We start from the raw sequence: 57,671 nt of genomic DNA, 5'->3' as shown, positions 1-57,671 counted from the left end.
ATCCGCTTTCCATGGCATCTGGCGATCCACTCATATCAAAAGCCACATCAATATCATTCGGAAGCAGTGTTTCATCAGTTAACAAATGTTGAACATTGGCACCGAAGGAAGTAGCCAGATTTAAACGTGCTTCGTTTACATCCGCAACGTGTATTTCCTGTGCACCATCGGCACTACACATGGCCGCACACACCACACCTAATAATCCCACACCCGAGATCAATACCTTTTTGCCCTGAAGGCTCCCCGAAAGGCGTATTGCGCCAGCAACGGTAGCCACCGCACAATTGATGGTAGCCGCAACTTTTAAGGGAATTCCTTTACTGATTTTCAATACCGTGGTACCGTTTTTTAATATGCAATGCGTAGAAAGACCGCCATGAAGCGCATCGGTTTCCGTCACCGTGGCGTGGCCATATTTAAAGAGCCCGTCAGATTTTTGGGGCATGCCTGCCCTTGCCTTATCCGAGTTGGCATTGGAAGCAAATATGCTCCAGGTTACCCGGTCACCAATTTCGAGCAGATTCCCTAAATAATCCTTTTTGTTATGCCCGGAATGGAAACTAACAATTTCGCCTACAATTTCGTGACCCAATACCGTAGGTACAGCTTCATTGCGTAATCCGCAAAAAGTATGCAGGTCGCTCCCACAAATTGTAGTGTAAAGATTCTCGATGAGGATTTCGCCAGGCTGTAATTCAGGAATGGGCGTTTCCATTTCCTCAAGGGCTTTCCCCGCTCCATTGAAAACAATGAGGGTTGCATTTTTCATATATAATTTTTCTGTTGATCCAATTTGGTTATTCTGCTTTAGATTTTGGTGCGATCCTAATCGTAAAGCAAAAGTGAGCTTTTAATGTTTAGCAAATGTAAACAAATGTTAACTTAAATGTTAACTATCGCTAAACATTTGTTTAGCAATACTACATGTAGTATCTTTGTGAAAAGAGTTTAAAATTAATTATCTTACTTTAAAAAAAACAGAATGTACCCTGAAATTAAAATGGTCGTATTCGACATGGCTGGTACCACGGTAAACGAGAACAACCTCGTATACAAAACGTTAATGAATGCTATAAACGCTGCTGGTTTTTCTTATAACCTTGATCAGGTGCTTGCTGTCGCAGCCGGAAAAGAAAAAAGAGAAGCCATCAGGTCTGTTCTAAAAACATATGAAGGTACTTTCGACGAAACTACTGTTGGCGAAATTTATGATGAGTTTATCGGAAAATTAAAACTGGCCTACGAAACGGAAGAAATTTTACCGCAGCCTGGTGCAATTGAACTTTTTGGAAAACTCCGTGAAAATGGAATCATTTCTGTACTGAATACAGGTTACGACCGTTTTACAGCACAATCTATACTTGATAGGTTAGGCTGGAAAGCAGGGGTTGATTTTGATACACTGATTACCGCTTCGGATGTTAACCAAAACAGACCTGAACCAGATATGATTTTGTTAGCGATGAAACAGCATGGAATTACTGATGGTAAATCGGTAATGAAGATCGGCGATTCGAGCATCGATATTGAAGAAGGGCAAAATGCGGGTTGTGGACTTAGTATTGGTATTACCACAGGTGCCCATACAAAACAACAGTTATTGGAAGCAAAGCCAGATGCCGTAATCGATGGATTAACAGAAGTTTTTAATATTATTACCGGAACACCCGCAAACGCATAGTGTTCCTTACCCTAACACAAGTCGGACCATGCTGCTTCAGGCCTATGCACCATGGCCCGACTTGTGCTTTCTCCAGATCAATACCAGTAATTACTCATTTCTTTCAAAACCCGATTCCGTGGTTTTATTACTGCCTTAAATAGGAAATAATATAGTTTGGAAGCACACCACTTATAGATCAAGCAGAACTGTTTCAGCTATTAAATTGCACTTTGGATGCTCGTTCAAAACTACACCTCCTGCGTGCCCATTATTTTTTGGCATCCAAACTACAGTAAAAATTTTTCCTTATCTTCACAATACCTGTATCATGATGTTTTATGAGGAAAGATGAAATGGTTCTATATGAAAAAGGGCGCGACTATGGCGGCTGTTCTTGTATGGCGAGTTTGTTCTTGTTCACATTTTTCATCATGATAATCATTTCTTATTTTTCAGAAGACCAGGAATTCTTACGTATCGGTCTTTGGGGTACGGCAATACTCCTATTTATATTACTGGCTATAAATTTATTGGCTTATAAGGCCGAACATGGTGTAAAAACAATGTTATTAACGGTATCAGCAGAAGGGATTCACTATTATGAGCATACAACATTTATCCAATGGAGCGCGGTAACAGATATACAGATTATTAACCATGAGCTCTCCGTTTCTGTTGGTAAATCTCCTTCACTAGATTTTAAACTGAATTTATTGGACACAGACCTAAGAGAAACTTTCGACGATTTTTGCCAGTTGCTTAACCGGTATTATTATCCTAAAAGCATCTATATCTATGAAACTGCAGTTTCATGCGGCTGTTAAAATAAATTCATGATGAAGCCTATATTCACCACCATATTGCCAGACGCGGAATACCAAAATTATAAAGAAAACCCATTATGGCAACGGCTTGATATTTATTCGCCTGACAACGAAGGTTTTGCGATCCCATTTTCCCGAAAACTAGCTGTTACCGAAGATTGGACAAGGCGGTTTACCTTAAAGGCGATTGAAGAGTACAAACGTTTTGTGTATCTCTGTTGCATATCAGAAAACGGCGCATCACCTTCTATCGTGATCGATAAAGTATGGCATATGCACTTGCTTTACACGATGGAGTATTGGAAAAAATTTTGTCCTTTGGTTTTGGGCAGGGAACTGCACCATTATCCAAATGTAGGCGGTATAGTGGAGTATAACAAACATCAGGATTGGTATCTTGAAACACTCAAACTTTACCTGTTGATTTTTAAAGAAAATCCGCCTCAGGATGTTTGGCGGATACCCCAGAATATTGTTCCGTACCTATTGCCACAGGACGAAAACAATGGTGCTTATAATGCGAAACCAGCTGGGAAGAAACCGATACTAGAGAAAATGATCAGCATCATACGTATCTTCAGATAATTGTGTTAACATATTTCTCCAATATTCAATACTGATAGATAACAACCAAAATGAAATACTTAGGCAACTGAGTTGTTCGTGCTCGAACAACCCAATTTCTTTTTTAAATACGATTGAGCAGCTTCAAATTATTCAATACATTCCTTCACTTTACCAGCCATCTTTAATGCAGAAGTAGCGCTTGCTTTAGGAGAAGGAATATCACCAGGTTGGTAATAATTATCAAGCCTTACCGGAAAATCGCCAGCTTTATTCATTTCGTCTTGCCTGGCCATAAATACAGGCACATTCCCCCTGTTGTTTTGAGGATAAGTCATAGATGAGCTGTGGTTATAGCCCAGAACATGTCCCATCTCATGAAATGGCGTACTATAACTATTGGTCATGTAATTTAAAGTAAGCCAATCCGGAATACCAAAAGTGCTTCCACCCCCAAGTCCGGAAACTTTACGGGTATCGGTAAGGCCGCAATTAATCTTGGTACGTGTTTGGGCTTTGATCCAATCGGCTTCTTTTTCGGCAGTGGTAAGCGGCGTTGCCCCATCATTACCAACAATGAGTTCGTTTACCAACCGGCCTTTCATGGCTGCATCTGTATACATGTAGGCAAAATTGATCATGAAGCCAGTTAACATCCTAAACTGTTTTGCTGTTGGCTCATCCAGCCAGTTATTATCCAAATTTTCAGGATCAAAATCATGCATTTTGGGTTGCCATTTTATGATGCTCAATTTTTTAAGCTTCCCAATAAATGCGGTGGTACCAGTAAATTCAAAACTAACATCGGCAGGTTTAATGCCATTGACTTTGTAGGCTGATAAATCTGCCTTGACATTGTTCACATCAAGGTATTCAGACTGCCCGCTAATAAATGGATATGGCATCTTTTTAATCCGGTGTCCTTTAATCGTACCGATATGAAATAGCTGAATTTTTTGTGGCTGTCCGGCAATGGACAGGAGAATTGTGGCATCGGTGATATCCACAGGAGCAAAGTTGGCAACCTCTATGGTGGTATTGTTTACCGCTGTAACGCGTAATACCTTACTGATATCGAATCTCCTGCTTTCGCTGGTCATCACCGACATCGCCTCGCCATCTTCAAACATCAGTTCATCTGCAGAAGTTCCGGTGAAAGAATAAGTTGGTGTAGTTGGCCCCGTTTCCACAGGCTCCTTCTTCGCACATCCGGCAATTAATAATGCAAAACTGAAAACCATCAGTTTCTTTAGTGGGTAAGCTTTTGTTCTCATAAATGTAATATATAGGTAAATAATAGGTGTAGATTTTTGGCAATAACAATCTAAAAAACAGGAGACCTTTAATTGGCACTAACTCCATTAAACTTTACACAGTTCAAATCCGACACTAATGATTAAAGCACCCCAACGCCAAATAAACATAATTTAGTATTAGTAAACAATCAAAAACTAAAGAATCTTCTTTTAATCAAAAAACACTTCGCACCTGAATGCTCAATAAATATCAGTTTAGGGCTTGTTTAAGCGGATTGGCAGGGTATTGTGTTACAAAACCTCTTGTTTATACCGGATGGGATAACAGAGCAAACGTTTGGCTTCATTTACCACAAATGTACTGTTGAGTGCGCCTACATTCTCTAATTTAGAAAGTTTTTCCATGATGAAACGGTTATATTCGGGCATATCGCCTACTACGATTTTGATCAGAAAATCATATTCTCCTGTAGTGTGGTAACATTCGAGTACCTCGGGATATTTAATCACCTGGTTTTGAAAATTGGATAAAGCCTCTGCGCTATGCACGGTGAGTTTGATGTGCGAAAATGCAATCCAGAGATCGGTAAATTTACTTCGGTTGATTACCGTTACCGTTTCTCCTATAAATTCCTCACGCCTCAGCCGGCTCACTCTTTCGAAAATGGTACTGCCAGAACGCTTAAGTTTGGCCGCGATTTCTTTATTGGTCAGCCGTCCGTCTGCCTGAATGATCCGTAATATGTCCAGATCAAGCTGATCCAGTGTGCTGTTGTGCATGCGTGCTTGCCGTTTTTATGATATTGTGTTAATTTCAGGAAAAGTTAACCGCTAATTTATACCGTTTGAGTTAAGGCAAACTTAATGAGTTTCTTCGAAATGTGCCAAATTACAGGCAATAATATTTGGACGGGCACTTCAATCGCGGTTCTGGAGCAAAATTTAATTTTGCCTTTTTGGTCCTATCAGAATAATTTCCGGATTTCGAACACACCTGAGGAATTGTGAACTCCAGCACCGAATTTCGTGGCTATAAATCGCTCTTTGATTGATGAATAAGAGGATAATTAGACATACACGACATGGATCAGGAAAAAATATTAGTGATTGGTGCCTGCGGGCAGATCGGCAGAGAGCTTACTGCTGCGCTACGTTTAAAATTTGGACAAAAACAGGTGCTGGCTTCTGATATACAAGCAACGGATAATTTGTCAGTAGAGGTTTTCCCTTACCATCAACTGGATGTGACTGATGTAGTTGCGCTGGAAAAACTGATTACCGGAGAGCAGGTTACCCAAATCTATCACCTGGCTGCGATGTTGTCGGCCACTGGTGAAAAGCACCCTAAAAAAGCCTGGGACCTGAATATGGACAGTTTGCTTAGTGTGTTGGATCTTTCCGTAAAATATAATGTTAAAAAAGTATTCTGGCCAAGCAGCATTGCCGTTTTCGGACCAGATTCAGAAAAGAAAAATACCCCCCAACAGGGCATAACCGAGCCTTCAACGGTTTACGGAATCAGTAAGGCAGCCGGGGAATACTGGTGTAAATATTATTTTGAGAAATTCGGACTTGATGTCCGCAGTATCCGTTACCCTGGATTGATCAGTTATACCGGAGCCCCGGGTGGTGGCACCACTGACTATGCGGTAGATATTTTTCATCATGCAGTAGAGGACAAACCTTTCACATGCTTTTTGAAAAAAGATACCGTACTGCCGATGATGTATATGGCAGATGCGATCAGGGCTACGCTCGAACTGATGGATGCACCTGTGGATAACATCAAGGTGCGTACTTCTTATAATCTAAGTGGGCTGAGCTTTAGTCCTGAGGAACTTTCTAAAGAGATCGAAAAGTTGGTTGAGGGATTCAAAGTAGATTATATGCCTGACTTCAGACAACAGATTGCAGACAGCTGGCCTGGAAGCATTGATGACCGCACAGCGCAAAAGGACTGGGGCTGGAAACCGGCTTACGACCTGAAAGCAATGGTTAACGATATGCTGTTAAATTTAAGAGAATTGCAGGAGCATTAAGCTTCTCCTGAATTGTTGCAGGAGAGATTGAAATAGTTTAAAATAGCAACAACAGGTGATCCTTTCGGTTCACCTGTTGTTGCTATCACTTATCTTGCCAAGGTGAGTAAACCCCTTAAGGTTTAAGTACCACCTTTACACAGTCTTCCTGTTTTTCATCAAAAATTTTATAGGCATGGGCGGCATCAGCCAATGGTAACGTGTGGGTAATGATATCATCCAAAACTACCTTTCCTTCATCTACCAGGCTAATCAGTTTATCGATATAATTCAGCACAGGTGCCTGTCCCTGTTTAATCGTAATTCCCTTATCGAAAATCCGAAATAGCGGAAAATTATCGTATGGTGAGCCATATACGCCCATAATGGAAACTGTACCCATCCTTCGTACCGATTCGAAACACATTTCAAGTACTTTCATCGAACCTTTTTCAAGGTGGATCGTAGCTTTCAGTTTATCCATCAGACTTCGTTCGGGTTCAAAACCTACGGCATCTACACACACATCAGCACCCCGGCCACCGGTCATTTCCCTGATGGCTTCTACAACATCCACTTTGTGCGGATTCAGCGTTTCAACATTGTTGGCCGCCCGTGCTTTCTCCAAACGGTAATCTAAAGGATCGATAGCGATAACCCTGGCTGCCCCGTTAATCCATGCGGCCTTTTGTGCCATTAAGCCTACCGGACCCGAACCAAAGATGGCTACAGTCTCACCGCCTTTTAACTGTGCCCAGTCAATCGCCGACCATCCTGTTGGGAAGATATCAGTAAGGAAAAGTGCCTGCTCATCGCTCAGGTGTTCGGGTACAACTCTAGGGCTTACATCTGCATAGGGTACCCGTACATATTGTGCCTGCCCGCCAGAGTAACCACCATACAGATCGGTATAACCAAAAAGTGCACCGCCTTTTTGATCGGCTACATTACCCGCTGGACCATAGTTTTTGTAATTGGATTCTTCGCAGGCCGGTGATGCCTCATGGGTACAGAAAAAACATTTTCCGCAGGATATTGGGAAAGGTACCACTACACGGTCGCCAACTTTAAGGTTGGTAATGGCCGATCCAACCTCTTCTACGATCCCCATAAACTCATGGCCCATCACCATCGGATCCTTTTGTGGCACAGCCCCACTCAGGATATGCAGATCACTTCCGCAGATGGCTGTTGAAGTAACTTTAAGGATAATGTCTCTGGGATCTAATATTTCCGGATCCGGAACGGTGTCGAACCGGATATCACCGGGCTTGTGGAATACTGCTGCTTTCATATGGCTTAATTTTTTGGGCCGTAACCCAGGTTGATTGTTGTTTTATATTTTATGTTGAGCCTAACTATCGGCATCGCTGCCTTCAGGGGTATCGCTCTTTTCCGGATCTGCGGCCTGTGGTTCTGGCTTTCCGAAATTCCCGTTTTCATCATAGGCTTTATCGGCATCGCTGCCTTTAATTTCCTCATTGGGAATACTTCCTGTTTTGCCTTTTTCTTCTTCCTTATTGTTTTCCATATTAATACAATCCTCATTTAGGATACATTGTTTTGTCTATTTTCACAACATTTAGGCATCCTCTTATCGATCAAAACATCTCTTTAGCATAACTGTTGTTATTGCTATAATCGAATCTGTATCATGAACAGCACAAAAATCAGGGAAGCCGAACGTTTTGAAATGGGCAGACAGGCAGAGCGCGCCGGGCAGCTTAAGGAGGCTGTTAAACAATATGTTCTGCTACTCAAAAAAAAGCCCGCACATGTGGCGGCCAACAGCAGGCTAATGATGGTTTATCGGAAACTGCACGAATATTCGAAAGAGGTTGCACTCATTAAAAATGCAATTAATGCCCTTGAGCAGGAAACAGAAACCCAACAGCAACACTATGTGGATGAACATCCGGATAAAGCAAGGGATACCAAAGCGCTGGCCATGAGCCTTGGCCTGCTCGGTACAAAAGGTCTTCCTGTCGCGGAGAATGAGACTGTTTTAAAATGGCAAAAAAGACAGACCATTGCGAAAAAGAAGCTTGAACGGCTAAAGCTTAAATGATGTCGTTTACAAAACCTTTAAGGGTTTTCAGATTAGCATAAGCCTCGCCCATGGTATTGTTGAAATAAACATAAACCACTTTTCCATCCTCCAACCATTCCCTAATATAACTGGCATATTCTGCCAGTACATCATCCGGATAACTTCCCCTATAATTGCCGCCAGGCCCATGAAACCGCAGATAGCGGAAATCCGTATCAAGCGCATCGAGTGGACTTGCAGCTGCCCCTTTGTCGTGTATAACCATACCCAACCCATATTCTTCCAAAAGCTCCATCACTTCATCCACATATAATGATGGATGCCGAAACTCCAGTGCGATCTTCCAGGTCTTTTCGGGGTCGTGCTCACGCAAGCTGGCCATTAACCGGCTAAGCTGCGGAAAATTACCAATCCTGATGCTAGGCGGAAACTGGACCAGAAGACAACCTTTCTGATCACCGGCATGGGCAATTACCTCCATAAACCTGGCAATATCTGCAGGATCAAAGCCCAATTGTGGCGCATGGGTAATGCCTTTAAAAAGTTTAAAGGTGAAAAGGAAATCTGCTGGAACCTCTCCAGTCCACTTTTTTACGGTTGAGGCCAGCGGAATTTTATAAAACGAGCTATTGATTTCGATACTGTTCATAAGCGAGCCATAATAGCAGAGCCTGGAGCGCTCCCTGAAGGCCTCGGGATAATGCAGTTTGTTGGGTACAGGCAAAAGCAGGCCACTGGTACCAGAATAATAACCGTTGATTTCTTGTTCCATTACTTTAGGAACAACGGCAGCTGTTAAATTGTTGTGGAGAAACAAATCTAGATCATCACTGCGGTCAGATTTAATATTTCGCAGCACCAAAATAGGCACCACTAACGATTAAACAGGTAAAAATACGGGCGCTGCGGAATCTACGTATTGGGCAATATGCTGAGGGAAATGGAACATGCAGCTGGTACAGGTTTTGTTTTGAGTGCTTATACGCTAAAACAATAAACTTATGACTCAGAAAGAATTCAGTGAAACCATTTGTTTGCACGCGTCGTCTCTTAAATCGCACGCGCTCAATTTTACCCGCGACCCGGAAGATGCCAACGACCTGTTGCAGGAAACCCTGCTAAAGGCCACACGTTTTGTTTCAAAGTTCGAGGATGGCACCAACATCAAAGGATGGCTCTTCGTGATCATGAAGAACACCTTTATCAATAACTACAAAAAAGGCCTTAAAAACCGCGATCGCACTGTACAGGAGGAAGAGATTACCTCTGCCAATCTTCATTATAGCGCCACTACCAATGCTTCAGTTGGAAGTTTCGCCATGCAGGACATCAATCGTGCTTTATCCATGCTACCCGAAAAATATTCGGTTCCTTTTATCCGCTATTTTGAGGGATACAAATACCATGAGATTGCGGAAGAGATGCAACTGCCATTGGGCACGGTAAAAACCTACATCCATGAGGCCAGGATCCACCTGAAAAAATACCTTAAACAGTACCAGTCATAAAGCCAAAAAGAGGAAGGCAGTTTTAAAATCTGCTTTCCTCTTTTTTATACACTACCCTAAAATGGGTCAAAATTTTCATGGCTACGGTTGCGGAAACTACGCATTCTTCGAGTCGAGTACCTGAAATACCAGCTTTTGATCATCAGTTCAGAATGCCATTTGTGTAAGCAAAACGCATCAGCGCAGCGGTATTCCTAGCACCTGTTTTATCGATCAGACTCTGGCGGTGGCCCTCAACGGTACGGCGTGAGATAAACAGTTTATCCGCCATCTCTGCATTGGTAAGTCCCTGACCAATAAGCTGTAAAATTTCGATCTCTCTGGATGAAAAACCCGAGTCTCTAATTCCGCTGCCCGGAATCAGTACTGAATCCATCACCTGATCTACGATTTTAACCGAAAGCGCCGAACAGATATAACGTTCGCCAATGGCGATTCTGGATAGGGCAAAGAAAAGTTCATCTGAATCAACAGATTTGGAAAGAAATCCTTTTGCTCCCGCCCTTATGGCCTGATAAAGATGTGATTCATCATCAAACATCGACATCATCAACACTGGCACCTGAAAATTCCTGTCTGTGAATGCTTTGGTCATCGTAATCCCATCCATAACAGGCATGCCAATGTCTGATACAATAAGATCGGCCTTTAATCCGCCCTCCAATGCATCTAGCACTTCCTGGCCGTTACCGGCATCGAAAACAATTTTGTATTCATTTGTGGATTGAAGGAGCATTTTGAGTCCGTTCCTGATGACCTTGTGATCTTCTGCTAAAATGATATTTTTCATTAGGGTTAGGCGTGATCAGGGCAAGGCTGTAGAATATTGACGATTAATCAGGCACTAAACTAACACCCCACTTTCCATAAAGTTTTAAATCAGCAATGAAAGGTCTGTTAACTGCAATGAAGGCTGATCTCCTGGAGGGCTTAAAAAATAAAAAGAAGCTTAAATTTTAATATCTTTAATAATCAGATCAGTAAACACCTGATAAAGGAACATTTTTAAACCAATCAGACTATTTTCTGGATGACCATCCTCAATTTGGGCCCATGGTGATCAGGTAATGGATAGATCTGATCACTCGTGATTTGACAACTGATCTCTTTTTAAGGTATCATTATTTTATTAACCGCCCTCTATGGAAACCTTTACCCATATCAAAACTGTACTAGGCATCATACTCGGACTGAGTATAACCCACTCCTTAAAAGGGGTAGTTAAAATTATTGAACATCCCGACCGTTTAAAGCCCTATACTACCCATCTGTTATGGGCTTTTTACATGTTTTTAAGTACCGTGTATTTCTGGTGGTTTGAGGTGCATCTGACCGAAATAAAGCATTGGGATTTTTTAAAATACCTCTTTTTGGTAATTTATGTAGTCACCTATTATACTTTAGCCGCCCTGTTATTTCCAGAAGATTTGAGGGATTATAAAGATTACAAATCCTATTTTTTATCTCGAAAAAAGTGGTTTTATTATATCTTGGCCTTACTCTTTGCATTTGATGCCGTCGACACTTATATAAAAGGCCCTGATTATCACGTCGAAATGTTAAAAGTATATCCGGTCAGGGAGCTCATTCATATCATTGCCTGCTTTAACGCTGCCAGATCTGATAATAAATGGGTACACCTGATTACCGTGTCTGCGTTTATAATATTTCAGTTTTACTGGATATTGAGCTTTTATATGAATGGCTAAATTCAATTCTTTAATAAGAGCGTTTTTCACCGTGCCAACCTGTGGTGCGTAAGAATTGTTCCCAGCTGAGCGAATTTGGATTTATTTTGCGGCTCCATAAAAGATCGCGTTCCTGAGCAAAATAGCCATTTTCAACTGCATAGGCTGACATTCCTAAAATTTCGCTCAACAGGAGTTCATTGGAAGCAAAGCCGGGGAAATGATGGAGAAAATCTTCCCTTGTGAAAGCAGAGCTATAGATGGCTGCTTTTCCGGTAACCTTAACAAAAGTATCGACCATTTCCTGTGGCGAGATGATATCTCCAATTACGGGCAGGGATCTACCCGCATATTGGGCTGGATTAGCAAATATTTCCAAAACAGCTGGTCCTGTGGCCGTGAGCGGATCAACAAAAGGCGCGCGAAAATCCTTCGGCAAATAAATTGGGAATACAAGTTGATCATCCTTTAAATACGGCGTGTAAAATTCCATAAAATTGGTATAAAAAAAGGCCATGTATATAAATGAACTGATGAGGGGAAGCGTTCTGATATACTCCTCAACCCGAGCTTTATCGGTAAAATGCGGCGCAATTTTTTTGCCCGCAGTAATCCGGTCTACATTTTCCAGGCTACTGAAAACAATCTGCTTTACTCCCGCTGCAAGCGCGGCATCGGCCAATTCTTTGCCCAACCCCATCTCATGGGTTTGTGGTGGTGCAATGCCCGGCGTGATCATAAAAACGCCATAAGATCCCCGGAATGCTTCTAAAAATTGTGCTTTGTATCCCAGATCGAGCGGAACATTTATCAGTTCGGCTCCTTGTTGTATCAATTGGATTGCTTCCAGCGAATCAACACGACGGGTAATGCCCCGTACCCGGAACATTCCGCTTTCCAGCAAACTTCTTGCAACACTTAGGCCCTGCTTGCCTAAAACCCCTACTACTGTAATGAGCGGCTTTTTCTCTATTTCTGAATTTGATATCATATCTATTCTAGCAAAAATTTAAACTATAATAATTATAGTTGCAAAAATAATTTTAGCTTATTACATTTGCAATAACTATCGATTTTGATAGCCTCAAATAATTCAGACCGTGAAAACAGAATGTATTGGTGATAGTGTAATCATGAATGGAAAAACTTATCCATGTACAGTGAGCCTGGCCATGGATCTGATTGGTGGGAAATGGAAAACCGTAATCTTATACCACCTAAAAACTGATCCAAAACGTTATAGCGAACTCTTAAAAGAAATGCAAACGGTAACCGAAATGACCTTAAGCCTACAACTCAAGAAATTGGAGCAGGATGGCCTGATCTCCAGAAAGGTATACGGCAAGAAACCTCCGGTTAAGGTGATTTACAGTTTAACTGATTTCGGTAAAACCCTAATCCCTACCCTCGAAGCGATTACGGCATGGGGAAACCTGATCAGCGAAGAAAAAGGAACGTTTATAAATCATTCAAAAATTTAAAGCATTTATAAACTGTCCTATAAGATACAGCATTAATGATTAGCTACCGTCACGAAAATTGACTACACTTTTATCGCTCAGCGTTATAGCCGTTACTTTCCCGCTACAATCTGCTCCAACAGGTGCCTGAATACCAAATCCGATCATCACGTTTTTACCCAGGCCCAAACCAAAAGCACGCACAAATCGCCATTTTAGACCATCAGTAGAGTAATGGAGCCCCCAGAAATCATCCTTGCGGGTAATCCTTAACCAACATTTACCCGTAGAAAGCAATTCGCCATTGGCATCATCCGACCATGGAGCGGTTATTACCGATACCACATTATAGTTCCCGTCTACTCCAAGTTCGACAGCCAGTTTAATCCACCGGTCTTCACTTTCACGCACCATCAAAAAGGCAGCATCATAATCTGCGCTTCCGATGGTTTCCACTTCAGCAGACAAGGTAAAATCGCCAAGCTGTTCGGTGTAAAAAAAGGCAGCATCATCTCTTGTGTAATGATGGTATTTACAAATAAAATCTGTCTTTGGATTGGCAGTCAACAGAAAACCCTCATTGAGTTTTTCTATCTTGCCAGGATTTAGGCTATTATCAAACATAGTTCTATTTAATTGAGATTGGTGACAGAACCAAATTTCTGTATTTTCTCTACAGCAATGGTCACACAAAAACAACATTCGCTTTTATGACAAAGCATAAAAAAACAATGCTTAAACAGAATTTTATGGGTAAAATCTAATTATTCTCTTCCTGTAATCCATTTTCTATGCGTTTCTCCCCACTCTGAAAGAATGGCAATGATCGGCTTAACCGAATTTCCATATTCAGTAAGTTCGTAGGTCACACTGAGTGGCAGGCTATTGGAAACAGTGCGTTTAATGAGCATATTGGTTTCCATTTCTTTAAGCTCTCTGCTGAGCATCTTGCCTGAAATACCGTGTACATTCCGCAGAATATCAGAATATCGCTTTGGCCCAAAAAGCAGGCAGGCCACAAGCGTTATCTTCCATTTTCCGCCAAGCACATACATGGCATCGTATACCGACATGATTGCTCTCTTACATTCGTGGGTAGGGGTTTCTGTTATTTCTGCCATGGTTACCTTTTTGTCACCGTTACTTTTTGTCTTATGGTGACAAAAGTAAACTAATATTTACAATTTTTGCAGCATCAATAATTGAAAAAGAACATGAAAGTAATAGAAAATCTTAAATGGCGTTATGCCACCAAAAAATTCAGCGACCGCAAGTTATCATCTGAAGACCTTGAAAAAATACTTGAAGCGACCAATCTTTCCGCATCATCAACAGGCCTACAGCCTTACCGCATCATCGTTGTGGAGGATACGGCACTTCGTGAAAAACTAGGCGAAGGATCTTTCAATGGCCAGATCGCCCAATCGTCGCACTTACTGGTGTTTGCTGCTTTCGAAAAGATTACCCTCGAGCATATTGAGACTTATATCTCCCATATTGCAAACGAAAGGGGGATTCCTGAAGAAGCGTTGGCAGACTTTAAGTCTGCGCTTGTAGGTGGTATCCTGCCAAGACCTGATGAAGAGAATTTCTCATGGGCGGCCCGACAAGCTTATCTTGCGCTGGGAACAGCCCTAATTGCTGCAGCAGAATTACAGGTAGATTCTACACCAATGGAAGGATTTGATACCGAAAAATTTGATTCGCTGCTGAATTTAAAAGAAAAAGGACTCCGATCGGTTGTTTCTTTAGCATTAGGTTACCGTGATATAGAAGGAGATGTATTTGCCAGTTTTAAAAAAGTAAGGCTCTCTCTGTCTGACTTTGTAAGCTTTGTGAAATAAAATCAGTCAACGTATGATCTACAGGAAGTTGAGCTGGACTTTTTGTAGATTATTACAATATAAATTTGCCTGCACAACATGTCGCAAACCCACCGTTAGAAAGTCGTTTTCATCCCTATAATTTTTTATGTTTTTCTTCCATCTTTGTTTAAAGCAACAGTGGAGCAGCAAACACTTAAAAAACGGGCGAACCGAAAAGCCATAAGAGTAGGAACAATAAAGATCTATTTTATGTCTGATAACAAAGTTTCATTACAGAGAATGATAAAGGCATCACCAGAAAAATTATACCGTGCCTTTACCGACAATACTGCGGTTGCAGCGTGGTTACCGCCTTATGGATATGTATGCACTGTTCACGAACGTAGCGTGCAGGAAGGCGTTACTTATAAAATGTCGTTCCAGAATTTTAGTACCGGCAACAGCCAGGGCTGGACCGGAGCGTTTTTGGAAATAAAGCCAAATGAATTTCTAAAGTACACCGACAAATTTGACGACCCGAATCTTCCTGGCGCGATGATCACCTCTGTATGGTTTAACAAAACAATAGTGGGTACGGAATTAAAGGTATTACAGGAAAACATCCCTTCGGTGATACCAGCTGAGATGTGTTATCTGGGTTGGCAGGAATCCATCGAGAAACTGATCAAACTGGTAGAGGTTGAAATACCGGATGCTTAATCAGCTACAGATATATAAATGGTTTCTCACCTCTTTTTGATAATATAAAAGCCATGCATTTTTTTTGTATGGCTTTTTTATGCATGTGAATTTTCTTCCCATGCTAACACCTTGATCATATGCACTAAACAATTTACTTGCCCTAAACGTCTATATAGTGATAACTAAATTATAACGATATGACCACACAAGAAGTTGCTGACCAATTGGTTCAGCTATGCCGTGAAGGCAAAAACGATCAGGCAATTGAGGAACTTTATGCTGATAACGTGGTGAGCAGGGAGCCAAAAGGTTCTGACATGGAGCTCACTGAAGGTAAAGCCGCTGTAAAAAACAAGACTTTACACTGGGAAGAAAGCGTGCAGGAGATCCACAGTGCTTCTCTTTCAGACCCGATTGTTGCCGAGCATCATTTTTCTTTAGTAATGGATATTGATGCTACTTACAAGGAGCATGGCCGGATGAAAATGAGCGAAATATGCGTTTACGAAGTAAAAGATGGTAAGATCGTTGCCGATGATTTTTTTTATCGGATGGGATAAAAAAATAGCGCTCCGGTTGGTCCGAAGCGCTATTGTAATTAAAGCTCCTGTGATGCTTTAATCCTACTTAAAATCAGGTATCGGGAATATATGCCCCCCAAATAAGATATACGACCAAAGTAGTGTCCAGAAAATGTTAAAGATCTGAGCAGTTACAAAGGTAAATGCCGGTCTGCCGCCCTGTAATTTCACCAGTGATGAAAATTTAGCTTCCATACCAATTGAAATAAATGCGATAGCAAACCATACGGTGCGTAAACCGTTCAAAGTTGGCGCCACACTTTTTGCCGTCGCAGGTGATAACAGGAAGGAGAATATTAGCGATGCGGCAACAAAACCCAAAACAAATTTCGGAAAACGCTCCCATACAATTTTAAGCCCGGGACTTTCAGCTTTAACCAAAACCTCACCATCTGCACTTTTTGGTTTTTTGTAAGCCCACCAGATCGCAATAAAAAATGCAGCAACACCAATAAAAACATTCTGTGAGAATTTCGCGATAACGCCAGCTTTAACGGCAATCGGTCCAACCAGATCACCTGCCGCAGTAACGGTAGCGGTGGTATCTAAAGTTCCGCCCAACCATGCGCCACCAATTACCTCGGGAATATGAAAATACCGTACGGCCCAAGGCTGGATAATCATCATCGGTATCGCCATAATTAATACCAACGTGGTTACATACGATAACTTGCGTTTATCGCCATTAATGGCACCCGCTGCAACAATTGCGGCCGATACACCGCAGATGGATACCGCTGAAGCCAATATTACACCAAATTCGTCATCAACTTTTAATTTACGGCTTAGCCATAGCGAGAAAAACCAAACGGCCGTAACCACAATAATGGCCTGCACAATACCGGGTAAACCCGCTTTAATTAAATCGGCCGATAAAATGGTGGTTCCTAAAATCACCAAACCTGTTTTGATATAAAATTCAGATCTTACAGCTTCTTTTAACCAGTTAGGCAATTTTACCAGGTTACCCAACAGGATACCGATCAGCAGCGCAAACACCACATATTCCAAACCGAAATAAGATACGTTTTTGTTGCCACCAATAATAAAAGAGAGGATAGCCAAAAAGTAGATGAGGGTAAAACCTGCAGCAAATCTGGCTACATTGCCACCCGATAGTGCAATCGCAATGGAAGCAAGTACAAGAAAAACCGCACCAGTTTCCACAATCAGCAACAGGTTTTGCCCTGATAATATTTTACCCAATAAATCATCGGTAGTGGCCCATTTAAAAGCTGGCAAACTAATCGTCGTACCATTATTGGTTAAATAAAGTACCGTTGCAATAATAATTGTTCCTAAAATTACCGCCCACCAATCTTCGGTAAGCGATTGTAAAAATGTTTTTTTGTCGGGTGTTATTCCGGCATCTGTTAAAGCTCCCGTAGTTCCTGAAGCATTGTTTTGTGTTGACATAGTGTTTATTTGTGGTTATCTAATTTGATGTTAAAAATATCTTTTAATACTCTTTTACCTGCATGGTAGCCGCACATGCCGTGTACACCGCCACCAGGGGGTGTGGAAGATGAACAGATATACAATCCTTTGGCTGAAGTTTTATAAGGCGACCATCTTAAAGCCGGCCTGGTAAACAATTGACCAAGGTCTAATATCCCACCGTTAATATCGCCACCTATATAATTGCGGTTATGTGCTTCCATCTGTTCGGTATTCATGGTGTGTTTGGCAAGTATCCTGTCTCTAAATCCAGGGGCAAAACGCTCTACCTGATTTTCGATAATGGCAGTCATATCCTGCGTTGATCCATTTGGCACGTGGCAATAAGCCCAGGCCGTCTGTTTTCCTTCAGGTGCACGCGAAGGATCGAAAAGGCTCTGTTGTGCCAGCAGCACAAAAGGTTTTTCAGCTTGCTGCCCTTTACTGGTTTTCAGTTCTCCTTCAGCTATTTCTTCAAAAGTATTGCCCAAATGTATGGTACCTGCGCCTTTACATTCTTGAGCTGTAAATGGAATCGGACCATCCAATGCCCAATCTACCTTGAAAACGCCCATACCATAACGGTAACGTTCGAGCTGCCATTTGTAAATATTGGAAAATTTATGCCCTGCAATCTGCAATAATTGTTTTGGGGTAACATCAAAAAGCACGGCATGGGTAGAGGGCAATTGATCTAAAGATGTAACAAAAGTTCCGGTTTGGATTTTTCCGCCCAGCGATTTAAAATAATCAGCCAGCGCATTTGCAATAGACTTGGAACCGCCTTTGGGTATTGGCCAGCCTTTAAGGTGCCCGGCAGCCATCAATACCAAACCAATGGCGGTGGTACTCAGATTGCTTAAAGGTTGTATGGCATGTGCAGCCATACCGGCAAAAAGTCCACGGGCAGGTTTTGCTGCAAAACGTTTAACAAAAGTTGTGGCGCTGCTTAATGCTTTTAAGCCAAAGCCTGCCATGGCCAATGGGTGTTTGGGAAAATGTAAAGGCCCTAATGCGTCTTCATCAATCAATGGCCAGGTGGCTGTGATGTTTTTCATTAGGGAAGTATAGGTTTTGGCATCCTTTCCTAAATAATCTGCTGTTTTTTGAATACCATGATCCAATATAGCGGCTGTACCCTCATCAAAGGGGTGTGCCGCGGCCAAACCAGGTTGCAGGTACTCCAGTCCGAACCCGGCCAAAGGCAAAGTTCTAAAAAACGGTGAAGCCAGTGCCATAGGATGGACCGCAGAACATACATCGTGTGTAAAGCCGGGCAAAGTAAGTTCGGCAGAGCTGAGCCCACCGCCAATTACATCTTTACCTTCTATAATTAAAACGGAAAGCCCCTGCTGTTGCAAAAGGATAGCCGCAGCCAATCCATTTGGCCCCGATCCTATTACTATTGCATCATAATCCCGCTTTTCTAATTTCATTTGGTTATTTTATTGGTTCCGGTTTAAATAAAACAGTTCCGTCATCTTTAATCTGCCAGGCCGTAATGGGGTTCATATGATAGCCTCCTAAATTTACGCCGCGGGCTTCAGCCAACTGTGTTAAGGTTGGCTGTAAATAGCCGGTTTCGTCGGTAACCCGACTCAATATTTCCGTTGCATCACCGTTCCAGTCCCAAAGGTGCCTAAAATAAGTATGTGCTTTGCTCAGCACAGGTTCTTGCAACCTGGCCGGTTGCCATGTTTTCCCGGCATCGGTGCTTACCTCTACTTTTTCTACCTTTCCCCTACCGCTCCAGGCTATTCCGCGGATTTCTACCCAACCTTTATTTACTTTTTGAGGGTAAGATGGATAGGTGATAATGGAACGGGCATCCACCTCAAAGCTAAACATTCTGATTTTATCTTTTACAGGATAAGTATATTTTGAGGTTTCTTCCCTGGTCATGTAGGGTTCCTCAGAAAGTTCGATACGCCTTAACCATTTGATGTTCATGTTTCCTTCAAAACCGGGTAAAAGTAACCTGATGGGATAACCCTGTTCAGGCCGTATGGCTTCACCGTTCTGTGCATAAACGATCATGGCATCATCCCATGCTTTAGCGATGGGAATGGTGCGCGTCATTACCGCAGCATCCGAACCTTCGGCCAAAAACCATTTGGCTTTATCACTGATGCCCACTTCGTTGAATAAGGTCGAAAGCATTACACCTGTCCACTCACTCTGACTGGTAAGCCCAAGAATATCTTGTGGGGTCATTTCGGCTTTGCCTGTCCTGAAATTACCGGCACATTCAATAAAACAGGTACGGGTAACCGATGGAAATCTTTTAATATCGGCTAGGGTAAATTTCATCGGATTTTCGACCAGTCCATGGATCAGCAGCTCATGTTTAACCGGATCGATTGTTGGAATGCCTGCATGGTGCCGTTCAAAATGAAGATCGGATGGTGTTATCGTGCTGTGCAAATCCTGCAAAGGAGTACGGGAGGAAATGTCAGAAGGTTTGCGTACCGGTCGCTCAAATGGCGAACGTTTACCCAGCGGACTTGGTCCGGGGCCTACGATTTTAGTCGGATCATCGGTAATATCAGGAAGAACAGTTGTTTCGGACGGCATTTCACCAGCAAACAACGACTGTATAGGTAAAACCGCAGCAGCAATTACGCCACCCAGTAAAGTACGCCTGCTCATCTTACCCGTAGCTATTTTCTGATCTTTGCTATCGTTCTTTTCCATTACTTTATTTCAGGCCCTCCTTTACGGTTGTCCATAATAAACAGTTTTTTCGCAGGCATGACCACCTTATATAGATTTTTGGCATCGAGTACCACATCATCTTTAATAATTTTATTTGCACTGAGCAGGTAAGCGGTTAAACTGTATACCTCATTATTACTTAAAGAACCCGGCAGATTATAAGGCATTGCACGCCGCATATAATCGAATAAGGTGGTGGCATAAGGCCAGTAATTGCCGATAGTTTTAGCTTTACTGGTAGCCGAGGTATCGCCAACCAAAGCTGCACCGGGCAGTTTTACACCAGGTTTCTCCCTACCATCATCGCCATGGCACATCGCACATTTTTGAGCATATAACAGCTTGCCTTTTTTCACGTCTCCCTGCCCTACTGGCAATCCTTTTCCATCTGGCCTGACATCGATATCCCAAACTGCGATTTCCTGAGCGGTAGCTGGGCGGCCAAAACCGAATTTAGTCGGGCGCTTTAAGCTGTCAGTTAATGGCTTTTTCACTTGTGACGGTATAAATGCGGCTTTTAACGACATCAATAACAGCATTACAGGGCACACAAGTAGGATTACCGTTTTTTTGTTCATTATCTTAATATTTACCTGCGCTCAAAGTGCTTTTTGGCAGTACATATTTTCGGTTGTAACGATCGAGCACCACATAAATAGAATCTTTACGCTCGTTAATTCCCGAAAGAATTACCCTGGAGCCATCCGTAGTATCATACTTCAGTACCATATGGTGGCGTTTTACTTCCCTTGGTTTTTCCTCAAATTCCCTGTCACGTCTGGTAGACCATGCGGCCTTATCGATCATTTTATTTTCATCACCGATATGTTGCCATGCCGTTTTGCTGATCCACTGATCTTCTTTTCCCTGATCTGGCTTAGCACGGCCGGCATCTTTACGAGCACCCCTTAGGGCCATTACATTTTTATCCTGCAGGTAAAGCACTTTATCTACGGTATCGGCATAATAGTGAAATGCCCTTTGACCACCTGCAACGCCACTGATCTCGAAAGTACGCTGAATATCACGCATCGGGCTACCGCCACCATTTGATGGATCAATCAGTACCGGGCGGTTGATTTTGAAAGTCAGGGTAGTCCAGTTTTCAAACGTGGCTTCCTGCCATCTGGTCGAATCGAGCGGGTTAAAAGGAACAACCTGTCCATTGATTTTAAACTCACTTACATGATAATTCCCCCTTAATTTTTTAACGCCAGCGGTTGCAGGCTGTTTATAAGGATCGTACTTAAAATTGATTACCTCGGTATAGGTGAGCACACCAAAAAAGATCACAAAGATGAGCACTTTTAAGGTAATGCGGCTGTATTTAAGCCATGGTTTTCTAAAATCGGGGTAAATTCTGAACGGAACCGTATAACGTTCGAGAATTAACAGGTTGTATAATTTAGGGAAATCGTCTGCTGCAAGAAATAGCGCAAGTATCACAAAATAAAATGCATATACGTGCACACCACCATCGTAGGCATAATTTACGAAGGTAATATCGCCCAGTGCCGCAGCCAATAGAATTGCGCCGAAAGTGGTTGTTTTGCGGAAGAAAAGCATTACACCTGCGGCAATCTCCACTACCCCGCCAAAAACCTGGTACCAGGGCACTACCCCTACCGAGAGCCAGTATATTTTTTGTGCAGTAAAATCGCCAAAATTACTGTTCAGCAATCCCAATGATGGATAAGGCATCTGCGTTGGGAAAAGTTTGGTAAAACCAAAACCAATAATCCCGATCCCGGCACGGTAACGCACCACCACCCTGATCCAGTAATAGAGGATATGATAAGATTTACTTTTACGGTCTATAACGGTCCAGATTAATGCACCAACTAATGCAAATACAAGGGCTATACCCCAATCTACATAATCGGCAAGAAAACTCCTTTTTGGAGGCAAAACTGCATCATTTTGCGCTTCATTCTCTTTTAATGCACCATTTTCTGCTTTAGTTTTTTTAGGCCCGTTTTTCTTTACATTTTCATCACCCGATGGCGAATCGGTAATATCACGTGAGCGTTGGCCGCCAAAAAGTGATAAAAAGCTGGGCTGGAAACGGGCGATATCGTACAAATCGCGGTAATGCGGCCGCGACCAATCGAGGGTAAAAACATTTTTATACCAATTGGCCGAAAATGGGATAGACATGGCCAGGAAAAAGATAAACAGCACCCGGAAGCCAAACTTCTTTTGCCACGACCAGGGCTTTTTAGCCCAGATTTGCTGATATGTTAATCCCTTTTCTATCTCCTGTTGTTTTATTTCAGACATAACATTAAGCTTTTTTATAGTTTAAGTGCTTTGCGGCGGCTAAGCTTTAATGGATATTTTTTATCGATTTTATTCAGTACCACATGAACAGAATCGAGGTGCTGATCGGTACCTGAAAGGATCACCGTAACACTATCAGGCCGTTCGTATTTTAACCGCAACCGCTCACCTTTATAGTGGGGGCTTTTGTTGTTTAAAAACAGTACATGGTTAACTGAATCGATCGTATAACTGTAATAATGTCTTCCCGCTGTACCAGCCAGTTCATAATCGCGGTCTTTATCGTTTTTGAATACCTGTTCGTAATTTGCCGAATCCACAATTACCGGGCGATCTGAACGGATACTGATGGTAGCCCATTTTTCAAACACCACATCTTTCCAGCGCAGCGTATTTACTGCCGCATAAGGCAATACATGCCCATTGATCCGGAATTCGCTTACATTGTAAATTCCTGCAGCCTTTGGCAGACCTTTGGCATGGGGAAATTGGTAAGGATCGTGATGAAAGCCCGAATAGGTTTTAAATCCATATAGGAAAACAAAAAAGAAAATGATTAGTGACTTAAGCGCCAGGCGCAGCGATTTGCCTTTACCTGTAAAGCTTGGCTTAAACCTATTGGGCTCTGTCGGCCGCTCAAGCGATACTAAGTTGTAGATCCGCTGTGCGTCGAACCAGATCACGAAAAGAGCAAAAATGATTAGGTAGGTAGCATATACATATTCACCACCTTCATACGCCAGGTTGGATATAAATACGTTTCCGGTAAATACCAGGATAATTGCAGCACCTATAGTGGCTGTTTTCCGGATGAACAACAATAAGCCTGCAAGGATTTCTATCGCTCCCAAAAATGCTTCGTATGATGGCACGATACCCAGACTCATCGAAAATATTTTCCAGTCGGTAAAATCGCCATAACTGGTATTTAAATTACTGATGGATGGAAAGGGTGCCTGCAAGGGAAAAAATTTAATGAACCCGTATCCGATAATGCCAATGGCCAAACGGTAACGCACCACAACCCTTAACCAGTAATAAAAACGGTCGTAATCTATATTTTTATATTTCGATCGTTCCCAGGCAACGGCACCGATTAATGCAATTATGGCAACAATGATCCAATTCACCAAACTATCTGGACCTGGAATAAACTTGGCTGAAAGGCGGCTAAGGTTAAAAATATCGCCGTAACTGATGTGCAGCCAGTTAAAGCCAAAAACCGTTTTAAAAAAATCAACACTCAAGGGAATGGCCTGAAGGATAAAAAAGAGGAAAAAGAACCTGAATATCAGCTTTTCCCGATCAGTCCATACAGGTGGAGATGGTATGTTCGTGTTACTCATTGCTTTATTTTTTAAGATTAGTGATCGTCATCGGCCTTGGCAGCAGCATTTGCGGGTTTGTGAACTTCTTTGATCACCTGCCTTTTTGCGAGGTCATATTTCTGACCTGCACTCAAAAAGAAAAATGGCCCGTTCGATGCTGTAAAATCCTCCCGGTTATTCACCACGTGTTTTTCGCCACTATTGGTGATGGTATTATAATCGTAAATGGCCACAAAAGAATGTCCGAGCACCTGCAACGTATCACGCTGTACCAGAATGGCTGTTGCTTCATTCAAACCAATGCCAATTAAATCGGGCGCTTTACGGATAAAATCGACCAGATCGAACTGGCGGTTACGCACCAATAAATGCTGATCGATGGCCGAATTTTTAAGAAAACCCAACCCTTGTGTATGATCGCCGACCAAAATCTGTGCTCCTTTGGTATCGCCCCGCCATAAAAAGGAACCGATAATACTTGCCCCGGCCGAACTGCCTGCAATTACCCCACCCCTGTTCAGCACATCAATAAAAGCCTGATGGGTAAGGGTGTTGAGGTAAGAATCGGCAATGCGCCATTGACGGCCTCCTTCAAAATAAACTGCAGTCGCATTTTTTAAGGGTGCGATAAATTTTTCGCTATTGGCTTCCTTAAAATCGCTGGTATGGAAAAGTGTTACGTTTTTAATTCCGGTTTGACGTTTCACCTCTTCAACTCCTTTTTTATCAAATGCAGCTGAATCGCCTGATGCAGTGGTAACCACTACCAGTACGGCTTTATCCTTACCACCTGCCAGTTCGGTAAATTTCTCCCAGATATCGCGTTGCGAACCCACATTCCCACCGATAATCAACAGACTGCCTTTTTCGGGGCCATGCCTGGTATCAGATTTTTTTACGGTAATGGGTGATGATTGGGCAAAGGCCGAATAACCGAGTGCAGTTAAGGCCAAAAGAAAAATATTTAGTTTTTTCATGATCAATATTTTAATAACCAGGGTTACGGTTAGCTCCTGCCAGTTGCGGATCAACCAGTGTTTCGTTATAAGGAATCGGGAATAAATAAAGGTGTTTATCGGGCAATGCCAGCACAGTCTGCGCACGGTCTGTGCGCACAAGGTTAAACCAACGGTCGGCTTCGAAAGGGAATTCTACCTGACGTTCTTTTTCGAGTGCCAATAAAATATCACTTAAAGTAGCTGCGGTAGTTGCATCAAGACCTGCACGGCTACGCACCGCGTTTAAATCACTTTGTGCACTGTTTGCACCGGTTAGGTTGCCCTGTTGTGCCCGGGCTTCTGAACGGATAAGGTATAACTCAGCGATGCGGATTACATAAGCCGGATCTGTACCCAACGGATTGCGGTAATATAATTTGCCATACCATAAGTTACCCGGGGGCGCGGTTCGTGCTATCAGGCTATTGCGATTACCGCCAATAGCAGGATTATTCAATAGGCTTACCAAGGCATCATTTGGCGACCATTCTCTTCGGCCACCCAAAGCAGGCGGCAACCACCAGTTGCTGTGTCCGTTGGTATTCGATGTAGTATAAGCCAGTTCCAATACCGACTCGTTGGTAGCGACAGCATTATTTACAAAAAAAGCACTATATGGCGCCACAAGCGAATAATTGCCATTATCACCAATCACTGATGTGGCGAATTGCTCAGCCAGTGCCCAGTTTTTTTGATACAGGTAAAACCTGGCTTTAAGTGCCTGTACTGTCCTTAAGCTTACCCTGTTGCGGCTTACCGCAGTAGGAACCAAAGTTTCAGCTAAGTTTAAATCTTTTAATACCTGCGCATAAGTATCCGCCAGGCTACTACGTGGAATATCACTGTTATCTGATGAAGTGTAGGTCGGTTTTAAGATCAACTGTACACCTCCCCAACCACGGGCAAGATCGAAGTAAGCCAATGCACGTACAAAATAAGCTTCACCCAGGTATTGGTTTTTTAGTGCTGTGGTTAACAGCGGATCACTCACAGTTGGTACCTTATCAATAATATAATTCGATTGAGATATGGTTTTGTAGATGGCGGTCCATGCCGATTGTACATAACCGTTAGTCGCAGAAGTAAGGTGTTTGGTAATCTCGTTTGGATCAGACTGCGAGCCCGACCATTGGATATCTCCGGCAGATAAATAGGAAAGTGCCGGAAAATTCGACCCATAATAACTATTAGCCGCCAAAAGGTTAAATAAACCATTTACGGCGGTAGTTGCCGTGCCTGCATTGATGATCGCCTGATCCTGGTCTACCTGCAACTGGGGCTCTACCTCCAGAAATTTTTTGCAGGAAGTGAACAGGATTATGACTGCGAATATGTAAATAACTTTTTTCATGATTGATTATTCGGTTTAAAAAGTAATGTTTGCACCTATCTGGAAGGTACGTGGCACTGGTGGTGTACCTAAATCGTAACCCAATACGGTGGCCGACGAAGACACATTGATCTCTGGATCCGGACCTTTATATTTCGTCCACAACCAAAGGTTTGAGCCACTTGCATATATCCTTACCGAAGCCATTCTTGCTTTTTTAATAAATTCTTTTGGCAGGTTATAACCCAGGGTTACATTGCTGAGGCGAAGGAAAGATCCGTCTTCAATGTTGCGACTGGTGGGGCTTAACGTGTAGTTCTGTCCGTAAGCGGTAAGTCTTGGCATATTGGTGATATCGCCGGGTTTCTGCCAACGGTCTAACTGGTAAACATCCATTGCCCTGTTGGCATCGCGGGTACCGCCACCTTCAAGGAAATAGTTGTTGTTGTTATACACCTTGTTGCCATACACAAAATTGAAGAATACCGATAAATCGAAACCTTTATAACTCAGGTTATTGGTTAAACCACCGTTAAATTTCGGTAATGCATTTCCTACCGGCACAATATCGTTTGCATTGATTACGCCATTATGATCCGCATCTTCGTAAACTGCATTTCCAGTCTGCGGATCAACATAAAGTTGATTATACACATAAAACGTATACATCGATAAGCCCTGCACCATACGTTCAGCAGCATAAGCTGCCACAACTGGTGTAGGCAGTTTCTCTATTTTATTGATATTGCGCGAAATATTGAAATTGCTGCTCCATTTAAAAGCACCATCCAAGTTGATACTGCTGATATTAAGCTCCAATCCTTTGTTGCTCATTTCGCCTGCATTGGTTAAGATGGATGAAAAACCTTTGCTCGAAGCCAATGGCAGGTTGAGCAACAGGTTGCTGGTGTATTTATCGTAGATATCACCACTTAAAGTCAACCGGTCTTTAAAGAAACTTAAATCGAAACCAATGTTCGCCTGGCGGGTACTTTCCCATTTCAGATCAGGGTTGGCCAATTGTGAAGGTATGGTTCCAGGATTGTTCTGATAATTAGCCCCAGCGCCCCATAATCCACGCGAGGCAAAATCGTTGATCCCGTTCTGGTTTCCCGTTACGCCGATACTTCCACGGAGTTTTAAGTCTGAAATCACAGCAACATCTTTCAGGAAATTTTCCTGTTTAACACGCCATGCCAAACCTGCTGAAGGGAAATATCCCCATTGGTGGTTGGCACCGAAACGTGAAGAACCATCGGCCCTTACACTAAAAACAGCATAATATTTTCCACCATAGTTATAATTTACACGGGCAAAAAATGAAGACAGTGTATATTTTGATTCAGTTGCGGATGAAGTTGTGTTAGCCGCAGAGGCAATCTGCTGGAACGAATCGTTCGGGAAATTGGTACCCTGCGCCAGTGTTTGATTGGACACTGATCCCTGTAATGAATTACCTACCAAAGCACCAAAAGTATGCTTGCCAGTAACATGATTATAGTTTAAAGTCTGCTCATTGGTCCAGATGGTATTATTGCTTACACTTGAGCTACCGAGGTTTTTGTTTGCAATGCCCAGGTTGGTTAAACTGTTCCAATACTGGAATTCGTTGTATTGGTTATAATCAACACTCCAACTGGTTTTAAAAGTCAAATCTTTTGTAATATTTACTTCACCATATAAATTGCTGATCAGCCTGTTGCTGGTACTGTTCATATTGGTATTGTTCAGTAGTACATCAAGGTTATCAAAACCTGCCCACTTGCCCGGTGTTCCATCGGCATTTACCTCTGGCAGATAAGTTGGCGTATGTAGGGCCGATTGCAGTATTCCTCCCTGTGGCCCATCGCCTACCCGCGCATTGGTACGGTAGGTTTGGGTAAGGATATTGCTGGTTCCTATTTTTACATAATCATTGATTTTCTGGTCGAGGTTGAGTTTAAAACTTCCTCTTCTAAAGTCGTTCGTTTTAAGGGTAGCTTCCTGTTTGTTTAAACCACCACCGATATAATAGGTCGTTTTATCGTTACCTCCTGAAACAGAAAGATCGTAGTTTTGCAGCAGTCCGGTACGAAAAGCCTTATTCAACCGATCATAGGTATTCTGATCTTGAGGTAAACCCCGCGCGGCAGGAGTGGCGGTTGGATTATCCGAAAGTGCGCGGAATGGTTGAAATTGATAGGTGGTAGCAGGAGCTGTTCCATTTGCTGCGGCAATTGCAATGGCATCAGCATTGGAGTTTCTATAAAATTCATTAACAAGTTCGGCATGTTGTGGCCCTGTTACCAGATCCCATAATTTAGGTGCTTTTGCCACACCGACATAAGCACTTAAACTAACTTTTGGTGCTGTATTGTATTTACCGCGTTTGGTGGTGATCAAAATTACCCCGTTGGCTGCACGTGCACCGTAAATGGCCGTTGCATCGGCATCTTTTAGAACGGTTACGCTTTCAATATCATCAGGACTGATATCAGACAAGGGGTTATTGGCCTGTCCCTGCGTGGTCAGTTTTTGTAGCGAGCCGCTGTTTACATAAACACCATCAATCACATATAAAGGATCGTTACTTGCATTGATTGATGTTGTACCACGGATCCGGATAAACATCCCATCACCCGGAACGCCTGTAGAAGTGCTTACCTGCAAGCCTGGGGCTTTACCCTGCAGCTGTTCTGCAAAGGTAGCGGTTGGCTTAGCCCTAACTTCATCTACCGCTATGGTAGAAACCGAACCTGTTAACGATTTTCTGGTCTGGGTACCATAACCTACAACAACCACATCGTTTAACTGACTATTGAGTTCTTTTAACCTGATGGTAGTGGGACTTGTGCTCACCACGATTTCTTTAGTCTCGTAACCTACTGAAGAAAGGATTAAGGTATAAGGTAATTTCTGGCCAGTTACAAAAACAAATTTCCCATCACCATCGGTAGAAACAACGTGGGTAACACCTTTAATGCGGACTACCACTCCGGGCAATGGCTGTTTGGTTAGGGAGTCGATTACTACACCTGCCAATTTCGAATTAATCAATGGCGGCGGCTCAACCTGGGCAAAAATTTTAAGGGGCACGGTTAGCACGCTGAGGAGCAAAACGAGGCTGACCAATAAGAACGGTTTTTTCTTATGGAGAAATATTTCCATATTTAACGGGTTTTATATTAATGATTCAATTCATTTGATAAGACTGGAGTGGGTATCAGTGCGTGATTGGCGTTACAGAACTGATATTCCATGATAACCGGCGAGGCTTCCTTGCCGGTTCTTTTTTATATAAGGATTTCAATACATATTGTAGGGAATTGGTGGTTAGTTTTTAATACGCAATAGGTTTTGGCCTATGGTTACGGGGGAAATCAAAATCAACAACAGCACATATTCCCGTAGATATAAATTTTCAAAACAATGCGTTTATGATTAATATCAGAGATAGAAGAGGTTCTGGGAGTTATTGTTGCATTCATGATCAGCAAACATATCGATAAATATTTAATCTACAAAATCCATAGACTAACTATTAATATTGTTACATCCGCGCTGAATCAGGGCTTTAGCAGCGATGGAATTATATTTTGAAAGAAAATAAAAGTTCATTTGCTCAGACTTGACTAGGATTGAACCTCCTATTGATACTATAAATTAACTATCGACAATTTCATTAAGTTGCCTTTTTCCCTTTAAGAACTGATCCGAAAGTACACCATCGCTTCTAAAATAATCCGATGCTTTATCATAACCAATATCAGCCTGCTTTTGATAAAACAAAGAAAATATACCATCCCTAACCATGGCATACAGATGACCGGAAAGATCCTGGATATCCACCTCACCCCGCAAATGCCAGAGTTTAATAAAAACATCCTGTATCACCCCGTTCGCCTCTTCCTTATTTCGAAGCTTGTTATAAGCATGGTTAAGCAGCAAATGATGGTAACGGTCAAAAATTTCCGCAAAACCGGCATAATCACTTCTACCCAGTAAAACAACAAGCTCGTGATCAGTAAATGATGATAAATTGTTCAAAATGTTTTATATTATATTAATCAGTTGTGGCATCACCCCATGCTTATTAAAGATTGCTTAGCTTCAAATTACTAGCGCAATCATGAGCTCTTATTGCAATTTACACCACCACAGCCATGAGTATAAGTATTCTGAAAGCAAATATATACAAAATCTATAGATTATATAGATTACAAATAAAAACAGATAAAATGATGAACTATTTTAGTCCCATCCTCCCCCTGCTGTCGCATTAAAATAGAAACCGCTTTTGGTGTTTAAGCCAAAAGCGGTTTATTGCACTATACCCATATAAGATCAAGGGGAAATTTTGATCAATATGATCCGATTGTCTAACCTCCAGTGCTCGAAATGTTTACGTTCGACATATCTACGGCATAATAAGGCGCACTGCTTGTTGGCATTGGCGGGCCAGAAACCCACTTGATCACTACATAACCTGAAGCGGTAATTCCGGTCTCCATCACACGGCCATCTAACTGTGTTCTTCTGCCATAAATATAGGTGGATGGATGACAGCTGATCGAACCGATTACCACACCTACCTCCCATTGCCCTTGAGAATATGGATTGCTTGAATAGTTTGCCGCGTAATTTACATTCGTTAAACTAAAAGAAGTTGGGCCATAGGTAAGTGAGAGATTAAAATTGTTTTGGGTTAAAGTACAACTGTAAAAAGAGTTCTTTGGTTTCAGTGTTCCGTCCTTTGCATTTAGCGCTACCGAAACATTAATAAGCAATAACAATAAGAGTAGTGATTTTTTTAACATGGTTTGGTTGTTTAAGGGTTAATTAATATATATTCAGATCTATATAGGTTTATCGATAATCTGATGATACAGCATCCAACTCATTGAATATCAAAGAAGCAGCACTCATCACAGTTGGTTTATAATTTGGTGATATAAAGCTATCATCTATAGGCTATAAGAGAAATGCATAAACCGATCATAATGATGGATAATTACACCATACAGGTAATTACTAACACAAAAAGCATCAAAAACACGAATACAGTTTTGTAATATTTAAATTACAAACGCATCTCTTTTATTTTAAAGCATTAACTTAATATATAAATCCATCACCGAATGGATATATTTTTAGCACAATTACTAAAACGTTTTATTTATATCAGAAACAGAACTTTATCACAACAACGGCCGAAAAGATGAAAAGGGGGACAGCCAAAGCATATCTGAGCAATCAACTCAACCTAAATATAAAAACCCATTATGAAAAACAGATTAATCCTCATTCCAGGCCTCTTAATCTTCCTCAGCCTTTCTTGCAAAAAGGCTGCACCGGAAGATGCCGAGCAACTTTCTAAAAGTCCTGTTTCCGTTACAAACAACACTTTACTCGCAGAGCCTCCCCTCACCTGGCAGGAACATTGGTTCGATCATGTACAGGTATTACAGCGTTTTTATCACGACACCAGTATTGTGGTTTATCATGATAATGATGTAAGCAGCACCGTAACCTGGCCAAATACCTACCTGGCGCAGGTTTGGAACTATACCAAAAACAAATATGGATCTTTTGGCTCCGACTCCCGCTTATGGGCAATATTCCACACCGGAAAATATAGCGGCGGCCACCCCAGTACCTATATGGATGCCAGCCACGATTATAGAAACGTAATCGACGTAGGTTCTTCCAGCTCGACTGCCTGGTTATCGGGCACTGGAAACGATCTCGATCTCACCACGCACGAGGTTGGCCATATTGTTGAAGGTGCATCAAGAAATGTACTCAATTCGCCTGCATTTGGTATCTGGCACGACAGTAAATGGATGGAAATATACATCTATGATGTTTACATTGGTCTTAACCGCCCTGCTGATGTTCAGCGCTGGTATAACCTGGTGGCCAATGGCGCAGAAAGTTATCCGCGCGCCCAAACTTATTGGTTTAGAGATTGGTTCTTCCCTATTTACAGCCAACAAGGCGATGCCAGTTCCTTAAACAAATATTTTAGTTTATTGGCTCAATATTTCCCAAAAGAAACTGTAAACAATGGCCAGGGTAATATCGTACGCTTTTCAAGATCGATGAACTATGGCGAATTTATACACTTCTGGAGTGGTGCAACCGGCATCGACCTTAAACCGCTTGCTTTAAGCGCTTTTGGAACCCTGGATGAACAGGGCAATAATTGGACTACCCAACTGAACACAGCCAAAACAGCTTTTCCAAATGTAAGCTATCTGAAAGATATTACTGCTCAGGCTGCCCTAAGTGTGAGCAATGAAAACGCTGGTGGCGCTTCAGCTGCCGAGGGCTCTTCGAAACTTACCGACAGTTATTACAATACCAAATTCTTTTTAGGAAGTTATCCGACCACTTTTTGGACACAGCTCACTTTCCCAACCAGTCAGGTTGTTAAAGGATACACCATTACCGCAGGTAACGATGCCCCTGACCGCGATCCAAAAGGGTGGAAACTGATGGGATCAAACGATAATGTAAACTTTACCCAACTGGATATCCGCAGCAACCAAACTTTCGATCTCAGAAGACAGACCAAGAAAATACTGATCAGCAATACCACTGCTTATAAATATTATAAACTGTTTATCACCTCGAACAATGGAAGTACAGATCTTCAATTTAGCGAATGGAGATTATTGCAGTAAAATATGAATGATCATGACCGGGAATTTAAGAGTTGAGCAATTCCCGGTCATTGTTTATTCCCCTTTTCCAGAAGGCTGTCCGAAGGGCGGGGTGTATCTACACTAAATCAAAGACAGCTTTACATTTCATTACAGGTTAGTTTGATGCTTCAAGCCCAGGCTTTTCTTAAAAACCTGATCCAGTTGCCATGCATTAAATTTTCGATATCCGTTTTACTGTAACCACGTTTTTCGAAAAGATGAGGAACTTTATCCAGGTCGGCAATGCTTTCCAGATCATAAGGACACTGCTCCCTTCCAAATGCGCCATCCAGATCAGAACCGATACCAACGTGGTTGGCATTGCCCGCAAGCTGGCAGATGTGATCGATATGGTCGATCATCACTTCCAGGTTACAGTTCATTTCTTTGGGAGTAGAAATTCCCCTCTTCCAGTTGGGAACCATCATCCAGGCATCCAATGCAGCACCAATTACAGCACCACGCGCAATTAATGCCTTAATCTGCTCATCACTAAACTGCCGGTTATGGTTCACCAATGCCCTGCAATTATTATGCGATGCCCATATATGGCCATTAAAATGACCGAGCGCATCCCAAAAACTATCGTCACATAAATGCGTGGCATCAAGGATAATATTAAGTCTTTCTATTTCGGCAAGCAGCTCGTAGGCTCCAGGGCGTAATTTACCAGTCGCGTCTGTTCCCTGAGCGTATCGGCCCGGACCATAGTGTGCTGGCCCTATAGCCCTCAAACCACTTTCATAAGCTTGTTGCAAATAATCAACATGTACGATAGAATCGGCCCCCTCTAAACTTAAAATATAGCCGATCCGTTTCTTTTCATTTGGAGAATCATCTTTCCACAAAGTGAGGTGTTGTTCTAAACTTGCCAGATCGTTAACCTGAGTCATTTCGCCGCGATCCTCCATTGCTTTATACCAGGCCAATTGACCCTGCGTTTGTGCCCAGGCCTGCTCGGGAGAGTGCCATCCAGGTAATGGATTTTCTGGTGCTACAAAGCGGGCAATTTGCGTAGCCACCACCAGGCCAATATTACTCTTACGCAGTTCGGGCAGAGAAACCGTTGCTCTGCCACGGTCAGGTTTGTCTGACAATCCCTGTTCACGCCCGTTTATTTCAGCTAGCGGCCGTGTTAAATCACGGTTCCATTCCAGCGCATTCATACTTAAATCGAGATGGGCATCTATCGTAAACATATCAATTATATCGTTATTTTTCTTTTTCTTGAACTGATCTTCCAGATCTGATCAGCACGGGCTGAAGAAACGGAAATGGCATATTCGTGTAAGGCTACGGTTGGACAAATGTGATAAGGTAGGCCATAAAGCAGATCGCCAATTTGATAAGGGTGATTTTCTCCGGCATCCAATACCAGATGTTCTTCGCTTTGACTAACCGCAATAAGTTCCGGAGCATTTAAAAATACCACCCTTTTATCAAGTGGTTTTTCTGCGGCTACCGCTTTATGTCCCAGATCGCAACAGATCAGATTGCTTTTGGGTAGAGAAACGACCCGCGATACCACCAATGCAGCGGTAAGAAATTTCTGTTCCTCAAAAGCATCCTGATAGCCTTTATCCCAAAGTGCAAAAGTGCCCGGACTGCAATCGAAATCAGTCTGAGTGTTGTAAACCGTAAAAGTTGGCGTTCCGCCAGCCACAATGATGGGTACATGATTAAACCGGGTCTGGATTTCAGCACCCAGGTAATTTAGCACATCAATAATGACATTAGCTTTTTCAATACGGACCGCAAAAGCGTGATCGTGGATATGACCATCATAGGCATGCAGTCCTTTAAGCATTACGCCATCCATTTCAACAACCTTACAGTACAGATCCAAAACATTTTCAGGAAGAATCCCGGTACGGTCCATCCCCACATTTACATCAATAAACACATCGCTTTTTATTCCACTGTTTCTAGAAAGTTTAGCCAACAACTGCGCGGTGTTTTCATTATCGATCAAACAGCTATACCTGCTCAATGGATATTTTTGCTGAAGTGTGATCAAACGATATAAATTTGGGCCAATGGGTTGATAAGCAAGTAAAATATCAGCCGCTCCGCACTCGCCAAGCATTTCTGCTTCGGCAATGGTGGCACATTTAAATTTCGAGATACCTATATCCATCATGAGTTTGGTTAGCTCAGTAGATTTATGCGTTTTAACATGCGGACGCAAACGGCTTTTATCATCGATCATCGAGATCAATAGCTGAATGTTCGCCTTGATCCGGTCTTCGTAAAAGATTAAACCAGGCGATTCAATTGAACCGGGATTGTCTAAATGGTACCATTGCTTTTCTATCATGGCCAAAAGTTTTAATACAGCTCAAATAAGGCTTCAATTTCTACAGGGATATTATCGGGTAGTGATCCAAATCCTACGGCACTTCTCACGCCGATCCCGTTTTCGCTGCCCCAAACTTCGGCAAAAAGTTCGCTGCATCCATTAATGATGAATGGATGTTTTTCAAAATCTGGCGTACAGTTCACCATTCCCAAAACCTTAATTACCCTTTTAATTTTATCCAGGCTTCCTAAATTGGTTTTGATGGTCGATAACATGGTTAACCCTACCTGCCGCGCAGCAAGTTTGCCTTCTTCCTGATCCATATCAGCGCCTATACGACCGATAATCAATAATTTATTATCTCTCACCGGACCGTGTCCGCTCAGGTAAAGGTATTTTCCGTCAATAAGGTAAGGTTTATAAACACCCAGCGGTGCTGGTGCCGGTGGTAAGTTTAAACCAAGTTTCTCAAAGCGTGCATCTGCAGATAAATTTTCCATATTATGATATTATTATTTTAAGTAAAAGTACGCCGGCAAGGCCTGCTGTACCAACAATCGATTCCATTAATGCCCAGGAACGAAAAGTATCTTTAAGGCTTAAATTGAAATACTCTTTAAACATCCAAAATCCGGCATCGTTTACATGCGAAAACATTAAACTCCCGGCCCCAACAGCCAAAACCATCAGGTTTGGGTCGGTGTGGGTGGCCACCATGAGCGGCGCAATAATGCCTGCGGTGGTTAAACCTGCCACAGTTGCCGAACCTACACAAAAACGGATCAGGGCGGCAATCAACCAGGCCAAAAATAAGGGTTCAACGGCCAATCCTTGTAAATAGATGGCAATTTCTTTACTCACACCGCTTTCGGTCAAAATCTGCTTTAATGCGCCAGATCCTGCAATAATGAATAAAATCAGCGCGATATCTTTTAAGGCATCACTAAAAATACCCGAAAGATAATCCATTTTTTTGCCTCTCGAGAGGCCGAGAAAATAACTGGCCAATATTAAAACAATCAGCATCACGATAGAAGGATGCCCCAAAAATGTAACTACCTGAATAATGGAAGATTCGGGATCTAAAAATAAAGGAAGAAAAGAAGCCAGTCCTAACAAAATTACCGGCAAAAGCGCGGTAAAAAGACTGATAAATGTTCCAGGCAACTCATTTTCTGGTAATTCATTTGCAACAAAGGAAGCCATAGGCGTAGAAGGGATCTTTTTTAAAGTTTTGCCAAAAAGTGGCCCTCCAATTACGATTGCCGGTATGGCTACAAGCATTCCGTAGAACAGGGTAAGCCCCATATTGGCCTTAAACTGTACCACTAAAGCGGATGGCGATGGATGCGGAGGTAAAAATCCATGGGTAACCGACAGCGCTGCAAGCATAGGCAAACCAATATACAGAGCGGGTAATTTATAGCGGTACACCACAGAAAAAATTAGCGGCACCATGAGTACAAAACCAATTCCATAGTACAGGGGAATCCCAATCACAAAACCAGTGATCACCATGGCCCATTGGATATGTTTAGCACCAAAAATATGCATCATTACTTGGGCAATTTTTTGTGCAGCGCCGCTCTCTGCAACCAGTTTACCCAGCATGGCGCCTGTGGTAATGATAATGACCAGTGATCCCAAAACATCACCGATCCCTTTTTCAACCGCTCCGGCAATTTTTGGAAACGGAAGGCCCAGGGCCACACCTGTAAGTACCGAAACGATCAAAAAAGCCAGAAATGCATTGACCTTAAAAACAGAGATCATCACAATCAATAGCGCAATACAAATTAAAACAATTACTATAGTCATTAATTTTTTAGGTATTTCATGATTTACAAGATGCAAAATAGGAATTATTTTGTTTGCAGCTTCGATAGCGCATTGCTTCTATGCTGGCCAAGCAGCAGAATACCTAACCGGCATTTTAGGGAATTTTAGATAAATATATTTAAACAGGCTGAATTAAAAAATTCCAGCTTAAAAGTATATACCTAAACTAACATGAGTTGTGAAATTATTTGCATTGAAAAATGTAAATTTTAAACTTCAACTTTAAATCCTAAATCAACATCATATCCTGATTGTCCTCCTTGAACACCCCAACTTTCTTTTTGACTGTCTCTAACCACAATTAAAATATGATCTTTGGGGATTCCAAATTCATACAAATTTTTAGCGATTTCACTAAATAACTTTCTTTTTGCATCAATTGAACGTCCCGAAAATGCGTCAATACTTATTAAAGTGTATAATTCAGGTTTAGCTTTAGTTGGTGAAACTGCAAATCTATGCGGTGGGTGAACTAAAAGTATAATGGTTCTATCCTCAGGTGGAATTTGAAATGCTGTTACCATTGCTGAATGAACGGAGTCGATAATTTTCAGCCCCTCTTCTTCGTTATAGTCTTTTCTAACTTCAATTAAAATTGCTGGCATAATATTTTTGTTTTTAACATGCTTTTTGTATTCACTTACAGATTAGTTTTATAAACGAAAATTAAATAATTGAATACGGGGGCATTCAGGGAAATTAAAAATTGCAAGTTCTCCAGGCTTACCATAGTTTTGATGTAATTTCTTCATAAGCAGTCAAAATTTCATCTGATTTAGAGACAAATTGTTATCCCATACCCTGCAAAAACAGATTCAAATCCTCACCCTTACCCAAACCTAATTTTTGTTTAATGCGATAGCGGCTCATGCGCACACTTTTGGCTTCGATGTGCATAATCTGAGCAATTTTTTTTGTGTCCATTTTTAAATGCAGGTAGGCACAAAGTTTCAGATCGAGCGCCGTGAGTTTCTGTTGCGCCCTTTGGTTTAACAAGGAGAAAAACTCAGGATGCACTTGCTGGATCTGAAATTTAGCTTCTTCAAAATCATTGTCCAGAAGCAATTCTTCATTCCAGATCTTATTAATATTGAGCTGATGGTTATCGCTAAGCTTTTCTTTGATCTGGAAAAGCATCTCTTTTTTATGCTCCAACTGCAATTGGCTGGCCATTACTTCTTTCTGCAGTTGTTGCTGTTGGCTCTCCAATAACAGTTGTTCTGCTTTTAATCTGGCCTGCTCCTCTTTCTCCAGCTTCATTTGCAGTTCAGCGTCCTGTTTTTCCAGGTGTAGTTGCTTTTCGCGCTGCAGTGAATACCGTAACCTGAAATGGTAAGAACGGAACATAAAGATCAGTCCTAAAATTGAGGCGATAGCAATACCAATGTATAAATACTTCTGCTGTTGTGCGTATTGTTCGCTCTGCTTTAACAGCTTCACTTCATTGTTTTTTTTTTCAGCTTCGTATTGCACCTCTAGTTTTTGGGCATTTAGCGTGCGCTTTTCATCAAAATATTTACTATTAAACTCCGTTGCCTTTTTCTGGAACTCGAGGGCCTTTTCGTAATTGCCGCGCTGCTCGTAAAAGTTCGATAGCGCGGTTACAACATTGATTAATGTATAATAATAAGGTACCTTTTTGCTGATCAATACACTATAAGCTTCCTGTAAATATCCTTCAGCCATTACAAAGTTCTTGTCGCGCTTGGCATACTCACTTAAAATACCCAAACTGCTTGCCCTTACTTCTTCGCCATTAATTGCACCTTTCATTACCTCATTCGCCATACCCGCATAACGGATGGCATTGGCCTTTGCCGTTTGATCGGTATCAGAGAAATACCTTAAATAATAATCGGCACTGTTGATACAGGAAATCGCATAAGTTTTTTTAGCTACAGAAGTTGGGTATTGCCGATAAAGATTTTGTGCTTTATTTAAATAATAGATGATGCTGTCGCGCAGCACATCACTTTTAGTACTGGCATAGTTATAATCGGCAGCCACGGATAAGGCAATATAACAATTGCTCAACAGGTTATAATCAGTAGTTTTTAATGCATTTTCGGTAGCCGCCTTTGCATAAGTATTCACATTTTTCACGTCATCCCTGCGCGAGCTTAACATATATAACTGGTAATAGATTTTCGCACTGAGATAGGGATCATCTTTTTTTCCTAACGATTTAAGCGCCAACTGACAGTATTTGGTAATCTCCTCTGCATTGTCGATGGCACTATAAAACAAGGCCTGCGCATAATAGGCATAGGCTAATGCGATGGGCTGGCGCGACCGCTGGGCAATAGATAAACTGGTATCACTTGCTTTTTTCGACAATGCAAATTGTTTGGTGGTCGAATATACACTCGTCATTGCAGCGTAGGCTTTTGTGGCCTCAGTAGGGTTTTTTACCTTTAAGGCCAGGTCTGCACCCTGTTGCGCTCTTGCAATGGCGGCTTTATAATCGCCATTAATCCGGCTTCGCTCTGCCAATTGCGAAAGGAGGGCTGGTTTATCTTTTTCACTGATTTTATCGAGCGCTGTACTATCCAATAAGGTTTGCGCATTGGCGGCACAGAAACATAAGCTAACGCCTATTAAGAATATTATCTTTTTAAAAACCTGAAGCTTCATATCGTAAAATTAACATAAAGATTGGAGCCTGGATAAAATTGTAGACGAAAATCGAAAACAATCTAAACACATAAATATCTGTATATCAAAAACTTAAATAAACCTGTAGATATATTGTAGACGTTTTATTAAAATGTAGTAGATGTTCTGTAGGCGGCAAAATCTTTTAAAGCGCAATGTTTAGTCCCAACTTTGACCTAAATAATTTTTAAACCTAAAAACAGAAATCATGGACAACAAAACCCTTTCAATCATTTCTTACATCACCATTATTGGTTGGTTAGTAGCTTATTTCAGTGGAAAAGACAAAGCCGATGCTTTACTAAAATATCATTTAAGACAATCGTTAGGTCTTGCCATAGTCAGTATTGTTTTTAATATCGCATTTACCATCATTGCCAGTATAGTACCTAGTTTATCGTTCTTAGGCCTTGTGGGTTATGCCTTTATTATCCTGTGGATATTGGGCATCATCAATGCAGCCAATGGTGCATTAAAACCTGTTCCACTAATTGGTAAAATGTTCGAAGACAAATCTTCATTTGTTGGTAAGTATTAAAAAGAAGATTATGCGCCTCAATATCAAAAATGGCATGTTAATGGTGATGGTTTTAACCATCACCGCATGCAACTTTACGTTAAATACACCGGAAGAATATTTCGACAGGGCAGCCTTAAACTCCAATGATATATCCCGTTTTGGCACCTATTATTTCGAAGGTTACCAGATATACACCAAAAGTACATCTGGCCCCGGTAAAGCAAGCAGCTGCGAAGAATACTTGAAAAATTCGATCGCCAGCGCCGAAAAGAATTTGGAAAAAGTAAAGAAATTGCATCCAACTACAGCAACAAAACCGATGTTAGATGCGTCTATTGCCTTACACGATTATGTTTTAAAGCACTACAAAACAGAACATCTTAAGGTAGCCCAAATGATCGATCAGCATCAACCAGAGGAAAATATCAACGAAATTTTAACCAAACTGGATAAGAAGCCCTATGATACATTTATTGAGTTATATAATAAGCTTTGGCAACTTGCAGATGTATATGCAAAGGATAATAAAATTGAAGTAAAGAAGATGCCTTTTTAGCTAATCTCAATTAAATTCAATCATTCAACATCCAATCATTCTATCATTCATTCACTCTATCACTCAATCATTAAATTTTATGATAAACATAACAGATTTTAAAGAAAATCTAGGCCTAAGCCAGGTTCCCAGCGAACTGGAAAAACTGATTTATTTCCAAAACAATATCTCTTCGTTCGGAAATTATAGTAAAGGATTTGGCGTTTTGATCGACGAGAAATGGGGACTGAAAAGCTGGAGTGAAGATGAAGATTTTTTAAACCGTCTGATACCTTTTGCCCAGGCCAATGATACCGGCTCATTTTACGCCATCTGGAACGATGGAACAAACAAGCCGCTAAACCAAATGCCGATCGTAGTTTTTGGCGATGAAGGCGGTGTACATCTTATTGCGGAAAATATTTTGCAATTGCTCCATTTACTCACATACGATACCGAAATATGGGTCGATTTTGATCAGGCCTATTTTTATAAGGATAAAAACAACTACGAAGAAAGTGAGGATTTGGGTGATTATTTAAAATGGATGAAAGGCGACTATGGCCTCGGCCAGATTGAAGCACCAGATGAATTGATTAAAACTGCCCAAGAAAAACACAAGGAAGATTTCGATCAATGGTTTGGGCAATATTTTAAGCAGGAATAAATACCCTATATTATTATGAAACAAGGACTCTCGATATTCTGGATTATTTACATGCTGTTTTTCGCCATCCCCTTCCCTATGTTGATGTATTACAACACCAAGGAGGATATACCCAATCTGGTGGGCAGCAATGCATGGTATTCGCTTACTGTGCTTGTAATCTCTATTTTGTTCTGGGCCATATTGCTGATTGGTTATTACCGAAAATGGGTAATCCGTACCTTTTCAATTAAACGGAATATAGAAAAACTTAAAATCACTGGAGAGCCACGCGAAGCTAAAATATTAGCATCAGCAAAAATTTCGAAATCCGGCGCAGCTTATGATACTTACGAACTTACCCTGCAATTTAAAAATCTGGTAGGCAGCACAGTCACGCAACAAACCACCGTGAACGATGCTAAACCTTATGAGCGTCGTTACGAAGTGGGTAAAACCGTGGGCATTCTGTTGGATAAAGAGGTAAACAAAAACCCTTATTTTATTTTCGCCACCACCGAGGTTAGCCTTAATAAAACAGTCATTTTCCTTACCAATCTAGCCTGGCTGGCCTTTGCCGCCCTAGTTGTTGGTTATTATATTTATTCCTACAATTTAGAAAGCAGAGGTACAGGCTGGCGTTTTATGGGGCTTGGCCATCCTTTAATCACCTGTCCATTTATGTTGCTTCTTTACCGCGCATTTGCAACTTTTATCGTCGGCAAGTTTGTCGGCAAACCTGACCGATTGTTTCCAATTAAATTTAAAGGTACCCAGACCACTGCCCGATTGATTAAAGCCAGTCAGACTGGAACCTATATCAACGAACAACCCCAAATTAATTTTGAACTGGAATTTACCGATCAGTTTAATCAAAAACACAGGGCAAACATCAAAAAGATTGTAGACCTGCTTGATTTGGATAGTACGAGGCAGGAATATGTTTCTATTTTTTATCTCAAAGAAAATCCCAGTCAAATTGCCTTTGAAAAAGACTTAAACGAAATTAACGGAGAAATCTGATGAAAAACCTGAACAACATTCCCCACCTCATCTTATTGTGCTGCTTCCTTTGCATGGGTTGCAAACAGATCACAAAAAGTGTAGATGAAACCTTTAATCCTAATGATTCTTTGGTTAAAAAATATGAGAAGGAAAACCAGTTTGGTACCAATCGCGAATACACAGGAACAAGCAAAACCACCACCACTACGCAGTATCAAGATAAAACCATCATCATTAATGGCGACACCGTTAAAACAGACGAAATGCAGGATAAGGCCAAAGCACTTTTTCACGACATTGAATTATTGAAACAGAAGCAAACACCTGCAGATGGTAAGGAAATACAGAAAAGAGTAAATGAGTTTTTAAAAGAAATGAAGCTTCCACAAGGATCCACAACAAATATGGAAGTAGAAAAACCAGCAATAAAAGTTAAAAAAGGAATATTAAGTGTTACAGAACTAGAAAAGGCAGAAGATAAACTACGAAATTTGCCCCGGTACAAAAATAAAGAGATTGTATTGTATGAATCGGTTCATTTTTATGACGATGGCTCGATCAACCTGGCATTACAACATCCCGACAACCCTAAATATGTAGATGCTTACCAATATAAAGACGGAGCATGGTCTTCGCCAAAGCCGGTACTGGCCAGAAATATCGAACGCCGGACATTCCCTTTAAATAAGATGCATTTTGCAGACGCGCACAAAATATTAAAAATCTACAATGAAAAAGCCGCTGGGATTGAAGGGGCAGCGCCTACATCAGATGCTTATATCACCATTTGGGATAACGGGATGCGCTGGAATCCCCGTTCAATAAACGGTAGCAGAGACCGCTACGATATCCAGTTTAATACTAACGGAACGCTAAAGAGTTTTAGGCAGGAGTGAGAAATATCACGCTCATGTTTTACCTTTTTTAGAAATATCGTCATTATAAGGTACGAAGCAATCTTAATGCGATCGCTAGGTATAAGATTGAGGTATTGTTTCTAATACCCACCCACAGTTGTAGGATTGCTTCGTACCTCGCAATGACGATCTAAAAACCAATCTTCAAAGCCGATTCAGCCTTAGCCCGTTAAACCCAACTCAGTGCCCTCTGCGCCTTTCTCTCTACGACCTGTGCGGTTAAAAGCTGTAAACTACAACAAATCCTTCAACACCACCCAAACATTCTCCGCCAAAATTTTATCGCCCTCAGCAGTTGGATGTATCCCATCGGCCTGGTTTAATTTAGCAATACCGCCAACCTTATCCAATAAAAACGGGATCAATGCCATTTGATTCTTTTTGGCCAGATCAGGAAAGATTTTTTTAAAATCAGACGCATATTTAGCACCCATATTTGGTGGCACCTGCATACCTGCAATCACCAATTTTACATCCGGATATTTAGCCTTTACCCGATCAATAATGTCTTGTAGGTTTTTAATGGTCTGCGCAACCGGTAAACCACGTAAACCATCATTTGCACCGAGTTCGAGTACGAATACATCTACCTTTTGCTTAAGCAACCAATCTATCCTACCCTTTCCACCAGCGGATGTTTCGCCACTTAAACCACCGTTTATCACTTTGTACGGCATCTTCAACGAATCAATCCTATTTTGGATCAATGCCGGGTAAGCTTCCGTTGGATCGAGTCCGTAACCTGCTGTTAAACTTGTTCCAAAAAAGAGAATAGTTTTCTGTTCTTTAGCTATCGCAGTCGTCTTTTGGTCAGCCGAATCTAAAGTTTTATCGTTATTACGCTTACTTTGTTGATTTCCACAGCTGAGCAGCGCAAGGCTCAAAACAAATAAGCCCATTAATCGTTTTCGTAACATATCCTATCAATCTATATCTAATTATCGTTTAATCCATTATCTTAACAGGCAATACGCCGTTATGTTTGGCAAATATCGATACACAAACCCTAAAAAAATCAGCTATTGGAAAGCATATTGAACATCCGAAATGTAAGCAAAATTTACCAAAGTGCCGGGCGCGAACTCACCGTTCTGGATAATATCAACTTTTCGATCGCCGCTGGTTCAACCGTAGCCATTACCGGTCCTTCGGGAAGCGGAAAAACAACCCTGCTTGGTTTATGTGCCGGCCTCGACCGCGCTAGCAGTGGAACGGTTGAACTGAATGGAATTGCCTTAGAAAAGCTAAATGAAGACGAACGTGCCGCGGTTAGAAACCAGTATGTAGGTTTTATCTTTCAGAATTTCCAACTCCTGCCTACCTTAACTGCTCTCGAAAATGTAATGGTTCCTTTAGAATTAAGGGGAGCAAAAAATATCCGAGCACATGCTTTAGAATTGCTGGACAAAGTTGGTCTGGCCGACCGCTCGCACCATTATCCTGTTCAGTTATCGGGCGGAGAACAGCAACGGGTTTCGTTGGCCAGGGCATTCTCTAACCAGCCAGCCATTCTTTTTGCTGATGAACCAACCGGAAACCTCGACGCAGAAACCAGCGAAAAAGTTATCAAATTACTTTTTGACCTGAATAAAGATGCCGGAACCACACTCGTAATCGTCACTCACGATTTAGAACTGGCCGCAAAAACAGCAAGAAGTATCAAAATTAAAGGTGGCGTAATCATTTCAGACGAAAACCCTAGTTATGCCTAATACCCTCCCAAAGCAAAACATCAAATTTTCGTGGCTGTTTAAAATGGCCTGGCGCGATAGCCGGAAAAACCGTGCACGTTTATTTCTTTTCATATCGTCTATTGTATTGGGTATTGCGGCTCTTGTTGCCGTGTATTCGTTTAAAGATAACCTGCAGAGGGATATCGATGCGCAGGCGAAAGAACTTACAGGGGCAGATCTGGTTTTGGATAGCCGTAAAGGCGTGAGCAAAGCCATGCAAAAAATGCTCGATACCCTTGGCGATGAACGCTCGCAGGAGAAAACATTTGCCTCGATGATCTATTTTCAGAAAGGCGGTGGCAGCCGTTTGGTACAGATGAAAGCACTGGAAGGCAATTATCCCTATTATGGCACGATAGAAACCATTCCACTGGCCGCCGCAAAAAACTTTCAAACCGGTAGAAATGCACTGGTAGATCAAACCCTGATGTTGCAGTTTAATGCAAAAGTTGGCGATTCGGTAAAAATTGGCGACTTAAATTTCAATATTCTCGGCACCTTGACCAAGGCTCCTGGTCAAACCGGAATCGGATCAAGTATTGCACCTACCGTTTATATCCCTCTGCAAACATTAGACAAAACAAATCTCATCAAAACCGGAAGCCGGATCAACAATAAATTTTATTTCAAGTACAACGATCCATCAGGTATTGATGAATGGGTTAAAAAACAAGATAGCCGACTAGAAAAGGAAGGTTTCGATGCCGATACAGTAGAATCGAGAAAAGAACAGACCGGAAGATCTTTTAAAGATGTAAACCGTTTTCTGGCCCTTTCAGGATTTATTGCCCTATTGCTGGGTTGCGTGGGCGTAGGTAGTGCCATCCATGTATACATACAGGAGAAATTAAGCGCCATTGCCACTTTAAGGTGCCTGGGCTTAAAATCGCGGCACGCCTTTATCATCTACCTCATTCAGGTCTTTTTTATCGGTTTAATTGCTTCGATATTAGGCGCAGTTTTAGGTACAGGCATACAGTTCCTGCTTCCCCTGGTGCTAAAAGATTTTCTGCCGGTAGAAATTACCATGCAGGTTTCGTGGTTTGCTGTTGGTCAGGGGATTTTACTGGGCCTTATCATTTCAATTCTCTTTGCGCTTCCATCCCTCTTATCCGTAAGACGGATTTCGCCACTAAATGCCATCAGGTTATCTTTCGAAAAAACAGGTGGCAAAAGAGATCCCCTAACCTGGTTGGTATATCTGCTCATGGCGGCATTTATCACAGGTTTTACTCATTTACAGATGAAAACATGGGTACAAACCTTAGCTTTTACTTTAAGCATAGCCATCGCTTTCCTGTTGTTGATCGTACTGTCTAAATTATTGATGTTCCTGGTGCGCAAACTATTGCCAAATTCATCAAGCTATTTATGGCGGCAAGGTTTTGCCAATCTTTACAGGCCGAATAACCAGACGCTAATGTTGACCGTTTCTATCGGCTTATCTACTGCATTTATCTGCACCTTATTTTTCGTACAGGGTATTTTGATGAGCCGAGTAACACTTTCATCGGGGGCCAATCAGCCCAATATGGTGATGTTCGACATCCAGAATACACAAAAAGAAGGCTTAGACAGTTTAACCAAAGCTTTTAAATTGCCATTGATGAACCAGGTTCCGGTAATTACGATGCGTATTGAAGAAATTAATGGCAAAAAAGCCAATGCCGATACCAATAACAGAAGGGCCTATCGCAATGAGATCAGGGCTACTTATCAGGATACTTTAACCGCAGCTGAGAAAATTACTTCAGGTAAATGGATCGGGAAGATAAAACCCAATGAAACCATTTATATATCATTGGATCAGCGTTATGCCCAATCGATTAATGTGGAGCTAAACGATAAAATATTGTTTAATGTTCAGGGCATGATGATCCCAACGGTTGTTGGAAGTTTGCGGGAGGTAAACTGGAGCAGAATGCAGACCAATTTCAGAGTGGTTTTCCCGGCCGGAGTGCTGGAAGAAGCACCACAATTCCATGTATTAATGACCAGGGTGCCATCGGGTGATGTTTCTGCCCGTTTTCAGGGCGAAGTGGTACAAAAATTCCCGAATGTTTCGGTAATCGATCTAGACCTGGTGTTAAAATTATTGGACGAACTATTGAGCAAAATCGGTTTTGTAATTCAGTTTATGGCGGGCTTTAGTATGGTTACCGGATGGATTGTTTTGGTATCATCGGTACTCACGAGTAAAAATCAACGGATAAAAGAAAGTATTTTATTGCGCACCATGGGGGCCAGCAGAAAACAGATTTTAGCGATTAATGCCATCGAATATTTCTTTTTAGGTGCATTTGCCGCAGCTGCAGGATTGATTTTAGCGATTGGCGGAAGCTGGGCACTGGCGAAGTTTACTTTTGATGCGGCATTTGTACCACCACTAGTACCAACTGTATTATTATTCGGTTCGATTGTATTTTTGGTGGTAGTTACAGGCGTATTGAGTACAAGAAGTATCCTGAACCAGCCCCCTTTAAAGATTTTAAGAACGGAAAGTTAGGCGATGGGCGAATAGCGTTAGGCGCTTGGCACGATGCAATAACCACAAGGAAACAGAGAAAGGCACAGAGAGAACAGAGGATACATTGATGCCGTGGTTCGTGTCTCCACGAACAACCTTCTTAAAGGTTTGCCATTTTCTCTTTAGTGAATGCCGCCCTCGTTTTGTCAGTCTGAGCGTAGTCGAAGACCCTTTTTTCGCTAAGTATGATTTCTTAACCATATAAAATCATTTAAGCCGATATGTAATTAAAAATATCCTTCGACTCCGTTACCAATCACAGGTTCTTATAAAAGGTCGTCATTGCGAGGAGGAACGACAAAGCAATCTTTCATGCTAGTGTTTCTTGCTAAAGGTTGCCTCCCCGAAAATTCGGGATAGGCTGTTAGCTGAAAAAGCCTTTTCGCAATGACGATACCTTTAAGGGTCAATGTTTTATGCAGCATCAATTGCCTCACGCAGTGCTTTTGCTGCAGCTGCAGGATCTTCGGCACCATAAATTGCAGCACCTGCAACAGCCACAATAGCACCAGCTTGTATAACCGCAGCAACGTTATCGATATTTACACCACCCGCGATAGAAACTGGAACACCTGCCCTTGCCGCCTCATCAATTAATACCTGAATAGAATAGCCGGCAGTCCACTGTTCATCAAGACCCGCATGAAGTTCTACAAACTCAACACCAAGGGCGGTAACTTCCTGTGCCCTTTTAACACGGTCAGGATAACCGATCGTATCTACAACCACTCCTTTACCATGTGCTTTTGCAGCCTTTACCGCGCCAATAATTGTTGCATTTCCTGCTGCTCCCATCACCGTAACCAAATCAGCTCCTGCTTTAAAAGCGATATCCGCTTCCAATTCGCCGGCATCTGCTGTTTTCAAATCTGCAAAAACCAATTTATCCGGATGTGCAGCCTTCATTGCGGTAATTACTGTTGATCCCATATTTTTAATCAGGGGCGTACCCAATTCTATGATATCGACATATGGAGCCACTTTTGCGGCCAACGCCAGGGCTTCTTCTGTTGTTAATAAATCTATTGCTACTTGTAATTTTGCCATGATGTGTTGTTATATAATTAAATTAATGTTTATTCTAAATTGGCGTGTCGCTCCCAAAGCGTTTCTGCGGCTTCACCGCTTAATTTCCAAAGGGATTGAAAAACGGCATCATTAAGCAGGAGCAGAAATTGCTCGAAAAGGCTGCCCGCATATTGGTTTGATATTTTTTTGCTGTGGTCTTCTTTTTCTGCTGCCGGCACCAAAACCACATGACTGGCCAATTTTGCCAATGGCGATTCGGCATTGGTGGTAATCGCAACTACGCTCGCACCTACTGAAATCGATTTTTCAGCGGCCTTTACAACAGACCCTGTTGTTCCGGAGCCCGATGCCGTGATTAATAAATCGCCCTTGGCAATTGCGGGGCTAGTGGTTTCGCCCACATAATACACGGTTAAACCCAGGTGCATCAAACGCATAGCTGCCGATTGCATTGCGAAACCTGAACGGCCTGCTGCAGTAATAAAAATACGTTTCGCCTGCTGAATCTGATATACGAAAGGAATCAGCTGATCGAACTCCATTTGTTTAACCAAACGGGTATTTTCCTCCATAATCTTATTCAGGTTCATTTGCAGGTCCCAAACCAATTGCTGATTATCAAGTGTATCCATTACGGATTGATGGTTTGCAAATTTTGCTGATACTTTTAAATCCATTTTCCTCTGTCGCTTTAATGGCTCAAAGGTATGCCCGATGCTGATCAAGAGGGTTATACATTTAGCCCCTTATATTGGACAATCAGGAAATATACCGGCGAAAAAGTCATCAATCCGCCATATTAAATGCACTGTTTCCGAATAGTCCACCATAATTGTCATTTCGTCCAAGCGCTAAAAAATTAAGTGTTTAACTTTAACGATCATGAGTTTATCAACAGAAACCACGCATCTGGAAAAATCCATTATCTACATTCGCGATCTGAGTAATTGCCCGCCAAGCTACCTTAACGATCCCGGCAGGAAAGAATTTTTCGAAATTGTTTGGCTTAAAAACGAGGAACCGTTGCATGCGCTGCAAGAATCCGAATTCGAAAGTAAAGGCGACTGGATTTACCTCATCCCGCCTTACCGGGTACACCAGCTGAACAAAGCAGGCAAAAACGGCGTGCTCATCTCTTTTAAAAGATCTGTTCTGGAAGGGGAAGAAAAGGAATTCCTGCTTGATCTCTTTAAGATTTTTAATGTTCAGGGCGAGTTTTCATGCTTAAGGCTAAATCAGGAAACTGCAACCGAGCTGGGCAATATTTATAAATTGATAGAAGATGAATACCAGAAAACAGGCAATACTTTTATCATTACAAAAGCACTGTTAAAGGTATTCCTGTTAAAACTGATACAGGTTAAAGAACACGAATTTACCAGTCATGACGTACAGCAGAAAAGGGTTTACGAATTTCTGATGTTACTCGAAAGTAATTACCAACAGGTTAGGAACACCGATTTCTATGCCGGTAAAATCGGGATCAGTTCTAAAAGGCTTAATCAGATTTTGAAAGAAAAACTCAATAAAACCGGCATGCAGATCATCCACGACCGCATTATCCTGGAGGCCAAAAGAAAAATCATCCATAGTGAGCATACCCTAAAAGAAATTGCCTACGAACTGGGCTTTTCAGACCGGCCCTACTTTAGCCGTTTCTTTAAAAAACAAACCCGGCAAACACCAGAGGAGTTTCAAAAACAGGCCAGAAACCATATCGAATCAAAATTTAATACATTGGTTTAAGTACAATCTGTGGAGATTTTATTAATAATCGATACTTTTACGATTATGATCAGATTAAACAACGATACCCCCAGCGATATTCTTCAGGATGTAAAAATCGGCGATATGGTAACCGATACCTTCAGCAAAACTGGCCTGGTAGAAACCATTGAAATCAGTGATGATGGTTTGTACCGGATTTACGAGTTTAATCTCGTTACCGGCAGAACCATCACCGTAAAAAAATAGACCAAACTCAACATTAACCAAATGAAAAATTAACCACAGTTAAAAAGGATCGGTACAGATTAAAATCTATGTTTATCCGTGTGCATCTGTGGCAAAATCACATTGCCTAAACCCTAACCAAATGTCATTACTCATTTTACTTTTCGGCATCCTGCTTCTTTTCATTATGATTTTGAAAAAGATTAACCCGATGATTGCTTTAATTGCCGTGGCCATTATTACCGGTTTATTATTGGGCATGCCCGCTACCAAAGTGATGGGTTCCATCAGCAACGGGATCGGCAGTACACTCGGCAGTATGGTAATGGTACTGGCACTTGGCGCCATGATGGGTAAGTTGATTGAAGATAGTGGCTCGGCAAAAAAGATCGTTTTCATCCTTATTAGCGCATTTGGCAAAAAGAACATCCAATGGGCAGTATTGCTGACGGGTTTACTCGTGGGAATTCCTTTATTTTACAACGCAGGTTTTGTAGTCTTGATCCCTTTGGTATTTGCCATTTCGGCGGCAACAGGTCTCTCTAAATTATACATTGGCCTTCCGATGGCAACTGCCCTATCGGTAACACATGGTTTTTTACCACCACACCCCGGCCCCGTGGCGCTTGCCGGAATTTTCCATGCCGATATTGGCAAGACATTAATTTACGGCTTAACCTTAAGTGTACCTATTGCCATTATTGCCGGCATTTATTTCCCAAGACTGATTATTAAACGTGATCAATCGGCCAGCATTCAGGATTTCAAGATCAGCGAAGAAGAAAACCTGCCTTCAGCTACCAGGAGTTTTATCACGGCCTTATTGCCTGTATTTTTAATCATCGCCGGAACAATTGGGAGCAGTTTTAAGATCGATTATATCGGTAAACCGTTATTTGTGTTTTTGGCCGATCCTACTGCCGCATTACTCATTTCGGTGATCATTGCTTTGGCCGTTCAAAAAACAAGCCTTGTAAAGGCGATGGAATCTTGTGCAGAAGGTGTAAAAAGCATTGCCATGATTATCCTCATTATTGCCGCAGGAGGTGCTTTTAAGCAGATTTTAATCGATAGCGGTATGGGCGAAACCGTAAAACAGCTCACCGGAGGTTTAAACTTATCGCCATTGTTACTCGCCTGGTTAATCACCGCCTCGTTACGGGTAACCCTGGGTTCGGCAACGGTAGCAGCGCTCACGGCCTCGGGCATGGTATTGCCACTAATCGGTCAGGGCGCACCGCCAGAGCTAATGGTGTTATCGGTTGGCGCGGGGAGTTTGATGTTCTCACACGTAAACGATACCGGTTTCTGGATGTTTAAAGAATACTTTAACATTAGCCTCAAAGAAACTTTCCGCACCTGGACGGTAATGGAAAGTCTGGTTTCCGTTTTAGGACTTGTTGGGGTGCTGGTATTGAATCAGTTTGTATAAAGAAAGCGTTGTCAACTTTTAATAACCAAGTAGCTAGGAAGTTGACAACTCTGATCAAGAACCTACAAACACTACAATATATTGCAAGCCAAAGCAGATGATGCGCCCTTATGAGTATCATTTTTTTGGAAAGCAATTGCCGCAGCTTTTAGGTTAAAGCAGTCCCGCTCCCGCTTCTGCCAATTGAAAAAAATTGGCATCCCGCTTTGATTGCCTACCTGCTGCAGGCAGGGGTTTAAGGGGCATAGATTTGCTACTATCCAGAGTAAAATAAACGCCTGTCCGTTACAGGCGGGCGACCGACAGCGTTATCCCATCCTTCACGGGATTAAGCAAAGAGCGGGACTGGATGACCCAAAGCAACATGGGTATTGCTTTCCAAAAAATGCAGAGCAATTCTAGAGGCTAAATCTTTTTAAACTTGTAGTTATTTAGAGAGTCTTCTTTAATTTCTCGGAAAGACGAAGCAATCTTAATGCAATAGCGATAACCCATAGTAGTAAGATTGCTTCGCCGGCTGAAAAAGCCTTCTCGCAATGACGAACCTTCTTCAGAATCAGTCATTTGGAACTCTATTCGTAAGCCGATTGACCCACCAAGGGTGATCATAACGCTTTAGTTGGCTTATATTTTGCATTAAGATTCCCGCCGGCGAGAGAATGACGATGAAGTAAGATCTATTTCTTCAACATCAAATAACCATAAGCTTGCAAAGTAACGCTGGTGGTCAGATTAACAACATCTCCTGTCAACCCATTTTCCCAAACCGTATTTTGCAAAGCAGTAGGCAAACTGTAATTCACCGTAGTATTCCTGGCATTTACCAGCACTACTACATCATCTGTACCGGATTTTTTTTCATACGCCATTACATCCGGATGGTTAAATACCGTAAGTGCTCCTATTTTTAAGGCAGCGCTACTTTTTCTAAAGGCAATGATCTTTTTATATTCCTCCAGCATCTCGGGATTGGTTGTCCAGTCGATTGCGTCCCTGTTAAAAAAATCAATTTTATTAGGGCAACCTACCTCCTGCCCATTGTACAACAGCGGAACACCGTCCATTGTGGCCACCAGAACAAATGCAGCCAGGGCACCTTGCTTGCCTTTGTAAATGCTAATGGCGCTTCCATCCGATGAAGTTACATCGTGGTTTGTGATGTAACGGAGCTTGTAGGTTCCGTTAATCAGCATATTGTTTTCATTGGTGTTGGTGGTAAACAATGCACTTGGTGCCTGGGTATCGGCAAAAATACTTTTTAAGGCATTGTAATAATCAAATGCGTAGTTCAGCTGAAAACCAGCGGTAAGCTGTTCTTTTTTACTTCCTTCGCCCAATAAAATCAATTTCCGGGTATCAAACTTCTTCAAAGTATCAAGAGCCTGTTTCCAAAAATCAGTGGGCACAAAATCTGCGGCATCAAAACGGTAACCATCAACATTCGCGGTCAGCACCCAAAATTTCATCGCCCTGATCATCGCTTTACGCAGATCCGCATTGTCGTAATTTAAAGCCGCTACATCTGCCCAGTTTGTTCCTGGAGGAATAATGATATTTCCATTTGCATCCTGTTTGTACCAGGATTTATTTGCAATCCAGGCATTGTCCCATGACGTATGGTTGGCAACCCAGTCTAAAATAACCGACATATCCCGCTTGTGGGCCTCTTCCACTACGAGCCGCAGGTCGTCCAAGGTTCCAAACTCCGGATTAACCGCATTGTAATCCTTTACGGCATAAGGCGAGCCTAGGCCACCAGCCGATTTTAACTGCCCTACGGGATATATTGGCATCAACCAGATCACGTTTATACCCAGACTTTTTAAATTATCCAGTCTACCCTGTAAGCCCTTTAAATTGGCCTGAGCACTAAACGAACGTAGGTTCACTTCATAAATTACCGCATCGGTGGTATTTGGCACTTTAGAAAAAGGCGTTCCATAAGCCACGGGATCTTTATAATCATCACCCGGCGTAACCACTACCGGTGGACTAACTATCGGACTATCGGAACCCGATTTTTTACATTCGGCAGTGGTAATGCCCACCAAAAGGAGTAGCGATACTATTTTCATGCTATTATTCTTTAAACTCAGTTTCATGTTGTGCGGATTAATATTTTAAAGTGATGGCACCATCCTCATTTTTGATCAGGATGGATTTGATGGTACAGCTTTCCGGAGCATTGGGATTGGCCTGCAGATCAGGATTGTTCGAAACGCCCATCCAGGCAAACTTATCATCAATAAGATTTTTCTGCTGTTGATTCACAGAAATGGAAGATGTTGCACCAAAACCATGTAAAGCGATTTTTAAGAAACGGAAGTTGCTTTTATAACTGCCTTCTATCTGGTGGAAAACAATCTCTTTGAGAACCGGATCGAAACTGATCTGTCTTTTATAAAAAACACCCTTTTCGTAAGCATAACTTTTTCCATCATCCTCATAATACACAAAACTGTTGCTTACCTCTCCTTTATAAACATGAACAGTTAAGGTATCACCCGGCTTTTGGCTGGTCGACTGAACGAGAGATTGTTGTGGGATAATGCTGCCCCCCTTTACAAAAACAGGCAGTTTATTTATAGCCAGCTGAATAATCTTTTCTTCATTTCCGCGCTGCAACCCGTCGCTATATAGATCGTACCAGGTACCAGCGGGAAAATATACCTTACCGAACTCTTTTGCACTCTCAAAGGGAGCCACCATAAAAGCGTTTCCAAACTCGTATTGGTTTTGGAATTGGGTATCGAGAATTTTCGGGTCGTGGGTATAATTGATCGCTAATGAGCGCATTACAGGAAGTCCGCTTTGTGCAGCCTCGTAAAAACCAGCATATATATAGGGCATCAGCTGGTAACGGAGACTGATGTAGTTTCGGGCAATATCGAGCACATCTTCTCCAAAACTCCATGGTTCTGCCGCTTTTGTATTTAATGCGGTATGGTTCCTGAAATAAGGTGTAAAGGCACCCAGTGCTATCCACCGGGTGTATAAAGCTGTAGTTGGATTTCCGGTAAAACCACCAATATCCATTCCGGCGAAAGCCACGCCACTTAAACCCAGGCTGTTAATTAAACGCACACCAGCAAGCATGTGGTCGTCTTCACCGCGGTTATCTCCTGTCCATAAGGCTGTATAACGCTGTAAACCTGCATATCCGGAGCGGGTTAAGATAAAGGGCCTTTCCTTAAACTGTTCCCGCGCTCCTTCATAACTCGATCTGGCCATCTGTAAGCCATAAACATTGTGTGCCTGCAAATGAGAGGTTGGTTTACCATCATAATCGAAAAGTACATTGTCGGGCATTTTTTGTCCCCAGGTAGCAATCTCATTCATATCGTTCCAGATCCCGCTCACGCCAGATTCAGAAAAAAACTTCACCTCATTCCGCCACCAGGCTCTTCCTTTGATACTGGTGAAATCGGGAAAGTTACACCAGCCCGGCCAAACCTGCCCGGTGTAAGGTTCTCCATCAGGATATTTGATATACACATTATCCCGTATACCGCGTTCGTATGCACCGGCTCCCTTTTCTACCTTAATGCCGGGATCTACGATCACCGTTGTTTTGAAACCCAGTTTATTCAGCTCGGTATTCATTTTTAACGGATTGGGAAAACGGTCTTTATTCCAGGTAAAAAGTTTATAGGCATCCATGTAGTGAATATCGAGCGTAATGCCATCAGCAGGAATTTTCTTTTCGCGTAAGGTATTGGCAATGCGCATCACCTCTGTTTCGGGATAATAACTGTACCTGTTCTGTTGGTAACCCAGCGACCACAATGGCGGCATTGGCATCCTTCCGGTAAGATCAGTATAAGAACGGATGATGTCGGCTACCCTTTTATGGTAAATGAAGTAATAGTTCAATATCCCGCCGCGTGCCCCAAATGAAGAAAAACGGTTGTTACTCGCCCCAAAATTGAAATCAGACTGGTAAGTATTGTCCAGAAAAATACCATAGTTTAAATCGTGGTGAAGCCCCATGTAAAAAGGAATAGTAGAATACAATGGGTCGGCTGATACCGCATAACCATACACATCGCTGTTCCAGTTGGTGTAACCGCTTCCTTTACGATCGAGGTTACCCGTTTTTTCGCCAAGACCAATAAAATGTTCGTCATCCTGCATTTTTTTGTAACTGGTAACCGCATCTCCTGCCCATGAGGTAGAAAGCCCCTTATCATCTTCGTTGATCAGTTTTCCGTCAACAGTATAAAAAGAGATGAGAAAAGGTTTTTTTCGGACGATCGCCTTTAACGAATCGGTGCTGATACTGATCGAGCTGTCGCTCTGGGTAATGATTGTTTTCACCTTTTGAGCTTTGCCTGTTACGGCATAAGAAAAATCATCGCCAAGTTTTTTCCGGTCAACCCTCACCCGTATGATATTGGCAGAATACACGATAATTTGTGCCTCTGCATTGTTCAGGCTTAAGTTTATTTGTTGCCCGTCTACTTTAACGGCAGTAACATTGCCAATTTGGTTTACCGGAGTTTGTGCAAGCGCACCGTAGGAAAAAGCAACGCAAAGCAGTAAAATACCGCACAGGGTTTTAAATTTCATCGCTATAGAATATAATCGGAACGGCCATTTAGGGATGACCGTTCCGGTAAGGAATTTAATTTTTGGTTACCGTATACAGGTATTTAGTGGCTGTGGCTTGCTTAAAATCAATGGTTACGGTATAAGATCCGTTCTGGGAAATGGTTACCGCATCATTGGTTTGAATAAGCGTCCCCGTTAAGGCATTCACATCTGCAGGCCCATAATTTATATCCCAACTGTTGTTCGCCCTGAATTTTAACGCACCCGGCACCAAGGTAGCCGTTGCTTTCCATACGCCATTTACAGGATCGTAAAGCATCGGCGTAGAATTATCCCAACCGCCGGCAGTTGATGAACCAATGAGTCCGAAAGATTGAATGGCCGCAACAGAATAGCTGAGGTTTTTGATGTCGGCATTTAATTTATAGTAGCCTGGAGTAGTAGCGGTTAAGCCAGCAGCAGCACCATTAGTGCTTAATTTACCGGCACCGCCATCACCGTAGGTAATGGTTGTACCTGCTGTAGACACGAATTTGAATTTACCTCCAACATTCATGTACACATATCCTTCATATTTACCATCGCCCAAAAAACGGATCGCTGGTGCTACATCTGTAATCCAGCCCTGGTAGTCGCCGGGTATGAAAAGTTTCTCTGGTACAATTTCTTTGTAGGTGGTTACCGATAATTTGATAGGTGATGAGGTAATTTTATTTTTCTCACTCAACACTGCCGTTATCCTCAACGCTACATCCGATTTTACATTTGGAGGCAGATTGAGGTTGTTCAGCAAAATATCGTTCAATTTACCAATGGTGATGCTTAAAGAATCGTTAGTGGTGCTGCCAATGCCATAAGCGGTAGCGAAATTTTTACCCGCAGCATCGATCTGAACCGTATAATTCACAACGGCCTGAACCCCAAAATCTGCCTTGTTCCATTTGATGTGGAATGTTTTAGCGGTATCGGCAACAGCCACTACCATCGCCGATGCAGCAATAGGTGAAGTGAATGTTGGTGCACCAACATCACTTTTAATATTTGCCAGCATATTGTTGTCTTTTTTACAGGCAGAAAATGCAGTGGCAAAAAGTATGATGATATAAATTAATCTTTTCATAATGACTATCGAAT

The 57,671-nt window shown here is 42.0% G+C and carries 55 protein-coding genes (1 of these 55 running past the window's edge); 22 read left to right on the top strand and 33 right to left on the bottom strand.

Features of this window, described 5'->3' with window-relative positions; translation table 11 throughout:
- A protein-coding gene (locus R2S57_RS03860) for a zinc-binding dehydrogenase (RefSeq protein WP_316843793.1) crosses the window boundary here: on the bottom strand, nucleotides 1-772 show its 5' portion. The gene continues 314 nt to the left of window position 1, outside the view; the window shows 772 of its 1,086 coding nt (coding positions 1-772); the start codon lies at nucleotides 770-772; its stop codon lies off the left edge, out of view.
- Between the two features lie 213 nt (nucleotides 773-985).
- Between R2S57_RS03860 and R2S57_RS03855 the strand changes: the two genes are divergently transcribed.
- From R2S57_RS03855 to R2S57_RS03845, 3 genes are all read left to right on the top strand, one after another.
- Nucleotides 986-1,684 (top strand): phosphonatase-like hydrolase, encoded by a 699-nt coding sequence (locus R2S57_RS03855; RefSeq protein WP_316843792.1) that lies wholly within the window; start codon nucleotides 986-988, stop codon nucleotides 1,682-1,684.
- A gap of 320 nt (nucleotides 1,685-2,004) precedes the next feature.
- Nucleotides 2,005-2,490 (top strand): hypothetical protein, encoded by a 486-nt coding sequence (locus R2S57_RS03850; protein WP_316843791.1) that lies wholly within the window; start codon nucleotides 2,005-2,007, stop codon nucleotides 2,488-2,490.
- 9 nt (nucleotides 2,491-2,499) lie between these two features.
- Nucleotides 2,500-3,075, top strand: a complete 576-nt coding sequence (locus R2S57_RS03845; protein ID WP_316843790.1) for a hypothetical protein — start codon at nucleotides 2,500-2,502, stop codon at nucleotides 3,073-3,075.
- Between the two features lie 128 nt (nucleotides 3,076-3,203).
- Here the strand turns inward: R2S57_RS03845 and R2S57_RS03840 are convergent, their stop codons facing one another.
- Nucleotides 3,204-4,328, bottom strand: a complete 1,125-nt coding sequence (locus R2S57_RS03840; RefSeq protein ID WP_316843789.1) for a hypothetical protein — start codon at nucleotides 4,326-4,328, stop codon at nucleotides 3,204-3,206.
- A 273-nt stretch (nucleotides 4,329-4,601) separates the two neighbouring features.
- Nucleotides 4,602-5,090 (bottom strand): Lrp/AsnC family transcriptional regulator, encoded by a 489-nt coding sequence (locus R2S57_RS03835; protein ID WP_316843788.1) that lies wholly within the window; start codon nucleotides 5,088-5,090, stop codon nucleotides 4,602-4,604.
- A gap of 302 nt (nucleotides 5,091-5,392) precedes the next feature.
- On the opposite strand from R2S57_RS03835, the gene R2S57_RS03830 reads away from it, so the two are divergent.
- On the top strand, nucleotides 5,393-6,349 hold the full coding sequence (locus tag R2S57_RS03830) for an NAD-dependent epimerase/dehydratase family protein (protein WP_316843787.1): 957 nt from the start codon (nucleotides 5,393-5,395) through the stop codon (nucleotides 6,347-6,349).
- Nucleotides 6,350-6,464: 115 nt separating this feature from the next.
- On the opposite strand, the gene R2S57_RS03825 is transcribed toward R2S57_RS03830, so the two are convergent.
- Entirely contained in the window at nucleotides 6,465-7,622 is a 1,158-nt protein-coding gene (locus R2S57_RS03825; protein WP_316843786.1) for a zinc-dependent alcohol dehydrogenase, read from the bottom strand.
- 60 nt (nucleotides 7,623-7,682) lie between these two features.
- Entirely contained in the window at nucleotides 7,683-7,859 is a 177-nt protein-coding gene (locus R2S57_RS03820) for a hypothetical protein (RefSeq protein ID WP_316843785.1), read from the bottom strand.
- Nucleotides 7,860-7,982: 123 nt separating this feature from the next.
- On the opposite strand from R2S57_RS03820, the gene R2S57_RS03815 reads away from it, so the two are divergent.
- On the top strand, nucleotides 7,983-8,396 hold the full coding sequence (locus R2S57_RS03815; RefSeq protein WP_316843784.1) for a hypothetical protein: 414 nt from the start codon (nucleotides 7,983-7,985) through the stop codon (nucleotides 8,394-8,396).
- On the opposite strand, the gene R2S57_RS03810 is transcribed toward R2S57_RS03815, so the two are convergent.
- Nucleotides 8,389-9,150 carry a DUF72 domain-containing protein gene (locus R2S57_RS03810; protein ID WP_316843783.1) on the bottom strand — a complete coding sequence of 254 codons (762 nt, stop codon included), beginning with the start codon at nucleotides 9,148-9,150 and terminating at the stop codon, nucleotides 8,389-8,391. The two genes, R2S57_RS03815 and R2S57_RS03810, sit on opposite strands and share 8 nt — an antisense overlap.
- Before the next feature lie 229 nt (nucleotides 9,151-9,379).
- On the opposite strand from R2S57_RS03810, the gene R2S57_RS03805 reads away from it, so the two are divergent.
- A complete protein-coding gene (locus tag R2S57_RS03805; RefSeq protein ID WP_316843782.1) occupies nucleotides 9,380-9,886 on the top strand; it encodes an RNA polymerase sigma factor in 507 nt (168 codons plus the stop codon).
- 142 nt (nucleotides 9,887-10,028) lie between these two features.
- Here the strand turns inward: R2S57_RS03805 and R2S57_RS03800 are convergent, their stop codons facing one another.
- Nucleotides 10,029-10,676 (bottom strand): response regulator transcription factor, encoded by a 648-nt coding sequence (locus R2S57_RS03800; RefSeq protein WP_316843781.1) that lies wholly within the window; start codon nucleotides 10,674-10,676, stop codon nucleotides 10,029-10,031.
- A 352-nt stretch (nucleotides 10,677-11,028) separates the two neighbouring features.
- Between R2S57_RS03800 and R2S57_RS03795 the strand changes: the two genes are divergently transcribed.
- On the top strand, nucleotides 11,029-11,595 hold the full coding sequence (locus tag R2S57_RS03795) for a hypothetical protein (RefSeq protein ID WP_316843780.1): 567 nt from the start codon (nucleotides 11,029-11,031) through the stop codon (nucleotides 11,593-11,595).
- A gap of 10 nt (nucleotides 11,596-11,605) precedes the next feature.
- Here R2S57_RS03795 and R2S57_RS03790 read toward each other — a convergent pair whose 3' ends face one another.
- A complete protein-coding gene (locus tag R2S57_RS03790) occupies nucleotides 11,606-12,565 on the bottom strand; it encodes an NmrA/HSCARG family protein (RefSeq protein WP_316843779.1) in 960 nt (319 codons plus the stop codon).
- A 109-nt stretch (nucleotides 12,566-12,674) separates the two neighbouring features.
- Here R2S57_RS03790 and R2S57_RS03785 point away from each other — a divergent pair, with 109 nt between their 5' ends.
- The gene (locus tag R2S57_RS03785) at nucleotides 12,675-13,055 is read left to right on the top strand and encodes a helix-turn-helix domain-containing protein (RefSeq protein ID WP_316843778.1); all 381 of its coding nucleotides are present in this window, start codon (nucleotides 12,675-12,677) and stop codon (nucleotides 13,053-13,055) included.
- A gap of 39 nt (nucleotides 13,056-13,094) precedes the next feature.
- On the opposite strand, the gene R2S57_RS03780 is transcribed toward R2S57_RS03785, so the two are convergent.
- Together R2S57_RS03780 and R2S57_RS03775 are read right to left on the bottom strand one after the other, a co-directional pair.
- Nucleotides 13,095-13,658 carry a DUF1349 domain-containing protein gene (locus tag R2S57_RS03780; protein WP_316843777.1) on the bottom strand — a complete coding sequence of 188 codons (564 nt, stop codon included), beginning with the start codon at nucleotides 13,656-13,658 and terminating at the stop codon, nucleotides 13,095-13,097.
- 140 nt (nucleotides 13,659-13,798) lie between these two features.
- Nucleotides 13,799-14,155 (bottom strand): winged helix-turn-helix transcriptional regulator, encoded by a 357-nt coding sequence (locus R2S57_RS03775; RefSeq protein WP_316843776.1) that lies wholly within the window; start codon nucleotides 14,153-14,155, stop codon nucleotides 13,799-13,801.
- A gap of 93 nt (nucleotides 14,156-14,248) precedes the next feature.
- On the opposite strand from R2S57_RS03775, the gene R2S57_RS03770 reads away from it, so the two are divergent.
- From R2S57_RS03770 to R2S57_RS03760, 3 genes are all read left to right on the top strand, one after another.
- Nucleotides 14,249-14,878, top strand: coding sequence for an NAD(P)H-dependent oxidoreductase (locus R2S57_RS03770; RefSeq protein ID WP_316843775.1), 630 nt, complete (start codon nucleotides 14,249-14,251; stop codon nucleotides 14,876-14,878).
- 231 nt (nucleotides 14,879-15,109) lie between these two features.
- On the top strand, nucleotides 15,110-15,559 hold the full coding sequence (locus tag R2S57_RS03765) for an SRPBCC domain-containing protein (RefSeq protein ID WP_316843774.1): 450 nt from the start codon (nucleotides 15,110-15,112) through the stop codon (nucleotides 15,557-15,559).
- A gap of 179 nt (nucleotides 15,560-15,738) precedes the next feature.
- On the top strand, nucleotides 15,739-16,101 hold the full coding sequence (locus R2S57_RS03760; RefSeq protein ID WP_316843773.1) for a nuclear transport factor 2 family protein: 363 nt from the start codon (nucleotides 15,739-15,741) through the stop codon (nucleotides 16,099-16,101).
- A 63-nt stretch (nucleotides 16,102-16,164) separates the two neighbouring features.
- On the opposite strand, the gene R2S57_RS03755 is transcribed toward R2S57_RS03760, so the two are convergent.
- The 11 genes from R2S57_RS03755 to R2S57_RS03705 all read right to left on the bottom strand — a co-directional run bounded on the left by R2S57_RS03755 (nucleotide 16,165) and on the right by R2S57_RS03705 (nucleotide 31,006).
- Entirely contained in the window at nucleotides 16,165-17,538 is a 1,374-nt protein-coding gene (locus R2S57_RS03755) for a YeiH family protein (RefSeq protein WP_316843772.1), read from the bottom strand.
- Nucleotides 17,539-17,543: 5 nt separating this feature from the next.
- Nucleotides 17,544-18,995 carry an NAD(P)/FAD-dependent oxidoreductase gene (locus tag R2S57_RS03750; protein WP_316843771.1) on the bottom strand — a complete coding sequence of 484 codons (1,452 nt, stop codon included), beginning with the start codon at nucleotides 18,993-18,995 and terminating at the stop codon, nucleotides 17,544-17,546.
- A gap of 4 nt (nucleotides 18,996-18,999) precedes the next feature.
- A complete protein-coding gene (soxC, locus tag R2S57_RS03745) occupies nucleotides 19,000-20,253 on the bottom strand; it encodes a sulfite dehydrogenase (protein ID WP_316843770.1) in 1,254 nt (417 codons plus the stop codon).
- Nucleotides 20,253-20,852: a cytochrome c gene (locus R2S57_RS03740; protein ID WP_316843769.1), complete on the bottom strand. Its 600-nt coding sequence runs from the start codon at nucleotides 20,850-20,852 to the stop codon at nucleotides 20,253-20,255. The genes soxC and R2S57_RS03740 overlap by 1 nt, the downstream gene beginning before the upstream one ends.
- Nucleotides 20,853-20,856: 4 nt before the next feature.
- Nucleotides 20,857-22,554 (bottom strand): hypothetical protein, encoded by a 1,698-nt coding sequence (locus tag R2S57_RS03735; protein WP_316843768.1) that lies wholly within the window; start codon nucleotides 22,552-22,554, stop codon nucleotides 20,857-20,859.
- Nucleotides 22,555-22,568: 14 nt separating this feature from the next.
- The gene (locus tag R2S57_RS03730) at nucleotides 22,569-23,900 is read right to left on the bottom strand and encodes a DoxX family protein (RefSeq protein ID WP_316843767.1); all 1,332 of its coding nucleotides are present in this window, start codon (nucleotides 23,898-23,900) and stop codon (nucleotides 22,569-22,571) included.
- Nucleotides 23,901-23,917: 17 nt separating this feature from the next.
- Complete coding sequence (locus R2S57_RS03725; protein WP_316843766.1) at nucleotides 23,918-24,859, bottom strand: cyanophycinase; 942 nt, start codon at nucleotides 24,857-24,859, stop codon at nucleotides 23,918-23,920.
- Between the two features lie 10 nt (nucleotides 24,860-24,869).
- Complete coding sequence (locus R2S57_RS03720; protein ID WP_316843765.1) at nucleotides 24,870-26,231, bottom strand: RagB/SusD family nutrient uptake outer membrane protein; 1,362 nt, start codon at nucleotides 26,229-26,231, stop codon at nucleotides 24,870-24,872.
- Between the two features lie 15 nt (nucleotides 26,232-26,246).
- Nucleotides 26,247-29,357: a TonB-dependent receptor gene (locus R2S57_RS03715; RefSeq protein ID WP_316843764.1), complete on the bottom strand. Its 3,111-nt coding sequence runs from the start codon at nucleotides 29,355-29,357 to the stop codon at nucleotides 26,247-26,249.
- A gap of 495 nt (nucleotides 29,358-29,852) precedes the next feature.
- Nucleotides 29,853-30,236 (bottom strand): RNA polymerase sigma factor, encoded by a 384-nt coding sequence (locus R2S57_RS03710; RefSeq protein WP_316843763.1) that lies wholly within the window; start codon nucleotides 30,234-30,236, stop codon nucleotides 29,853-29,855.
- Between the two features lie 332 nt (nucleotides 30,237-30,568).
- Nucleotides 30,569-31,006, bottom strand: coding sequence for a hypothetical protein (locus R2S57_RS03705; RefSeq protein ID WP_316843762.1), 438 nt, complete (start codon nucleotides 31,004-31,006; stop codon nucleotides 30,569-30,571).
- 465 nt (nucleotides 31,007-31,471) lie between these two features.
- On the opposite strand from R2S57_RS03705, the gene R2S57_RS03700 reads away from it, so the two are divergent.
- Nucleotides 31,472-32,875: a hypothetical protein gene (locus R2S57_RS03700; protein ID WP_316843761.1), complete on the top strand. Its 1,404-nt coding sequence runs from the start codon at nucleotides 31,472-31,474 to the stop codon at nucleotides 32,873-32,875.
- Between the two features lie 149 nt (nucleotides 32,876-33,024).
- Here R2S57_RS03700 and R2S57_RS03695 read toward each other — a convergent pair whose 3' ends face one another.
- The 6 genes from R2S57_RS03695 to R2S57_RS03670 form a co-directional block, all read right to left on the bottom strand.
- Nucleotides 33,025-34,095: a dipeptidase gene (locus R2S57_RS03695; protein ID WP_316843760.1), complete on the bottom strand. Its 1,071-nt coding sequence runs from the start codon at nucleotides 34,093-34,095 to the stop codon at nucleotides 33,025-33,027.
- A gap of 5 nt (nucleotides 34,096-34,100) precedes the next feature.
- Nucleotides 34,101-35,213 carry a D-TA family PLP-dependent enzyme gene (locus R2S57_RS03690; protein WP_316843759.1) on the bottom strand — a complete coding sequence of 371 codons (1,113 nt, stop codon included), beginning with the start codon at nucleotides 35,211-35,213 and terminating at the stop codon, nucleotides 34,101-34,103.
- Between the two features lie 11 nt (nucleotides 35,214-35,224).
- The gene (locus tag R2S57_RS03685; RefSeq protein WP_316843758.1) at nucleotides 35,225-35,695 is read right to left on the bottom strand and encodes a RidA family protein; all 471 of its coding nucleotides are present in this window, start codon (nucleotides 35,693-35,695) and stop codon (nucleotides 35,225-35,227) included.
- 1 nt (nucleotide 35,696) lies between these two features.
- Nucleotides 35,697-37,013: a gluconate:H+ symporter gene (locus tag R2S57_RS03680; protein ID WP_316843757.1), complete on the bottom strand. Its 1,317-nt coding sequence runs from the start codon at nucleotides 37,011-37,013 to the stop codon at nucleotides 35,697-35,699.
- A gap of 230 nt (nucleotides 37,014-37,243) precedes the next feature.
- Nucleotides 37,244-37,639, bottom strand: a complete 396-nt coding sequence (locus R2S57_RS03675) for a tautomerase family protein (RefSeq protein ID WP_316843756.1) — start codon at nucleotides 37,637-37,639, stop codon at nucleotides 37,244-37,246.
- 184 nt (nucleotides 37,640-37,823) lie between these two features.
- Nucleotides 37,824-39,668 carry a hypothetical protein gene (locus R2S57_RS03670; protein ID WP_316843755.1) on the bottom strand — a complete coding sequence of 615 codons (1,845 nt, stop codon included), beginning with the start codon at nucleotides 39,666-39,668 and terminating at the stop codon, nucleotides 37,824-37,826.
- 229 nt (nucleotides 39,669-39,897) lie between these two features.
- Here R2S57_RS03670 and R2S57_RS03665 point away from each other — a divergent pair, with 229 nt between their 5' ends.
- From R2S57_RS03665 to R2S57_RS03645, 5 genes are all read left to right on the top strand, one after another.
- Nucleotides 39,898-40,227, top strand: coding sequence for a DUF4870 domain-containing protein (locus R2S57_RS03665; RefSeq protein WP_316843754.1), 330 nt, complete (start codon nucleotides 39,898-39,900; stop codon nucleotides 40,225-40,227).
- Between the two features lie 10 nt (nucleotides 40,228-40,237).
- Complete coding sequence (locus tag R2S57_RS03660; protein ID WP_316843753.1) at nucleotides 40,238-40,765, top strand: hypothetical protein; 528 nt, start codon at nucleotides 40,238-40,240, stop codon at nucleotides 40,763-40,765.
- Nucleotides 40,766-40,844: 79 nt separating this feature from the next.
- Nucleotides 40,845-41,411 carry a hypothetical protein gene (locus R2S57_RS03655; protein WP_316843752.1) on the top strand — a complete coding sequence of 189 codons (567 nt, stop codon included), beginning with the start codon at nucleotides 40,845-40,847 and terminating at the stop codon, nucleotides 41,409-41,411.
- A gap of 15 nt (nucleotides 41,412-41,426) precedes the next feature.
- Complete coding sequence (locus tag R2S57_RS03650) at nucleotides 41,427-42,413, top strand: hypothetical protein (protein ID WP_316843751.1); 987 nt, start codon at nucleotides 41,427-41,429, stop codon at nucleotides 42,411-42,413.
- Nucleotides 42,413-43,291: a hypothetical protein gene (locus R2S57_RS03645; RefSeq protein ID WP_316843750.1), complete on the top strand. Its 879-nt coding sequence runs from the start codon at nucleotides 42,413-42,415 to the stop codon at nucleotides 43,289-43,291. Before R2S57_RS03650 ends, R2S57_RS03645 begins: the two co-directional genes overlap by 1 nt.
- 254 nt (nucleotides 43,292-43,545) lie before the next feature.
- On the opposite strand, the gene R2S57_RS03640 is transcribed toward R2S57_RS03645, so the two are convergent.
- Nucleotides 43,546-44,229 carry an arylesterase gene (locus R2S57_RS03640; protein ID WP_316843749.1) on the bottom strand — a complete coding sequence of 228 codons (684 nt, stop codon included), beginning with the start codon at nucleotides 44,227-44,229 and terminating at the stop codon, nucleotides 43,546-43,548.
- Nucleotides 44,230-44,334: 105 nt separating this feature from the next.
- Here R2S57_RS03640 and R2S57_RS03635 point away from each other — a divergent pair, with 105 nt between their 5' ends.
- Nucleotides 44,335-45,024: an ABC transporter ATP-binding protein gene (locus R2S57_RS03635; protein WP_316843748.1), complete on the top strand. Its 690-nt coding sequence runs from the start codon at nucleotides 44,335-44,337 to the stop codon at nucleotides 45,022-45,024.
- A complete protein-coding gene (locus tag R2S57_RS03630) occupies nucleotides 45,017-47,551 on the top strand; it encodes an ABC transporter permease (protein WP_316843747.1) in 2,535 nt (844 codons plus the stop codon). Before R2S57_RS03635 ends, R2S57_RS03630 begins: the two co-directional genes overlap by 8 nt.
- Nucleotides 47,552-47,986: 435 nt before the next feature.
- On the opposite strand, the gene hxlA is transcribed toward R2S57_RS03630, so the two are convergent.
- Nucleotides 47,987-48,619, bottom strand: a complete 633-nt coding sequence (gene hxlA, locus R2S57_RS03625) for a 3-hexulose-6-phosphate synthase (RefSeq protein WP_316843746.1) — start codon at nucleotides 48,617-48,619, stop codon at nucleotides 47,987-47,989.
- A 29-nt stretch (nucleotides 48,620-48,648) separates the two neighbouring features.
- Nucleotides 48,649-49,278 (bottom strand): 6-phospho-3-hexuloisomerase, encoded by a 630-nt coding sequence (gene hxlB, locus R2S57_RS03620; RefSeq protein WP_316843745.1) that lies wholly within the window; start codon nucleotides 49,276-49,278, stop codon nucleotides 48,649-48,651.
- A 205-nt stretch (nucleotides 49,279-49,483) separates the two neighbouring features.
- On the opposite strand from hxlB, the gene R2S57_RS03615 reads away from it, so the two are divergent.
- The 3 genes from R2S57_RS03615 to R2S57_RS03605 all read left to right on the top strand — a co-directional run bounded on the left by R2S57_RS03615 (nucleotide 49,484) and on the right by R2S57_RS03605 (nucleotide 51,986).
- Entirely contained in the window at nucleotides 49,484-50,347 is an 864-nt protein-coding gene (locus R2S57_RS03615) for a helix-turn-helix domain-containing protein (RefSeq protein WP_316843744.1), read from the top strand.
- 9 nt (nucleotides 50,348-50,356) lie between these two features.
- Entirely contained in the window at nucleotides 50,357-50,575 is a 219-nt protein-coding gene (locus tag R2S57_RS03610; RefSeq protein WP_316843743.1) for a hypothetical protein, read from the top strand.
- A 121-nt stretch (nucleotides 50,576-50,696) separates the two neighbouring features.
- Nucleotides 50,697-51,986, top strand: a complete 1,290-nt coding sequence (locus tag R2S57_RS03605) for a gluconate:H+ symporter (protein WP_316843742.1) — start codon at nucleotides 50,697-50,699, stop codon at nucleotides 51,984-51,986.
- 677 nt (nucleotides 51,987-52,663) lie between these two features.
- Here the strand turns inward: R2S57_RS03605 and R2S57_RS03600 are convergent.
- From R2S57_RS03600 to R2S57_RS03590, 3 genes are all read right to left on the bottom strand, one after another.
- The gene (locus R2S57_RS03600) at nucleotides 52,664-54,061 is read right to left on the bottom strand and encodes an alpha-amylase family glycosyl hydrolase (RefSeq protein ID WP_316843741.1); all 1,398 of its coding nucleotides are present in this window, start codon (nucleotides 54,059-54,061) and stop codon (nucleotides 52,664-52,666) included.
- Between the two features lie 37 nt (nucleotides 54,062-54,098).
- On the bottom strand, nucleotides 54,099-56,555 hold the full coding sequence (locus tag R2S57_RS03595) for a TIM-barrel domain-containing protein (RefSeq protein WP_316843740.1): 2,457 nt from the start codon (nucleotides 56,553-56,555) through the stop codon (nucleotides 54,099-54,101).
- Nucleotides 56,556-56,610: 55 nt separating this feature from the next.
- On the bottom strand, nucleotides 56,611-57,671 hold a 1,061-nt coding region (locus R2S57_RS03590; RefSeq protein ID WP_316843739.1), incomplete at its 5' end, for a SusE domain-containing protein.

The organism is Pedobacter psychrodurus (genome assembly GCF_032678585.1).
In the GTDB taxonomy this organism is placed as follows: Bacteria; Bacteroidota; Bacteroidia; order Sphingobacteriales; family Sphingobacteriaceae; genus Pedobacter; species Pedobacter psychrodurus_A.
This window is presented reverse-complemented; position numbering and strand designations above follow the sequence as displayed.

What these genes read in the sequence shown, in the direction of transcription:
- R2S57_RS03815 (WP_316843784.1), top strand. Translation starts at nt 7,983, where the DNA reads ATGAACAGCACAAAAATCAGGGAAGCCGAACGTTTTGAAATGGGCAGA.
- R2S57_RS03595 (WP_316843740.1), bottom strand. Translation starts at nt 56,555, where the DNA reads ATGAAATTTAAAACCCTGTGCGGTATTTTACTGCTTTGCGTTGCTTTT.
- R2S57_RS03615 (WP_316843744.1), top strand. Translation starts at nt 49,484, where the DNA reads ATGAGTTTATCAACAGAAACCACGCATCTGGAAAAATCCATTATCTAC.
- hxlA (WP_316843746.1), bottom strand. Translation starts at nt 48,619, where the DNA reads ATGGCAAAATTACAAGTAGCAATAGATTTATTAACAACAGAAGAAGCC.
- R2S57_RS03715 (WP_316843764.1), bottom strand. Translation starts at nt 29,357, where the DNA reads ATGGAAATATTTCTCCATAAGAAAAAACCGTTCTTATTGGTCAGCCTC.
- R2S57_RS03820 (WP_316843785.1), bottom strand. Translation starts at nt 7,859, where the DNA reads ATGGAAAACAATAAGGAAGAAGAAAAAGGCAAAACAGGAAGTATTCCC.
- R2S57_RS03750 (WP_316843771.1), bottom strand. Translation starts at nt 18,995, where the DNA reads ATGAAATTAGAAAAGCGGGATTATGATGCAATAGTAATAGGATCGGGG.
- R2S57_RS03675 (WP_316843756.1), bottom strand. Translation starts at nt 37,639, where the DNA reads ATGCCAGCAATTTTAATTGAAGTTAGAAAAGACTATAACGAAGAAGAG.
- R2S57_RS03670 (WP_316843755.1), bottom strand. Translation starts at nt 39,668, where the DNA reads ATGAAGCTTCAGGTTTTTAAAAAGATAATATTCTTAATAGGCGTTAGC.
- R2S57_RS03630 (WP_316843747.1), top strand. Translation starts at nt 45,017, where the DNA reads ATGCCTAATACCCTCCCAAAGCAAAACATCAAATTTTCGTGGCTGTTT.
- R2S57_RS03830 (WP_316843787.1), top strand. Translation starts at nt 5,393, where the DNA reads ATGGATCAGGAAAAAATATTAGTGATTGGTGCCTGCGGGCAGATCGGC.
- soxC (WP_316843770.1), bottom strand. Translation starts at nt 20,253, where the DNA reads ATGGAAAAGAACGATAGCAAAGATCAGAAAATAGCTACGGGTAAGATG.
- R2S57_RS03825 (WP_316843786.1), bottom strand. Translation starts at nt 7,622, where the DNA reads ATGAAAGCAGCAGTATTCCACAAGCCCGGTGATATCCGGTTCGACACC.
- R2S57_RS03840 (WP_316843789.1), bottom strand. Translation starts at nt 4,328, where the DNA reads ATGAGAACAAAAGCTTACCCACTAAAGAAACTGATGGTTTTCAGTTTT.
- hxlB (WP_316843745.1), bottom strand. Translation starts at nt 49,278, where the DNA reads ATGGATTTAAAAGTATCAGCAAAATTTGCAAACCATCAATCCGTAATG.
- R2S57_RS03790 (WP_316843779.1), bottom strand. Translation starts at nt 12,565, where the DNA reads ATGATATCAAATTCAGAAATAGAGAAAAAGCCGCTCATTACAGTAGTA.
- R2S57_RS03725 (WP_316843766.1), bottom strand. Translation starts at nt 24,859, where the DNA reads ATGAAAAAACTAAATATTTTTCTTTTGGCCTTAACTGCACTCGGTTAT.
- R2S57_RS03855 (WP_316843792.1), top strand. Translation starts at nt 986, where the DNA reads ATGTACCCTGAAATTAAAATGGTCGTATTCGACATGGCTGGTACCACG.
- R2S57_RS03685 (WP_316843758.1), bottom strand. Translation starts at nt 35,695, where the DNA reads ATGGAAAATTTATCTGCAGATGCACGCTTTGAGAAACTTGGTTTAAAC.
- R2S57_RS03730 (WP_316843767.1), bottom strand. Translation starts at nt 23,900, where the DNA reads ATGAGTAACACGAACATACCATCTCCACCTGTATGGACTGATCGGGAA.
- R2S57_RS03680 (WP_316843757.1), bottom strand. Translation starts at nt 37,013, where the DNA reads ATGACTATAGTAATTGTTTTAATTTGTATTGCGCTATTGATTGTGATG.
- R2S57_RS03835 (WP_316843788.1), bottom strand. Translation starts at nt 5,090, where the DNA reads ATGCACAACAGCACACTGGATCAGCTTGATCTGGACATATTACGGATC.
- R2S57_RS03780 (WP_316843777.1), bottom strand. Translation starts at nt 13,658, where the DNA reads ATGTTTGATAATAGCCTAAATCCTGGCAAGATAGAAAAACTCAATGAG.
- R2S57_RS03665 (WP_316843754.1), top strand. Translation starts at nt 39,898, where the DNA reads ATGGACAACAAAACCCTTTCAATCATTTCTTACATCACCATTATTGGT.
- R2S57_RS03700 (WP_316843761.1), top strand. Translation starts at nt 31,472, where the DNA reads ATGAAAAACAGATTAATCCTCATTCCAGGCCTCTTAATCTTCCTCAGC.
- R2S57_RS03605 (WP_316843742.1), top strand. Translation starts at nt 50,697, where the DNA reads ATGTCATTACTCATTTTACTTTTCGGCATCCTGCTTCTTTTCATTATG.
- R2S57_RS03765 (WP_316843774.1), top strand. Translation starts at nt 15,110, where the DNA reads ATGTCTGATAACAAAGTTTCATTACAGAGAATGATAAAGGCATCACCA.
- R2S57_RS03770 (WP_316843775.1), top strand. Translation starts at nt 14,249, where the DNA reads ATGAAAGTAATAGAAAATCTTAAATGGCGTTATGCCACCAAAAAATTC.
- R2S57_RS03695 (WP_316843760.1), bottom strand. Translation starts at nt 34,095, where the DNA reads ATGTTTACGATAGATGCCCATCTCGATTTAAGTATGAATGCGCTGGAA.
- R2S57_RS03755 (WP_316843772.1), bottom strand. Translation starts at nt 17,538, where the DNA reads ATGTCAACACAAAACAATGCTTCAGGAACTACGGGAGCTTTAACAGAT.
- R2S57_RS03660 (WP_316843753.1), top strand. Translation starts at nt 40,238, where the DNA reads ATGCGCCTCAATATCAAAAATGGCATGTTAATGGTGATGGTTTTAACC.
- R2S57_RS03655 (WP_316843752.1), top strand. Translation starts at nt 40,845, where the DNA reads ATGATAAACATAACAGATTTTAAAGAAAATCTAGGCCTAAGCCAGGTT.
- R2S57_RS03640 (WP_316843749.1), bottom strand. Translation starts at nt 44,229, where the DNA reads ATGTTACGAAAACGATTAATGGGCTTATTTGTTTTGAGCCTTGCGCTG.
- R2S57_RS03705 (WP_316843762.1), bottom strand. Translation starts at nt 31,006, where the DNA reads ATGTTAAAAAAATCACTACTCTTATTGTTATTGCTTATTAATGTTTCG.
- R2S57_RS03800 (WP_316843781.1), bottom strand. Translation starts at nt 10,676, where the DNA reads ATGAAAAATATCATTTTAGCAGAAGATCACAAGGTCATCAGGAACGGA.
- R2S57_RS03805 (WP_316843782.1), top strand. Translation starts at nt 9,380, where the DNA reads ATGACTCAGAAAGAATTCAGTGAAACCATTTGTTTGCACGCGTCGTCT.
- R2S57_RS03760 (WP_316843773.1), top strand. Translation starts at nt 15,739, where the DNA reads ATGACCACACAAGAAGTTGCTGACCAATTGGTTCAGCTATGCCGTGAA.
- R2S57_RS03645 (WP_316843750.1), top strand. Translation starts at nt 42,413, where the DNA reads ATGAAAAACCTGAACAACATTCCCCACCTCATCTTATTGTGCTGCTTC.
- R2S57_RS03720 (WP_316843765.1), bottom strand. Translation starts at nt 26,231, where the DNA reads ATGAAAAAAGTTATTTACATATTCGCAGTCATAATCCTGTTCACTTCC.
- R2S57_RS03775 (WP_316843776.1), bottom strand. Translation starts at nt 14,155, where the DNA reads ATGGCAGAAATAACAGAAACCCCTACCCACGAATGTAAGAGAGCAATC.
- R2S57_RS03740 (WP_316843769.1), bottom strand. Translation starts at nt 20,852, where the DNA reads ATGAACAAAAAAACGGTAATCCTACTTGTGTGCCCTGTAATGCTGTTA.
- R2S57_RS03690 (WP_316843759.1), bottom strand. Translation starts at nt 35,213, where the DNA reads ATGATAGAAAAGCAATGGTACCATTTAGACAATCCCGGTTCAATTGAA.
- R2S57_RS03850 (WP_316843791.1), top strand. Translation starts at nt 2,005, where the DNA reads ATGAGGAAAGATGAAATGGTTCTATATGAAAAAGGGCGCGACTATGGC.
- R2S57_RS03650 (WP_316843751.1), top strand. Translation starts at nt 41,427, where the DNA reads ATGAAACAAGGACTCTCGATATTCTGGATTATTTACATGCTGTTTTTC.
- R2S57_RS03795 (WP_316843780.1), top strand. Translation starts at nt 11,029, where the DNA reads ATGGAAACCTTTACCCATATCAAAACTGTACTAGGCATCATACTCGGA.
- R2S57_RS03810 (WP_316843783.1), bottom strand. Translation starts at nt 9,150, where the DNA reads ATGGAACAAGAAATCAACGGTTATTATTCTGGTACCAGTGGCCTGCTT.
- R2S57_RS03600 (WP_316843741.1), bottom strand. Translation starts at nt 54,061, where the DNA reads ATGAAAATAGTATCGCTACTCCTTTTGGTGGGCATTACCACTGCCGAA.
- R2S57_RS03845 (WP_316843790.1), top strand. Translation starts at nt 2,500, where the DNA reads ATGATGAAGCCTATATTCACCACCATATTGCCAGACGCGGAATACCAA.
- R2S57_RS03735 (WP_316843768.1), bottom strand. Translation starts at nt 22,554, where the DNA reads ATGTCTGAAATAAAACAACAGGAGATAGAAAAGGGATTAACATATCAG.